Here is a 47,456-nt window from a genome sequence, read left to right as displayed (position 1 = left end):
CCCTACTGCTGCCTCCCGTAGGAGTCTGGGCCGTGTCTCAGTCCCAGTGTGGCCGATCACCCTCTCAGGTCGGCTACGCATCGTCGCCTTGGTGAGCCGTTACCTCACCAACTAGCTAATGCGCCGCGGGCCCATCCTGTAGCGACAGCTTGCGCCGCCTTTCAACGAAAAACCATGCGGTCTTCCGTGTTATCCGGTATTAGCACCGATTTCTCGGTGTTATCCCCGTCTACAGGGCAGGTTGCCCACGTGTTACTCACCCGTCCGCCGCTAACGATTCAAAAGCAAGCTTTTGAATCGTCCGCTCGACTTGCATGTATTAGGCACGCCGCCAGCGTTCGTCCTGAGCCAGGATCAAACTCTCCATAGAAAAGTTATCCTTAGCTTTTGTACGCTTTTCGCTTCGTTCAGTTTTCAAGGAACATCTTGTCGTTTTTTTTGCGACTTTTTCAATTTATCACATCGTCTTTTTAATGTCAAGAACGATTTTTTATTATCGCATCACAACAGCGACGATTTAAAATATATCATGTTCTTTTTTGAAATGCAACTATTTTTTTATTGTTTTTTATATGTTTTCCGAGGATATACGCTCCAATCCCAACGATGATAAAAAACGAGCCTATTCCTTGCGATAAATAAACTTTTTCGTCCAACCATATATAAGCTAATATAATGGCTCCAATCGGTTCAAATAAAATAGCCATGGATACCATTGCTGCATTTACCCATTTCATCGCCCAATTAAAAAGAGAATGCCCGAATAATGTCGGAATAACCGCCAGCAAAACGAAGCACCACCAGTCATTCGCATTATACGACAAAAATGAATAACGAAACAACGATACATATACACTTAATACGAGTGACGCAATGCCATAAACGATATACGTATATGTAATTAGAGAAAATTGCTTTCGTAAATGTTGACCGACTAACCAATAGCCCGTGACCATAGCACACGCAATCAATGCAAGCATATCCCCATAAAGTGCTTCACCACTTACGCGAAAATCCCCCCAGCTAATAATGACGCTACCTAAAATTGCAAGTAGCGCACTTACCCATTCACTCATCGTCATCTTTTCCTTGAAAAAGAAAAATCCACCAACAAAAGCGAATATCGGCTGCAACGTAACTAAAACGACGGAGCTTGCAACGGATGTGTAACGAAGCGATTCAAACCAAAGAATAAAATGAAACGCAAGCAATGTTCCAGACAACACCGCAAAAGCCCAATCTTTTTTATTCATCTGTTTCGTTTCACGTATATGTTTTACAATAAACAACGGAGTCATGAAAACAACTGCGAAAAAGAGGCGATAAAATGCGATAACAGCTGACGGAGCATCTGTAAATTTGACAAAAATCGCTGAAGTGGAAATAGAAAGTGCTCCAATAATTAATGCGATATACGCCTTCATGTTCGTCATCCTTTCGAATATACTTAATTACAAAGAAAAGGAGGAATGTCTCATGGACGCCCATGTACTCATGAAACTCGGAATCTCTGCTGTTCTCGGGCTCGTTATCGGTCTAGAACGAGAATTAAAGCGAAAACCAGTTGGTCTTAAAACTTGCCTCGTTATTTCGATTGTCAGTTGTTTGTTAACAATCGTTTCAATCGAATCAGCATACACATTTCCAAAAAGCGACCATATAAATATGGATCCACTTCGCCTCGCTGCTCAAATTGTATCAGGTATCGGCTTTCTCGGCGCAGGTGTTATTCTTCGCCGCGGAAACGATAGCATTTCCGGTTTAACAACTGCCGCGCTCATTTGGGGAGCCGCAGGTGTCGGAATCGCTGTGGGGGCAAACTTTTATATCGAAGCGATATTGTGCGTCATCTTCCTTATCGCTAGCGTCGAGCTTATTCCGCTTATAACAACCGTTTTCGGTCCGAAACAACTAAGGGAAAAAGAGCTTTCTGTGAAACTCACCGTGCTAGATGCAACGAAAATGTCTGAAGTCATCGATACGATTAAACAAAAAAATATCCGCATTAAAACGGTGCGCATAAAAGACTTAGATAACGGAAATCACTTTGTTGAATTAAAAGTATCTGTCGATCAAAAACGCGCAACAACAGATGTATACGAGTTTGTTCATCAAATTCCTTCTGTTCGTGGCGTCGATATCGAAAATATTTAGCTTGAAAATGATTCTCATTTATATTAGTATATATGATGAAAATTTCCTTCGAAACAAAAAGGTGGAGAACGACATGTCCTCTATTATAAAAAATATGGAACTTTGCTTCCTTATGCGCCAGCTCTCAAAAAAGGACGAGCTAACTTTCCTTCATTCATATCGAGTGACGAAAATCGCTTTATCTTTTGCTTCGTTTTTGAAACTCACTGATGAAGAAAAGCGAGAGCTTCAATTTGGAGCACTCATTCACGATATCGGGAAATTACACATTCCTGTTCATATTTTAACAAAAAGAGGGAAACTCTCTGAAGAAGAATTTGCTCAAATGAAAAAACATCCACTATTCGGTATACAAATATTACAACATTACCATGTTTCATCTGAAATTTCTCATATTGTTTTATACCACCATGAACGATGGGATGGAAATGGATATCCATATAACCAAAAAGGAGAGAACATCCCTTTTCTCGCTCGTCTCGTGGCGTTAGCTGATTCACTTGAAGCAATGACAGGCATTCGGCCATATCGCGCATCACTTACATGGGAAGAAGCTTATGAAGAAATCAAAAGAGAAGCAGGAACACAATTCGATCCACAATTAACATCTTCCTTTTTAGAGTGGATGGAAAATACTGAGATTTCAATTGAACAAAATAGCGAAACAATTATGCAAGCAATCCCCATGATTTCTTAATATCGATTGACGAAAAAACAAAATGTTTTTAAAATATAAACGAAAAGGGGCATTAGCTCAGTTGGGAGAGCGTCGCGCTGGCAGCGCGAAGGTCACCGGTTCGAACCCGGTATGCTCCATCAAAAAACCCTTGCATCGCAAGGGTTTTTCTTTTACTCTTCTGTTAGTTCTTCCACTGGAACGATGTGGCGTTCATGTTCCCGACCACGCATATGTACGGTAGCTGTTCGATTTGTTTCATCGTACCCATCAATCCAAACAGATTGACCGTGATAACATACCCGAATATCATCTGGTGAAGAAACAATTTGTTTCACGCGGTGCATATCCATCAACGTCCCTCCTTTCGTTTATATCATTTGTTTTTAAAGAAAAAATATGTAAGAAATAGCACCATCTCGTCTACAATGATAAAACGGGAGGGAAAATAGATGAGATGGTATGAATTTCTCGCTTCATATTGGCGACTTTCTCCACTGATACGAATCATATTCACCATTACAACAATCATCTGTTTATTTGGGATAATCATTCATATCGTTGAGCCAAAAACATTTTTAACAGCATTCGACGGCATATGGTGGGCGTTAATTACAACAACAACGATTGGTTATGGCGACCTCGTACCGAAAACATTAAGTGGTAAACTTGTCGCGATCACTCTTATTTTGCTCGGTACAGCTTTTGTCTCGGCTTATTTTGTCACGCTATCTACAAAAGCAATTTCAAAAGAAAATGCTTTATCAACTGGTGAACTCCCTTATACAAAAGGGGGACATGTCATCTTAGTCGGTTGGAATGAACGCGTTCGCCAGCTACTTGCTCTCATGCCGTCCAACATTCCGTGTCTCGTGATCGATGAAACACTAAAACGTTGGGATGTTCCGAAACACGTTCATTTCATTAAAGGAAATCCGACGCATGACGATGTGTGGAAAAAAGCAAACGTATTTGAAGCTCGCACCGTCATTATTACTGCCAACCAACATAAAAACGAAACGGAGGCCGATTTAGGATCCATCGTCACCCTTTTAACAGTGAAAGCACTTCATCCATCCGTGTATACTGTTGTGGAAATATTAACAACTCCCCAAGTTGATAATGCCAAGCGCGCTGGGGCAGATGAAACAATTGAAACAAATAAATGGATCAGCTTTTTAATGGCCAATTGCCTTTCATCCCCAAACGTGTTAAACGACGTCGAGCAATTCAAAAAACACTCGATCAAACGGCTAGCTGTGCGCGACGAATGGATCGGGATGTCTTTTGCGTCAATGCTCACGGAATTAAAAAAAGAAGATATATTGCTTATCGGTGTCGCAAACAATCAACATGTTGTAATTAATCCACCATCTCATACGATCATTCAGTCGACTGATGAACTTATCGTATTAGCGCAATAACCGTTCTTCTAAATCTTTGACGAGCGTTTTTGCCATCGCTACATATTGATCTGGTACCGTTGCATCGGGATCTTCTGGCTCAGAAAATTGATTAAATGATGCGTTTATATTCCCAATATGCACATTGTCATCTAAGCCACGCTGATATTTATGGCATAAGACGTATGGGCGCTTCAATTCAACCGTTGCCCCATACGAATCCAGTTGTCCATCGATCGCGACGAATGGAAGGCGTAAAAATTGGTACCCAACATCATCCGCCATCTTATAGTCGAACGAACCGTGATCGTAATCCCAATTTCCACCGATCACATAGCCGAGTGGCTTTAATTCTTGTTCTAACACATTTAATAAAAACGTTTTTCCCTCTAATGCAGATGGAATTTCAATCATATCGATCACTCCTCCTCTGCTTGTTATCATGCCCAAAAAAAGAGCTTTCCCTGCACCCAGGAAAAGCTCTTTTTTTCATTATTTCAATCGTTTTTCAAGCTCAGCCTTTTTCTCTTCGTATCCAGGTTTACCGAGAAGGGCAAACATGTTCACTTTGTATGCTTCTACACCCGGCTGATCAAACGGATTGACTCCAAGCAAATAGCCGCTCATCGCACACGCTTTCTCAAAGAAGTAAACGAGATAACCGAATGTATATTCATCTAATCGTGGTAGCGTTACAACTAAGTTTGGTACACCACCGTCTGTATGTGCTAACAATGTCCCTTCAAACGCTTTTGTGTTGACAAAATCAACTGTTTTTCCTGCTAAATAGTTTAATCCATCTAAGTCGTTATCTTCTGCCTCAATCGTCAATTCATGACGTGGTGTTTCTACTTTTAATACAGTTTCAAACAAGTCGCGACGACCTTCTTGCACATATTGCCCTAACGAATGAAGGTCTGTCGAAAAGTTTGCTGAAGCTGGGAAAATGCCTTTTTGATCTTTCCCTTCACTTTCACCAAACAATTGCTTCCACCATTCAGCAAAATATTGTAGCGCTGGCTCGTAGTTAATAAGCATCTCAATTGTTTTTCCTTTGTTGTATAGCACATTACGTACAGCAGCATATTGATAAGCAATGTTTTCTTCTAGTTCCGATTTGCTGAAATCTTCGCGAGCTTGGGCAGCACCTTTCATCATCGCTTCAATATCCGCTCCGCTTACGGCAATCGGCAATAACCCGACCGCTGTTAAAACAGAGTAACGGCCACCTACATCATCTGGAATGACAAACGTTTCATATCCTTCTTCAGTCGCTAACGTTTTTAACGCCCCACGCGCACGGTCTGTCGTGGCGTAAATGCGTTTGCGCGCTTCTTCTTTTCCGTACTTTTCTTCAAGAAGTTTACGGAAAATACGGAATGCAATCGCTGGTTCTGTCGTCGTTCCTGATTTCGAAATGACGTTAATTGAAAAATCTTTTCCTTCCAGTAAATCCATAACATCGCGCATATATGTAGAACTAATGTTGTTGCCGACGAAAATAATTTGCGGTGTTTTTCGTTTTTCGCTCGGGAGCGCGTTGTAAAAAGAATGTTGCAACATCTCAATTGCCGCACGAGCACCAAGATAAGAACCACCGATGCCGACGACTAACAATACATCAGAGTCTTCTTGAATTTTTTTCGCTGCTTGTTGAATGCGAGCAAACTCTTCGCGATCATATGCGACAGGGAGATCAATCCATCCTAAAAAGTCGTTTCCTTGTCCTGTTTTCTCATGAAGGGCATGATGCGCCACTTTCACTGCATCACGCAAATACGTTAATTCATGTTCACCAAAAAAAGACAACGCTTTTGAATAGTCAAACTGAATATGCGTCATGTACGTTTCCTCCTCAATGATTGTATCCTCTTTCACTTTAGCGAAATAAACAGCGAGGATCAAGTTCACGAAAACAATGTAAACGGATTCATTATGACATTTTTCGCACTTTACAATGAGGCTTGTAAAATCGTCATGACATCATCATGATGTAACTTTTTAAAATTACCAAATGGGCCGAACGCCATCGCTTTTTCTACTATTATTGGCAATGATTCTTCACCGATATGATAATCTGCTAATCGACAAGGAGCACCTAATCTGTTCCAAAACGCCCGAAGTTTTTCAATTCCTTCTAGCGCAATTTCTCGATCTCCTTTGCCTTCTGGATAAACATCAAACACCCGAACAGCTAGCTGCTTAAAACGATCGATATGTTCATCAAGCACGTGCTTCATCCAATTTGGGAATAAAATAGCTAGCCCACCTGCGTGTGGAATGTCATGCACTGCTGACACAGCATGCTCAATATTATGTGTCGCCCAATCACCGCGTAGCCCCATGCGTAAAATTCCATTTAAAGCCATTGTTCCACAATATAAAATCGTTTCACGATGATCAACATTTTGTAAATCTTCTATGAGTTTTGGTGCGGTTTCAATGACTGTTCGTAAAATGGCTTCGCACATTCGATCTTGTAATGGCGTATTTGGCGCATGGTGAAAATATTGTTCTAATACGTGCGACATGATGTCAACGATGCCATACACTGTATGATCTTTCGGAACAGTTGTTGTATAAACAGGATCTAAAATCGAAAATTGAGGGAAAACAGCTGGACTACTCCATCCGTATTTCTCCTTCGTTTCCCAATTTGTAATAACGGAATTTGCATTCATTTCCGATCCTGTCGCAGCTAGCGTTAATACTGTTCCAATTGGCAGCGCTCGCTCAACCGTCGCCTTTCGCGAAATAAAATCCCATGCCTCTCCATCATATAATGCACCTGCTGCAATGGCTTTGGCACAATCGATGACACTTCCTCCGCCTACTGCTAAAATAAAATCGACTTTCTCTTCACGGCAAATGTGAATTCCTTTTTGAACAGTAGATAAACGAGGATTTGGTTCGACACCCGCTAGCTCGGACCAAGACTTATTCAATGAACGCAAAATAGATACGACATCATCATATACGCCGTTTTTCTTAATGCTTCCTCCGCCATATACAATTAAAATGTGTTCATACGAATGAAGTTCCTTTTTCAAATGTTCAATTTGTCCTCTACCGAAAATTAATTTCGTTGGATTATGAAAAATAAAATTTTCCATGTTCATCCCTCCTTCCTTTCATTATTTCCAAAAGAAACAAAGAAGTAAAGAAAATTGCATTTTCTTATGCATACTTCTCTCAAAATGATTCATTCTATAAGTGAATACGATATTTTAAAGGAGGATGAACATGAGTACGTTACAACGAATTGCACTATTGCTTACTGTTATTGGAGCGCTGAACTGGGGGCTCATTGGCTTTTTCCGCTTCGATCTTGTAGCAGCCATTTTCGGCGGTCAAGCATCGGCGTTTGCACGCATTGTTTACGCTCTCGTCGGAATTGCCGGGCTCATTAACCTCGTATTACTGTTTAAACCGACGGAGGAACTCGGACGTACAGAACCAAAAATGTCGAGAACATAAACATACAACTCACCGATCACTCGGTGAGTTGTATGTTTTTTTCGCTTCCGCAATCCATTTTTCTAGTTGCATTTTTAACGGTTGAAATCCTAAAGGAGTCTCAATATTTGTTGTGTCATGATCAACATCACGCAACGATAAGCTAATTCGCTTTGTTTTTTCATCGATCGCGATAATTTTCACCCGAACAGAATCCCCCACATCCACATAATCATAAATATTTTTTACGTACCCATCTGTAATTTCTGAAATATGAATGAGTCCTTGAGTTCGTTCGTCAAGCGATACAAATATCCCGTATGGCTGTATTCCCGTCACAATACCCGTAACAATCGCACCTTCCTTCCACTCCAAATGAAACACTCCTCGTTTTTTGAAAAATTGTAACATAATTCACTTAAAAAGTGTTAATTTTGTGCACGAGTATAAACTGGAACATGGTATGATAAATATGTAAACGAATTTTGGAGAGGTGGGAGAATAAATGAGTACAATCGGCGAAAATATTCGCATGTATCGCGAACAGCGAAATATGTCACAACAAGAGTTGGCGATGAAAGTTCGAGTAGGGGTAGCGACCATTCAAAAATACGAATCTGGGGAACAAGTCCCTGACACACCAACCATTTTAAAACTTTGCACTGCTCTCGATGTCCCTGCATCTGAATTATTAGAGCGTGCCGATTTATCGAATTCATCTAGTATCGATCCAGAAATCGAATATTTAATTAAAGACATTGGCATTAAACGCGCAAAACTTATTTTGCGAAAAGCGAAAGAATTTAGCGAAGAAGACTTTTTGCGCGTCATGCAAATGTTATATGAACTGAAATACAACAAAGAAAGCTGACAATGCGTCAGCTTTCTTTTACAGTCGTTCAAGAAATCGCTTCATGCGCCGAATAGCCTCTTGCAACTGTTCGAGCGATGATGCATATGAACAACGAATATATCCTTCTCCACTTACTCCAAACACGTGACCGGGAACGACAGCTACTTTTTCCTCTAACAATAATCGCTCCGCAAACCGCTCTGATGTCATGCCTGTTGACCGAATGGACGGAAATGCATAAAATGCCCCTCCCGGCATATGGCAAGAAAGACCGATTTCGTTTAATGATTGAACAAAAAAGTTACGTCGTTGCCGATAGCTTTTTTTCATTTGTTCGACATCAGCCGCTCCATTTTGTAATGCTTCAATGGCAGCATATTGCGCCATCGTCGGTGCACACATCATCGTGTATTGATGAATTTTTAACATCGCGGTAGCTAATTCTCTCGGTGCAGCAATAAATCCGAGGCGCCAACCTGTCATCGCAAAACCTTTCGAAAATCCATTAATTAAAATTGTTCTCTCTCGCATGCGATCAATTGCCGGAAAACTTGTGTATTGTTCTTCGTAGCATAACTCCGCATAAATTTCATCTGAAATGACAAGCAAATCATGCTTTTCTACAATGCGAGCAATTTGCGCCAGTTCTTCGGCATTTAACACGGTGCCTGTCGGATTATTTGGCGAACAAATGATTAATGCTTTCGTCTTCGGTGTCACAACTTGTTCAATTTGTTCTGGTTGCAATTTGAATTGATGTTTCCCACTCGTTTGAATGGGAATTGGCACACCCCCAGCTAATGAAACAAGCGGTGCGTATGAAACAAAGCTCGGCTCAACAACAATCACTTCATCACCTGGATTTAAAATAGCTCTAAGAGACACATCGAGCGCCTGACTTGCCCCAACCGTCACAATTATTTCATCAGCTGGATCATATAACACGTGAAAACGGCGCGCTACATAGTCGCTAATTTCTTTTCTTAACTCCCATAAACCTGCGTTCGCTGTATATGATGTATATCCTTGTTCTAATGATAAAATGCAAGCCTCCCGCACACTCCAAGGGGTAATAAAATCCGGCTCGCCAACTCCAAGTGAAATGACCCCCTCCATACTTGCCGCTAAATCAAAAAAGCGACGAATACCGGACGGTTTTAAGCGTGATACGGTGTCAGATACGTACGTTTTCGTCTTTTGCATCACGGAGCCACCACGATTCTTCGATCTTGATCACCTTGCTCAAACACGGTGCCGTCATGCTTATATTTCTTTAAAATAAAATGGGTTGTCGTTGAAATGACGGAATCGAGCGTCGATAATTTTTCAGAAACAAAATGGGCAATTTCAGACATGGAACGTCCTTCAATGACAACAGATAAATCGTAGGCACCAGACATCAAATAGACAGACTTAACCTCCGGAAAGCGATAAATACGTTCAGCTACCTCGTCAAATCCAACGCCGCGCTTCGGTGTCACTTTCACATCGATCATCGCCGTCACACCTTCATGGCCATCTACTTTCCGCCAGTCAACGATCGTTGCATACTGTACAATCACTTTCGCTTCTTCTAATTTTCTTATTATATCCTCTACTTCTGAAACGGAGAGAGAAACCATTTTCGCCATCGTATCAATCGGCAAACGAGCGTTTTTTTCTAACAATTCAACGATTTCAATTTCTTTTTCAGTTAGTTTCACACGAATCACCCCTGACATAAATTTTCACATAATTTAGAAAAAAATGCACGCCTTTTTTCAAAAAAATAAGCAAGACGACATCGCTTGCGACTACGGTTTTTTTATCACACCGCATGCGATTCGCTTGCCTGCATTTCCCGCTGGCTGAGACATCCCATCATCTTTTCCTTCGTGGATGACAATCGATGTTCCGTTTTTAGTGAATAGGCCGTTTTTCTCTTCTGATAAATTGACATTTGGGACCATTAATTGTACTTTTACCGTTCCATCTTCTTTTACAATTAAATTCGGTAAATCGCCTGCATGCGCTCCTTCCGGATGAAGGAGACCGTGCTCTTTTCCTTCCGGATTGAAATGTTCCCCAGCTGATTGAAATGTAGGTGGTTCGCATGTTCCTTTGTCATGAATATGGATCGCGTGTTCTCCTGGAGGCAGTCCTTTTAAACCAATGTCGAGTTTCACCCCTTCAGGTTGCTGCGACATTTTAATCGTCCCGACCGAATCACCATCTTCATTAATCATATTGACATCGACGTTTTTCACTTTTTCTTCCATACATCCGCTCACAAGTAACAAGACGACACATATCATTATTTGACGCACAATAAGCCCTCCAACTACATATTTACAGCTTATTATGCCCCGTTTGTATTCATTTAATCGTTTATTTGTTGTTTTTTCAACTGTTCTTCTAATTGCTTCGCTTTTTCTTCTTGACGTTTTGAAATTTTTATAATCAACCGCATCGTCAACACTGCTGCAATAAAAAATGCGGTAAACGAAATGGCAGCAGGAATATACTCTGTTTTATCTTCTGGGAAGTATAAAAACAATCCAAATATAATGTTATTCATGCAATCAACCTCTCCATATATCTTCTCACTCATTATATCATAAAGACAATTGTATCGCTTCGCAAAAAGGAATATAATTGGATTCGTAAACAAAAAAGGGAGGCGTACTCGTTTGAAAAACGTCGTGATCCACAAAGTTATCACATTCGTATTTACAGAAGGGCAATTAAGAGGGTATTGGAACGAAAAAAAACAAAAAATTCCATTCGAATCTTTGACAAATGAACAGTTAATGGCATTAGCTGAAGATATGTTAGCGAACTCTTCTCATAGCCAACTAGAGCAACATATTTTAGACCATGGTTGGCGCGTAAAAGAAGAAACAGAAGGACAAGTGCTTGCAGAAGACGATTCCCGTGAACATGTACATGTGGAAGTCATTGATACAACAAAACAAGGATCGCCATCCACAAAATTGTTTATCGATCGTTTATCACGTATCGAATGCGCGAACTGCGGATTTTCTTTTTATATTCGCAATGTAAACGATGACACGACGCATTTAACATGTCCAAGCTGCTTTCAGACACTAAAAAACTGAAATATAGAAAGGAATGAAAGATGGTGCATGAGGCAATCACTCATGAAGTAAACAATTTTCAATATTATGCGGCCATTGCAATCTTTTTGATTACATACGCCATCATCATCTCAGAAAAAGTGAATCGTGCTGTCATCGCTTTATTAGGTGCCGCTTTTATGATCATTTTCGGCATCGTTGATTTACATCGAGCGTACACTCATCATATCGAGTGGGGGACGATTACGCTTTTAATCGGAATGATGATTCTTGTTAGCATTACGAGTAAATCAGGCTTTTTCCAATATGTTGCGGTCAAAGCTGCAAAAATGGCGAAAGGAAGCCCAATTAACATTTTAGTCATTTTATCCTTGCTGACAGCTGTTCTTTCCGCCTTTTTAGACAATGTAACAACTGTTTTATTAATCGTTCCGGTTACGTTTTCCATTACACGTATGTTAGAAGTAGAGCCTGTTCCATTTTTAATTTCTGAAGTGCTTTTCTCAAACATTGGCGGAACGGCGACGTTAATCGGGGATCCACCGAACATTATGATCGGCTCAGCCAATAAACATTTAACGTTTAACGACTTTTTATTTCATTTAGGTCCTGTTGTTCTCATCATCATGGCTGTTGTCATTACTATTTTGTACGTGTTTTATCGCAAACGTCTTCAAGCAAATGCCGCGCTCATCGAACGGCTCATGAAAATCGATGAAAAACAATACATTAAAGATGCCGTACTATTGAAAAAGTCCGTTTCTGTGCTTGGATTAACAATTTTAGGGTTTACACTCCATTCAGTGATTCACGTCGATGCAGCAGTCATCGCAATGACAGGGGCTGTCATTTTAATGCTCATCGGCGTAAAAGAACACGACTTAGAAGAAGTATTCGCTTCAGTTGAGTGGACAACCATTTTCTTCTTTGCTGGATTGTTTACGCTTGTTGGTGGACTCGTCGATATTGATCTTATTAAAAGTTTGGCCGAGGAAGCATTGGAAATTACAGGAGGCGATATTCATTTCGCATCTTACTTAATTCTTTGGGTATCTGGAATCGCATCAGCAACCATTGACAACATTCCGTTCGTTGCGACGATGATTCCACTTATTCAAGATATGGCTGTCGGCATGGGATTATCTCCAGACTCAGCACAAATTGATGTTTTATGGTGGTCGTTAGCGCTTGGCGCTTGTTTAGGTGGAAACGGAACGTTAATTGGAGCATCTGCAAACGTCATCGTTGCGGGGATTGCTTCACGTGAAGGGCATGGGTTTAGCTACTTTGATTTTCTAAAAATCGGAGCACCGCTGACGCTCATTTCCTTGCTTATTTCACACGCGTATATTTTCATTCGTTACTTATAAAAACGCTCAAGGCTCGCCTTTGAGCGTTTTTTTCTTTTCGTCATATACTGCTTCCAAGGAGGGAGAACAATGTATCCAAACGTTGATATTACACAATTTACACAATCAGCAAAAGCGATACAAAAGATATTGAAAGATGCCACGACCATTTCGACAAAAATCGCAAACGATCCTACTTTTGCGAAACAGTTAATGGAAAAAGCCCAACAATCAAAACAAGAAGAAGTACAAAAGCAACTTCAATCCATCGGCATTGAATCGGAAATGAAAATCTCTTTTAATCCAAATACGATTCATATTACACTTTCACCAAAAAAAGGCGAGTCGCCTTGTTGCCAACTCACCTTCTTGCTTTACTGGCGATAATTCGGTGCCGCCATTTGCTTCTCACCTATATAGGTTGCATCGCGCAAATCATGTCCATCATCCGTTTCACTTACATGGATAATATCTTCTTTTGCACCTAATCGATTTGCGCGAAGCAATTGTTCCTCTTCCCTCATTGTCATCCCCTCCGTATTGTTATGTTGCACAAGTACGTTACACTTATGTATTGACATTTTTTGTTTTATCATATACCATTTCGTTAACAAATAAAAAAAGGAGGTTAACAAATGCGAGCGAAAGATTTAACGTTTATCGCCATGTTTGCAGCGTTAATGGCGATCGGAGCAAACATTACATCGTGGGCTCCTTTTCTCGTTATTGGAGGAGTTCCAATTACGTTACAAACATTTTTTTGCGTATTAGCTGGCGCCATTCTTGGAGCAAAACGAGGAGCAATAGCAATGACTGTATATATGCTCATCGGGTTATTCGGCGCACCTGTTTTCGCTCGGTTTGGCGGTGGGTTTTCAACGATCGTTGCCCCAACATTTGGCTTTATTCTTTCTTTTATTCTTGCAGCATACGTCACTGGTTTACTTATTGAAAAAAGTGCAAATCGTTCCGTAGCACGCTTTATCACAGCAACTATCATCGGCATGATCATTAACTACGTTGTCGGCACAAATTGGATGTATGTCGCGTTTAAACTATGGGCTGAAGCGCCAGAAGGCTTTTCGTATACGATGGCATGGAGCTGGATGCTCGTTCCGCTTCCAAAAGACATCATCTTATCAATCGTTGCCGGCGTCATTGCGCCACGCATTTATAAAGCATTAAACCAACATCAAATATATAACAAATACGTTGCATAACAAGAAAAGGAAGTTCGGTTATAGACCAACTTCCTTTTCCTCTTTCTTTATATATTGTTGCCGAAACACTTGCATCGATTCATTTTCGTTCAGTGCAATCATCTCTTGCTCAGATAATGTTCCATCTCCGCGTTTGACGACATATACGTTCACTTTTTTCTTTCCCCAATGTTTATACACATCATCTACTGTTTCGTAATATAAATCAATTTTATGGCCTTTAATCGCGGAACCTGTATCTGCGACAACACCATATCCGTATCCTGGAATAAATAAAATCGTTCCAATCGGGAAAATGTTCAAATCTGCTGCGATCGTGGAATACAAATCACGTTTCACACGCACACCTGAATACGTGATCCCATAACTCGGATGATCAGGCGTTTTTCCTGTTGATTCCACTCCAGCCGTATATCCTGTTGCTACAACAGTAACGGACGGATATTGCGACCAATCGAATGCTTCTTCTAACGTCAACGATTCGTTTGTTGTTTGTTGGGATGATAGTTGTGTCACTTGCTTTTCATTTTTACGAAAACGATCTGCTACATACTCATACGTGTTCGTTGAAAACAACGACTTGAACGAGAAAAAAGAAAAACGTGAAGGTGAAAACCAATCAGATAGCATCTTCGCTTCAACGCCTGATATCGATTGAAATGTCGTCATGAACGCACACATAAACAATACAACCATGGTCGTTCGTCTTAACCATTTTATACCCATTTATTCACTCCTCCCACGGTTGTATTTCTTTCCAACATTCAAAAAAAATATACATCCACCGCAAGAGAAATAAAAAAACCTCCACGATTGTGAAGGTTTAAAACATACGATATCCTTTTTTACGCAATGTTTGAATGACAATGCCTGAAACGATTGCGCCTACAATGCCGCTACTTAAAATAATTAAATCGGCGCTCGCTAACGACCCTATTCGCTCTTTCACGTGAGCAAAGGAAGCGGATGGATTTGTCACATAGTCCATTATAGAAATTTGATCGATCCACAATAATAAAACGAACGGGCTTAATATCGCCATCGTCCACGTCGTTCGTAAAATCATATTTAATAAAAAGCCAATACCAAAAAATAAAACAAAAAACAATAAAATAGAAATAAATAAAACAGGAATGCTCATCTCCATACGTTTTCACCTCCAATACACCATTTTAAGTGTACTGAAAGCGAAAACATGAGTCAATTATTGCTTCATTGCCATTTCATCTTTTTCTACTCCTGTCCCTTCACAATAGTGACACGTTTCCGACCCTCCAACCGCAACATGAACATAACCGTTTCCCGCACAATATTGGCACGTTGTTTTATTCATAGCCCTCTCTCCTTTTTCTTAATTTTCAGATAATTATACATAAAAATATATCATTTGTAAAGAAAAAACGAGCGAAAAGTCGCTTCGCCCGTTTTTATAATAGCTTGAATTTTCCTTTTTTCGCAACAAGTGTTGGACCACCGATTAAGTAAAGGGCACGGTTGTCAATTACTTTTTTCATGACACTTGCTTTTGCCCCCCAAATTTTCTTACCAAATACGACACCGATCGCATCATCGTGTCCAAGCGAACATACTGTTCCTTTGAGGTCTGGTTTAAACGGTTGTAATTCCCCTTGACCACGAATTAATACAGCTAAGTTTTTCGCACAAACTTCCCCTTGTTGCATTGCAATTTGCGCTGTTGGCGGATATGGACGGTTTGTTTCTTCGTTAATAATTAATGCACAGTCTCCAACAACAAACACATCTTCATGTCCTGGTGCACGTAAAAACGGATCGACTTTCACACGACCGCGCATCGCTTCAAATCCTGATTCGTCAATGACGTGACTTCCACGTACTCCAGCCGCCCATACAACTGTTCCCGCTTTAATTTCTTCTACTTGATCGTCTTTGCTAACGATAATGCCTTCCGGTGTACATTCTTTAATCGCTGTACCAATTTTAAATTCAACACCTTTTTTCTCAAGAACATTTACCGCATATTCAACAAGTTCTGGGTCAAAACCAGGAAGAACTGTCGGTGCTGCCTCTACGCAAATGATGCGCACTTTATTTGGATCAACGTCATATTCACGGCAAAGTTCTGGGACGCGGTTTACAAGCTCACCTAAAAATTCGATACCTGTAAATCCTGCACCACCAACAACAATCGTCAAACGCTCATCACGTTTTTCTTCTTCTGTGCTATATGTCGCAAATTGGTATTCAATATGCTCGCGAATTTGACGTGCCGCGTTGACGTTCGCAATCGAGAAGGCATATTCTTTTAAGCCTTTAATGCCAAACGTTTCAGATTCAAATCCAAGAGCAACAACTAAATAATCATACGTTAACGGCTCATGGTTTTGAAGCAACACTTGTTTTTGTTCGAGGTTGATTTTTTCAACCGTATCTTGAATAAATTTTACTTTACTTTGATCGATGACATCTGCAATCGCATAGCGAACGCGCTCGTGATGCAACGTTCCTGCAGCTGCCTCATGCAACCATGTTGATTCATAATGGTAATCATGTTTGTTGACAAGCGTAATGCTTGCTTCATTGACGCCAATCATCTTTTGTAAACGCGTCACTGTCATTAATCCACCATAACCTGCACCTAATACAACAACATTTGGCTTCTTCAAGCGAATCACTTCCACCTTTTCTTATTTTTTTTAGCTTGTGCTTGTTGAACGATTTTTATCGTTTAAAAAGTTTGTGAATTTATTCACGAAATAGACCAAAAAAATACAACGTTTTGTAACAAAGTTGTCATTTCTACGTTAACATCTTATTCTTTTTTTCTCTCTTTTTCAAGAGTTATTTGTTCAATTTTTGGCCATAATTTTTGTCGAGTTCATGTCGAAATTTTCAAAACAACAAAAGCGTTCAACCATTTTTTATGGTATGATAATACGTGAGAATTTACGTTTTAGGAGGAATGAACGTGAAAGAAGATCAAAAACTGTACGATATTACTGTAATCGGTGGCGGACCTGTTGGCTTGTTTACGGCGTTTTACGGGGGAATGCGTCAAGCAACGGTGAAAATTATCGAGAGTTTACCGCAACTTGGCGGACAACTTTCTGCACTTTACCCAGAAAAATACATATATGATGTAGCGGGATTTCCAAAAATTCGCGCCCAACAACTGATCGACAATTTAAAAGAGCAAATGAGCAAATTTAACCCAACTGTTTGTTTAGAACAGTCTGTTGAAAAGTTAGAAAAATTGGAAGATGGTACATTTAAACTAACAACAAATAAGGAAATCCATTATTCCAAAGCGGTCATTATTACTGCAGGAAACGGTGCATTCCAACCTCGTCGATTAGAACTCGAAAGCGCAGTACAGTACGAAGGAAAAAACTTACATTACTTCGTTGATGATTTAAATAAATTTGCTGGTCAACATGTACTTGTATGCGGTGGTGGCGACTCTGCCGTTGACTGGGCGCTTATGCTTGAGCCAATTGCTAAAAAAGTAACGATCGTGCATCGACGCGATAAATTCCGCGCCCATGAACATAGCGTTGAAAACTTAATGAACTCGTCTGTCGACGTCAAAACACCGTTCGTTCCTGTCGAATTAATTGGAGATGAAAACGGTATCAAACAAGTCGTTTTAGAAGAAGTAAAAACGAAAGCTCGCGAGACGATTGATGTCGATGCCGTTATCGTCAACTACGGCTTCATTTCTTCGCTCGGCCCAATTAAAGAGTGGGGATTAGAAATCGAGAAAAACTCTATTAAAGTAAACTCCAAAATGGAAACAAACATTCCAGGTGTGTATGCAGCCGGCGACATTTGCACATATGAAGGAAAAGTAAAATTAATCGCTTGCGGATTCGGTGAAGCGCCAACAGCGGTCAACAACGCAAAATCATACATTGATCCAAGCGCAAAAGTACAACCGCTCCATTCTACATCGATGTTTGAATAAGAGAAAGAATAGGCTTCCCATAGTTATAGGGAAGCCCCTTTTTCTTCTTCCAAACATACTTGTTCTATTTCTCCAGGCATCTCTTTTTCTCTCACAGCAGCTTGCAATTGTTCAATTTCCTTTTCTAGCTTCTTTGTATAGTTCCTCATCTTAACAAGTTTCAATCCACCGACGAAAAAAACAATCAATGCTCCCAATATAACAGAACTTAAAATCACAATAACTAACGGTGTTTCAAAATAACCAACGATGTAATTTACCTCTACATTTTGGACATTGGCAATGGAAAATAACGCTACGAGCAACGCGAATATCAGTCCAAAGATAATGTTTCTTTGTCCCTTCACTATATAATCACCCCTCAACATTCTTCTGGTGTACCAGCATGTGTCGCTGTACGAAACGATGAACCGCATCCGCACGAAGCGATAGCATTCGGGTTATGAATCGTAAATCCGCCACCCATCGCCCCTTGTTCGTAATCAATCGTCGTTCCTTTTAATACAAGCGCGCTTTCTTTATCGACTAATATACGCAAACCGTCTTGTTCAAACTCATAATCCTCTTCACGCTTCTGATGCTCAAATCCCATCGCATAAGATAATCCGCTACATCCTCCACCATAAACACCGACACGAAAATAAACGTTTTCTTCTCCGCTTTCTTTCATCATCTGTTTCACTTGCTCCGCTGCTTTTTCTGTGAGTTCTACAATTTTTTCCATTTAACTTCACTCCTTTTTAATAATAGTATACACCTGTGCAAATCGTTTCTGCAGCACCGCGCATCAACACATCGCCATTTTCTTTCCACGTAATATACAAATCTCCACCAGCTAAATGAACAACCGTTTCTTCATCTCGCTTCGTTTTTCCATTTAGCACCGACGCCACAACCGCCGCACATGCTCCCGTGCCACACGCTTCGGTTACCCCTGATCCTCGCTCCCATACGCGAAAATGGAGCTCACGTTCATTCACCACTTCTACAAACTCGACATTCATTCCCTCTGGAAATCGCTCATCTTTTTCAACGATCGGTCCAAGCGTCGTTACCGGCGCCTCCTCAATACGATCAACATAAAACACCGCATGAGGATTCCCCATCGATACACCTGTCATATAATACGTATGCCCTGCAAAATCAATTCGTTCGTTAATGACGACATCGTTTTCTTTTCCGACCATCGGTATTTCTCCACGAGATAAACGAGGTTTTCCCATATTGATTTCCACACTATTGACCTTTCCGTCTTCCACAAAAACGCGAGCTTGAACAAGACCTGATAACGTTTCAATCATAAACTGTTCCTCTTGAACGATGCCATGCTCATATACATATTTCGCTACGCATCGCAACCCGTTGCCACAATTTTTCCCTTCCGATCCATCGCTATTAAAAATACGCATTTTCACCGATGCTACATCGGACGGGCAAATTAAAATAAGTCCATCTGATCCGATCCCTGTATGTACATTTGCCACTCGCTTTGCAATATACGATAATTCCTCTTCTGCTAAACGCTCTTTAAACATATTGACATAAATATAGCTATTCCCTAATCCATGCATTTTCGTGAACGAAAAACTTCTCATAGCTGTCCCTCCGCATACATGTTTAATAACACTATACATCGTTGCCATGAACGTGACAACTTTTTTACAAATATATAAAAAGTCACAGGCAATCCGAGAGACATATAGTATAATATAACTATCAATCATACAAGGCAGGGAACATAATGGATATTTTATATGATCGTACCGTCACATGTCTTGTTTGTAAACAAACATATACAACGAAAAAAATCCGTTCACGTTTCATTCGTCCCATTCGGCACGACACTGACTTTTGCTCATATTATGCGAGCGAGGAAGCGAATCCGCTTTTGTATTATGTACACGTTTGTCCACATTGCGGATTTGCGGCAACAGAAGAATTTTCAACGTATTTTCCACCACAAACGCTTGAGGCCATTCAACAAAACATTTGCGCCAATTGGCGTGGGAAAAATTACAGTGGGGCTCGTACATTTGCTGAGGCCATTGATACATACAAGCTCGGCATTTATTCCGCCACATTGAAAAAAGAAAAACATATTACGCTCGCTGGACTTTATATGCGTCTTGCCTGGTTATATCGTTCAAACCAACAAATCGAAGAAGAACGGCGATTTATGCGATTAGCACTCGAGCAATATATCGCTTCTTATGAGGCTGATGATTTTGTTCACACACATATGTCCGAAGTGCGCTTATTGTATTTAATCGGAGAATTGTATCGTAGGCTAGGAAAAGAAAAACAAGCGATCATTTATTTTTCGCGCGTGATCGCTAGAAAAAAAGAGACGATTGAAAAAGGAATTGTCAATATGGCTTACGACCGTTGGCAAGAAATTCGTGAAGAAAAAAAGGGGGCACAATAGCCCCCTAAAACATTGGATTTTCTTCAATATATTCATACACTCGCTCAACGAGCTGCTCTGCATCCTCTGCTGTAACAATATCCCCATTTACCATCGCAAATAACATATTGGCACATTTTCCACAGTATCCTAAACATCCGTATTCAACAATGTCTAAATTCGGATCTTTTTCAAGTTGCTCTAGCGCGCGTTGCGAACCATTTGCTAAATTACTTATACAAAATTCAACGATCGGTTTCAACAATGTATTCACCTCAATCTTAATATTATAACACTTTCACTAAAAATGATGTAATATTGACATAAGAAAAACATCTTAATTATTCATGTTTCTCGAAAAAATGTTGTTATTTTGTCACAATTTCGCTATACTTTTAGTGGTCGAATTTTATCAAAAGGGGAAAGCTTCCATGAGAAACCTCGTGCTACTTGGCGGCGGATACGGAAATATGCGCATCTTACTCCGCATCCTTCCGAATTTACCAGAACATATCCATATTACATTAATTGATCGTGTTCCATACCATTGTTTAAAAACAGAATATTATGCTTTAGCTGCTGGGACAATTAGTGACCAGCACATTCGTGTTCCATTCCCAGAACACCCTCGCCTATCTTACGTTTTTGGTGAGGTCAAAAAAATTGATTTACATCATGAAGTTGTTCATCTTCAAGACGGAACGTGTATTCCGTATGATGACTTAGTCATCGGATTAGGTTGTGAAGATAAATATCACGGTGTACCCGGTGCAGACATTTTTACTTATAGCATTCAAACAATTGATAAAGCAAGAGAAACGTATCAAAAACTAAGCAATCTCCCACCACATAGCATCGTCGGTGTCGTCGGTGCTGGGTTAAGCGGTGTAGAATTGGCAAGTGAATTAGTTGAAAGTCGTCCAGATTTACACGTTAAACTATTTGACCGCGGCACACGCATTTTATCTATGTTTCCAGAACGGCTAAGCCATTATGTAGAGCAATGGTTTCATTCGCATGGTGTAGAGCTCATTCGTCAATCAAATATTACAAAAGTTGAGGAACATACGTTGTATAATCATGACGAAGCAATCCATTGCGATGCGATTGTATGGACTGCCGGCATTCAACCGAATCGTGTCGTCCGCGAACTCGATGTGGAAAAAGACAGTCAAGGGCGTGTCGTATTAACACCTCGACATCATATTCCAAATATAGAAAATGTATATGTTGTTGGAGATTGCGCAAGCTTACCGCACGCTCCGAGCGCCCAACTTGCCGAAGGACAAGCAGAACAAATCGCTCAAGTATTACAAAAACGCTGGAAAGACGAAGAACCACCAAGCGAATTTCCGCCAATTAAGTTAAAAGGTATTTTAGGATCATTAGGCAAAAAACATGGCTTTGGCCTCGTTGCCGATCGCCCACTAACCGGACGGGTTCCGCGCCTACTAAAATCAGGCGTCTTATGGATGTACAAGTACCATAACGGATATTAATTGCCTACATTTTTCGTATAAACATATGCTGTTTTTTGTTTGACACTATGGTATGATAAGCATAGCATAACAAAATAATGATCTTCTCATGCCGAAAACACCTTAGATTTTATTAAGGTGTTTTCTTTATACACATAACCAGTAGAAAGGAGGGATAAGTGTTGGAAGCGGTTCTCCAGCAAGTTCTCACAAAGTTAAACGAACTTCAAGCAGAAATGAATAATATGAAACAGACAATGGCTACAAAACAAGATCTCGAAAACATGGCCACAAAAGAAGACCTCAAAGCCATGGCCACAAAACAAGACTTGAAAATGATCCAACAAGCTGTACTTGAAACGAATGAAATCGTCAAAAATATTGAAGCAAATCAGAAAAGACAAGAGCGTATTTTAGATGTACTTTCTAAACGTTCCATTGAACATGAAGCCCAAATTACTGATTTGCGTTGTGTAAAATGAATGAGGGCGAGTTACTTCGCCCTTTTTTCAATTGCTTCATAAATGTTTTTTAATTTCGGATTTCCTTCGTCAACAATCTCCCCATCAATGACAACGACAGGATAAAATAAGTCTTCGTCAATTACCCTTTGTGCCAATTGACGTTTTTCTTCATCTTCTGGCGGATGAAAAATATCGACATACACAAATTGAAATGAATCGTTCGGATATTTGCGCGAAACGGCAGCTTGAAGCCATTCATACGTATCCTTTGATGATGGTGCACCGACACAAGAAGCACAAATCATATCCGCCCCATACACACATATTTCAATCATATTTATTCTCTCCCCTGGAAAAAAGTTAAGTAACGTTGATAGATTTTTTTCATCATGATGATTATAATAAAATTAGTGAAAGGAGTCGATGAAAATGGCAGATCAAGATATTAAACAACAAGTACAAGAAGTATTAGATAAACTTCGTCCATTTTTACTTCGCGATGGCGGAGATTGTGAATTAGTCGATGTAGAAGACGGCGTTGTTAAACTTCGCCTTCTCGGTGCGTGCGGAAGCTGCCCAAGCTCAACGATCACATTGAAAGCTGGTATTGAGCGCGCATTACTTGAAGAAGTTCCTGGCGTTGTTGAAGTTGAACAAGTGTTTTAAAGAAAAAGGGGTGTACGAAATGTGCACCCCTTTTCATATGAAGAAAATCATTTATTTCTCTAACGCCATTTTATATACACAACTCCCCTTTGTTTCTACTGACAACATGCGAACATCACAATGTAGAAATGTTGCCACAAGCGCATCATATACTTCTTTCCCTCTCCCTTGTTCAGCAAAACAAAGAACAGTCGGACCAGCACCGCTTAGCGCTACCCCAAATGCTCCGTTCCGTTTCGCTACTGTACGCACATGGGGCAATTCAGGTACGAGACATTCACGATATGGTTGATGAAATAAGTCGGCATCCATCATCTCACCAACGAGCGACCAATGATTTGTAAACAATGCCGCCACAAGCACGTTACTAATTGCGCTTGCCTCGACGGCTTGCTCGCGCGTAAATGCGCTTGGAAGAACTGTGCGAGACTTTTTCGTTTCCAATTCATACGTCGGAATGACAGCAATTAAATCAACTGGAATGGAAGGAATGTGTACAATATGTGTACGGTCTTTCAAATGACTTCCAATGACTACTCCCCCATATAAAGAAGCACCGACATTGTCAGGATGACCTTCATATACGCTAGCTACGCGCATTTTTTCCTCTTGTGACAAATCAAGACGCCCAAGCTCATTTGCTAACTCAATGGCTGCTACAATCGCCGCTGCACTACTACCTAGCCCTCTCGTAAATGGGATATTACTTGATACAAACACGCGACACGGCGGCAACGCCACACCATACTGACGAGCTAGTTCATTTGCTACTTGATAAATTAAATTGCTTTCGCCTGTTGGAATACTTTTCACTTCACTTGTTTTCGGGACGAATTCCCACATTTCCGCACGGACAACTTCTAAAGTTAAATGCAACGATACAGCTAATCCGATCGAATCAAAGCCAGGTCCAAGGTTGGCTGTACTTCCTGGGACAACAATTTTTAACATCTCTCCATCGTTCATTGAAGGACAGCTCCTTGAATGTGCGCAAACACCGCTTCTTCATCATTTGGCAAGACGATCGGTTGAATATTCGTTGCGTCCATCGCTACATTTGGATCTTTCAATCCATTTCCAGTCAACACTGCAACAATTCGGCTTCCTTTTGCAATTTCGCCGCTCTCGACTTGTTTCATTACACCAGCAATCGACGCACATGAAGCAGGTTCTGCAAAAATTCCTTCTTCTCGTGCAAGTAGGCGGTACGCATCTAAAATTTGGGCATCTGTCACCTCATCAATTTTTCCTCCCGATTCGTTCGCAGCTTGAACAGCATATTCCCAGCTCGCGGGATTACCGATTCGAATTGCTGTTGCAATCGTTTCTGGATTTTCAATCACTTCGTTACGAACAATTGCTGCCGCTCCTTCTGCTTCAAACCCACGCATTTGCGGCAATGTTGTTCCATGCTTTTCATGAAATTGTTTAAACCCTTTCCAATATGCTGTAATATTCCCTGCATTTCCGACTGGAATAGCGAGAATATCAGGGGCTTGCCCGAGTTGCTCACAAATTTCAAACGCTGCTGTTTTTTGCCCTTCAATACGATACGGATTGACCGAATTGACAAGCGTCACCGGAGCCATTTCGCTTAAACGACGCACCATTTTTAATGCATGATCGAAATTTCCTTGAATCGCAACAATTTCTGCCCCATACATGACCGCTTGCGCCAACTTTCCGAGCGCAATTTTCCCGTCAGGAATGACGATAATGCAACGCATATTTGCTCGTGCAGCATACGCAGCAGCGGCGGCAGACGTGTTGCCTGTCGAAGCGCAAATAATTGTATCGCTTCCTTCTTCTTTTGCCTTCGCAACAGCCATGACCATCCCACGATCTTTAAAAGATCCTGTTGGGTTTGCTCCCTCTGCTTTAACGTATAATTCTACACCGAGTCTTTCCGACAAATGAATGAGCGGAATGAGCGGTGTATTCCCCTCATTTAACGATAACATCGGTGTTTTATCTGTCACCGGTAAATAGTCACGATAATGATGCAACAATCCCCTCCACATTACAACGCACCTTCCCCTTCTACTCGATACGAACTTTTCACTTCTTCGACAACTTCTAAATCGCGCAACTGTTGCAACACATCACGGTAATCTTTTAAAGATGCTTGATGCGTAACGAGAACAATTTCTGCCAAGTCTTTTTGTTTTAAAGGTAATTGTAAAATTTTCTCAAAACTTACTCCGCGCTCTGAAAAAAGTGATGTAATTTTCGCAAACGCTCCAACTTGATCTTTTACATGAATGCGTAAGAAATATTTCGAGTATATTTCGCTATCGTCTTTTAACTGCTTATCGTATTGTGGGGTAACTGCGCTTCTCCCATTTACCCCAAGGCGCATATTTTTCATTACAGCAACTAAGTCCGACACAACGGATGTTGCTGTCGGTAAGCTTCCTGCTCCCGGACCGTAAAACATCGTCTCTCCAACCGCTTCTCCGTAAACGTAAACGGCATTATACTCATCATTGACAGACGCAAGTGGATGTGTTTCTGGCAACAATGTCGGTTGCACACTCACTTCTACTTTCTCTCCATCTCTATGGGCAATACCAATTAGTTTCATCGTATAACCGAGTCGTTTGCTGTAATTTAAATCTTCTTCCGTAATTCCGGTAATCCCTTTGACGTATACATCTTGCAAATCAATGTTCATCGAAAAACCAAGACGAGCTAAAATCGCCATTTTTCTTGCTGCATCTAGTCCTTCTACATCTGATGTCGGATCCGCCTCAGCATAACCGAGCGCCTGCGCTTCCGCTAATACTTCTTCATATTTTTTATTAAATTTACTCATTTTTGTTAAAATATAGTTTGTCGTCCCGTTTACGATGCCCATCATTTTTGTAATTCGATCGGAAGCTAATCCGTCTACAAGGCTGCGTAAAATCGGAATTCCCCCCGCGACACTTGCTTCATAAAACAAATCGCAACCGTGCTCAGATGCAACAGCAAGCAACTCTGTTCCATATAGTGCCATTAAGTCTTTATTTGCCGTCACAACATGTTTTCCGTTCTTTAATGCCTGTAATATATATCGTCGCGTTTCTTCAATGCCTCCCATGACTTCAATGACAACATCGATGTCTGGGTCATGAATGACTTCTTCTACGTTTGTCGTTAATACTGCCTCTGGCAAAACGACATCTCTTTTTTTATCGCGATCACGCACAGCAACTTTTTTTATTTCAACAGGGCAACCAATTTGATGCATTAATTTATCTTGATGGTTTTTAATAATTTTCACAACTCCACTGCCAACCGTTCCTAATCCTAATAATCCAACTGACACGCTTTTTACCATCTTCCCCACCTCTTGTTTTTCTGTAATGAACATTTGTTTTTATATAGTAGACATTATAGAGGATCTCCATTTCTTTTACAATCCTTATTTTCATTATCGTACCATATGAAAACGTTTTATGTTTAAAAATTTTCTAAAAAAATAAAAAAAGAGCCTATTGGCTCTGCACAGGTGTATAAGGCTTCTTTCCTTCTAGCACGGCTATTACGTTGCGACAACATAGTTGCATCATCGCGTACCGCGTTTCTTTCGTCGCACTCCCGATATGCGGCAAAGCAACAACGTTCGGCAATTGTAACAGCGGATGATCCGAACGAATTGGCTCTTGTGCAAATACATCTAGCCCCGCACCAGCAATATGTCGGTTGATTAACGCATCATATAACGCCTCTTCGTCCACAACTGCCCCGCGTCCCGCGTTAATAAACATAGCTGATCGCTTCATTTTCATAAATGCTTCGCGGTTAAACAATTGATACGTTTCATTCGTTAACGGAGCTAAACAGACGACAAAGTCCGCTTGTTCAAGCAACTCATCAAACGAACAATACATCGCACCAAGTGTTCGTTCGGCTTCCATATTTCGTGAACGATTATAGTATAATACGCGCATATGAAATCCTTTTGCCCGATGCGCAACGGCTTGCCCGATTTTCCCCATACCGACAATTCCAATCGTTTTATGGTGAACATCCGTCCCTGCAAGTAAAAGCGGACTCCAACTTTTCCATTTTCCTTCTTTTATAAACTCGGCTGCTTCAATCAATCTTCTTGCCGTTGCTAACAGGAGAGCAAATGTTAAATCCGCTGTCGTTTCTGTCAATACATCAGGCGTATTGCAAACAATGATCCCTCGTTTTGTCGCTGCCTCTACGTCAATATTGTCGTAACCGACGGCCACATTCGCAACGACGCGAAGCTTCGGACTTTGTTTCAATAACTCCTCATCAATGCGATCAGACAACATCGTAATTAATGCTTCTGCTCGGCTTGCTTCTTGAAGTAGCACATCGCGCGGAACAACAAGATGCTCATGCGGCCACATGTTTACATCGTATTTGTCATATAACGGCGCAACGATATCATCTGGTAGTTTTCTTGTAATGAAAACATATGGTCTTCCCATATCCTCGACCCCTTTAGCACATTGTCATCCGCTTTATTGTATCATATTTATAACCAATCAAGACGAGGAATAGAAACAGTAGTTATATCATGAAAATGACGAAGTTTTTGTTCATATACGTCAGTCTCTTCAAATACTTGTCGTAATTGTTGCGCATAGCGTTGTCGCATATCACCTTCTGATCCATAGTAGTTTTCAATCGACTGAAAATAATGAAGCGGAAATAATAATCGGGCATAAATCATTCGCCAAGAAAAACGGCTAAGCGATTGCACATGTTCATACGTTTGTAAAAAACGCACAATCGTTTCATCTGATTGTTTCGTTAACCACTGCTTTCGAATCCATTCCGCAACATCGCGACTTGCGTGGTCAAACACCCAATCCGTTGGTATTTTCCCCATTTGCCATGTTTCGGGCGTAAATTGTTCATGACAAATCGTCGGCATATCGCCGCGCATCGGAGCTTCATCTAATTGCGTGTCCATCACATATTGAACCGCATTTTCGGCAACACCTAAATAGTAAGGAAATGTCTCAACAAATTGTTCATCTACCTCATTTTTTTCGGAAGACCTCGCTTGTAATTGCCAAAAATGTTCTAATTGATCGATTCGTTGTCCCCATAGTTCTCCCCATTTGCCAAATCGGCTTCGGGCGCAAACATCATACGGATATGTGCGCCCACGCTGATGAAATAATGCGAGTTGTTGCGCGATATCTCCTGTTTTCATTCGGTTTTCCACTTTCCACACACTCACTTGCATTCCTTGTAACATGCCAACAAAACGCCCTGTCCTCGTTGGAAGCAACGTGGCAATCGTTTCGTCACCTTGTGTTCGCATATACATTGCCATGTAATATAACTGCTGAATGTCGCTTTCTTTCTCATTCGTCGGTACCGCAACATATATGTCATTTCCACTTCGAACGAAAAAACGATCACCTATTTGCTCCATATGATCAACTCGAAAATAATAATCCATACACATCCCTCCTCCCCTTATGTATATGTTTCAAAAATACGTATAAACTTCATAAGAGAGAGGAAATGAACGCACGTTTCATAAAAAAGTCACATACATTGTAAAAAATAAAAAACGAAATAGGTGAAGTTGGATGGAGGAAAAGAAAATAGGAAAAATGGAACAAGTCGCACGACAATGGCTCGCTGATCGCGGGGTAACAATCGAACATATTGCTGAACTCGTTTATTATTTACAATCCAAATATCATCCAGACTTACAAATGGACGAATGTATTCATAACGTGAATCGCGTGATCGCTAAACGTGAAGTACAAAACGCACTATTTACCGGCATTCAGCTCGATATTTTAGCAGAGAAGGGTTTACTACAAGAGCCTCTCCAATCATTTATCGCAAAAGACGAAGGATTATATGGGGTAGATGAGATTTTAGCTCTTTCGATCGTCAACGTATACGGTTCTATCGGTTTTACGAACTACGGATATATCGATAAACAAAAACCGGGCATTTTACATCAATTAAATGATAAATCATCTGGTCAATGCCACACATTTTTAGATGATATCGTTGGAGCGATCGCTGCTGCTGCTTCAAGCCGTCTAGCACATCGCGCTGCCCATGTCGAATAAATGTTAAAAGGTGCCCAACTAGGCACCTTTTTATATGCGTTCGATCCATTCTTTTAACGAATCAACGACATACGTCGGTTGTCGATCATACGTTTGCAACATTTCTTTCGTCGTCACTCCTGTATGAACGAGAAGTGTATCGATCCCTGCATTCATTCCGGCCATAATATCGGTATCATAGTTATCCCCGATCATTAACGTTTCTTCTTTTGGAACACGAAGCACTTCAAGCGCTTGCTCCATAATAATTTTTTCTGGCTTACCGATAAAAATCGGCTTCGTTTGTGTCGACACAGCAACGACAGATGTAAGCGACCCGTTTCCTGGTAAAAGTCCGCGCTCCGTAGGAATCGCAATGTCCCCGTTTGTCGAAATAAACAGCGCCCCATTGCGAACAGCTAAACAAGCAATCGCTAATTTTTCGTAATTAATGCTACGATCAATCCCCATCACAACGACTTCCGCATCTTCATTTGCAAATGTAAATCCTTTTTCTTCAAGCGCACGACGAATACCGTCTTCTCCAATCACATAAACAGAGGCGTTCGGCTTCTTTTCATAAATGTAATTTGCCGTTGCTTGACTTGTTGTAAATACTTGCTCTTTCGTTGCAGGGATACCAAATTTCCGCAACTTTTCTGCCACTTGTTCCGGCGTGCGGGAAGAATTGTTTGTTACAAATAAATACGGAATGCCTTTTTCATGAAGGCGATGCACAAAAGCGCACGCTTCTTCAATTCGTTCTGTCCCACGATACATCGTACCGTCTAAATCAATTAAATATCCTTTATATGTTTTCACTTTTGCCACTCCTTTTGACAACTTGCACGTTCAAACTTTAACGCAAAACAGCCACACTTGTCAAAAAGAGCGCAACGAATGTCAACGATTGTTCATTTTTTTCGCTTAATATGGTAGCGACACGCATCATCACCGTCAGCTAAACACGTTTTCGGAACAATTTCAGCTTCATGAATGAGCGTTTCAAACAACTGTCGCTCACATTCACAAGCAATCGGATACGCTTGAGCTACTTCTGCAATCGGGCAGTTATGTTCAACTAACTCAAACGAATCATCGTCGTGTTGTACTAATTCCGACATATACCCATGCTCGTTTTGCACCGCAACAAGCTCTTTGATCTTTTCATCAAACGATTTATCGCCAAATTGTCGTTCATACAGCTTTTTCATCCGTTCTTGCCGATTTTGAAACAGCTCGGCTACCATTTGCTTTCCGCCCATCCGTTCTAAATCAGCTAAAAAATCGAGCATCGTTTGCTGATAGTGGCGCGGAAAACGTTGATGTCCTTTTACACTTAATTGATACACATTTGTCGGCCTTCCCATCGGTTGACGAACAAGCGTCGATTCAACAAGTTCTTCGCGCTCTAACGCGCTTAAATGACGGCGGACAGCCATCTCCGTAATTTGTAGTTGCTCCGCCATTTCACCGACTGTTAGCCGCTTTTGCACTTTTAGCATTTTTAAAATTTGCTCTTTCGTGGAAGAGGTTTTTTTTCGCATCACGTTTCACCCTCTTCCATTTTATACGATTTTCCCTATACACACAATTTTTAAACATTTTCATTTAAAAAAGCGGACACAGGCCCAAGTTCATGATGTAAATACGTGCGAATAGCAGTTGGAAAAGATTGAAGAACATGGCGATAGTTTTGCAATGCGTTCAATAATTCGTCATGTGGTACGTCGATGTATTGTTGAACAAGCTTTTTACGAAAATGAATGATTTGTTTTAATGCCTCTCCATCTTCATCCGAAAGAACACGTTCATCGACTAGAATGTCAATAATGTCCTCGTAACTTCCGGGATCGCGCATAATAAAGCCGTCAATCATCGCATTTCCAACGTCAATGATTGATTCAATAATGACATGCCCGATCCGTTCAAGCGCTAGCTTCTCAATTGGCGTATGAAACGGTTGTTGGACATAGGAGACAACTTCCTCCATATATTTCAATGTTTTTTCGATTTTTTGACGATCAACAAAATACATCATTCATCTTCCTTTCTGTTTTTTATTTTATTGTAGCATAGCGCTTTCTTTTACACAGCTAACAGAAATTTGTTAAGATGAAGAAGCAACGATACACGATATGGAGGGATACAATATGGAACGTTTCTTTTTATATGACGATACAGTAGATACAAAAACTCGATTTGTTAGCTTCACTGGCAAAAATAAACGGTTTGATTTAGCGATCGTCCAAACAGACCGTTTTTATGGCAAAGCGCTCGTACTCGATTTACAAAGCAATCGATATGCGATTATCGGTTCAGATGACTTGCAACAGCCTGGGTATATTGAACACATATATCACTTAAATGAAGAAGATGCAAACGAGTTGCGAAGCTTTTTACATGAAATCGTCGGTTAAGTGGTACGCTATGTAAAAAACGAAAGGAAGAATTCACATGACCGATGAAACGTATCATGATTTTTCAACTGTGGAAGCGATGAAAAATTTTCTCGTACCAGAAACGTTGCCCGAAGGTCCATACGGTTCCCCACGCGGCGAACATGAACCCGTTCAAAATAAAAGTACCCCATGGCGAAAAGGGCAGCGATATTACAGCGCATTCAATTACGAGTATAAATCGCTTCACCAAAACATTCCGCGCCAAGATCCAGGCGCACATCCCGTTCACGATGATCCGAGCGAAAATGACCAACAACCGTACTCATGAAAAATAGGTCAGACGTTCTGACCTATTTTTTCACTTTACGTAACACAAAATAAGCGCAACCAAAATTGCAATATTCAAACAAATATTCAGATAATGTACTTATTTTCGTATCATATGTCGCTTTTTGGTTATGGTCATCAAAAAAGCCACGAAGGCGAAGCTGATTATATCCCCAATCGCCAACAATGTAATCATATTTATTTAAAATATCCGTATAGCGCGCACGAAACGCTTCTTCGTTAAAGCCGTTGCGCACATTTTCTATAAGCTCGTAACATGTATTATGAATACAAATCATATGCCCTCACCTCTTCTTTCCATTTCTATCATAAAACATGTCTTTCTCCCAAGCAATCACCATTATAACGCTTTGAATAAAACGAATAATAAAAAAGAAGGGGGGGTTGTTTTGCGGAATACATGGTTACTGACAGGGATTAGTACAATCGCTTTATTATCTGGATGCGCAGGAATGAACGAATCCACATCTTTGTATGAAAAAAGCGGAACAACGATCAACGTTCGTTCACGAAACGATTTATATAACGAACATGGTGTCCGAAACGGAATGGATTCGAGATTAACAAATTTCGGTTACGTAAGACATCAAAAAAGCCCAATTCCGGGTGATACAACACAGTATGCGACAATACCTGTATTAAATCGCGAAAATGTCGCGGATTTAATTAGCAAACTGTGCACCCAACTTCCGAACGTTTATGATGTTGGGACGCTTGTCACAGACGATGCAGTGTTTGTCGTTTACAAAACAGACAGTACAAATCGGTTTGAAACAGCCGATCAAGTGAAAAAAACAGCTATTTCTGTCGTTCCACGTTATTATCACGTATACGTTTCAGACAATCCGCGCATGTTTCAAGATATTGAGCGATTCGGCCGTTTAGATGCAAATAGTCAAAATGTCGATCAAGTTTTACAACAAACGATTAAAGAAATGCTCAAGTCACCACAAGGTAGAAAAGTGAGCAGCGGAGAAAATGAAAACGGTGTGCAACGCGAAGAAATGAACATGATGCAATAACAAAAAAGGATGTCCCACATACATAAAAGGGACATCCTTAATGATATGTTTACTCATTCGCTTTTGCCGATTGTACTTGCTCATCAGCATGATAAGAAGAGCGAACGAGCGGACCAGACTCACAATGACTAAATCCTTTCGCTAACGCAATTTCTTTTAACTCCATGAACTCATGAGGATGGTAATATTTCTCCACCTTCAAATGTTTTTTTGTCGGTTGTAAATATTGCCCGATCGTCAAAATATTCACTCCGACTGCCCGTAAATCCTCCATTGCTTCTAAAATTTCTTCTTTTGTTTCACCAAGCCCGACCATTAAGCTTGATTTTGTAGGAATATTCGGTTGCATTTCTTTCGCACGGCGCAAAAATTCAAGTGAACGTTCATACGTTGCGCGCGCGCGAACGCGCGGAGTGAGGCGACGAACTGTTTCAATATTATGATTTAAAATGTCAGGACGAGCGTCCATTAACGTTTTTAAGTTTTCATATACACCACCCATATCAGACGGCAATACTTCAATCGTCGTCAACGGATTTTTCCGCCGGATGGCACGTACCGTTTCAGCAAATACAGCTGCACCCCCATCTTTTAAATCATCACGCGCAACAGCAGTCACAACAACATGTTTTAAATTCATTAAACGAACGGATTCAGCAACACGCTCTGGTTCTTGCCAATCTAGCTCCGTTGGCAATCCTGTTTTCACAGCGCAAAAACGGCAAGCGCGCGTACATACATCGCCTAAAATCATAAACGTCGCTGTGCGACGAACGGCCCAACATTCATGAATATTTGGACAACGCGCTTCTTCGCACACCGTATGCAATTGTTTTTCGCGCATCATTTTTTTCAAGCCTGTATAATGTTCATTCGTATTTAACTTTATTTTTAACCACTCTGGTTTGCGAAGGTGCTGTTCTTTTGTTGACATCATTTTCACGCTCCACTCGTTAATGTACATTACCCATTATACGAGTTATCGCCTTACAATACAAAACAGTTTGTTTTTCCAACATTTTTTATTTATGAAAACAGTCGATTACCTCAAACTAATGATATGAACATCGGAGAAAGGAGAAAGGATGCGTGAAAACATTATGGTGCATAATCATTTTTCTTTTCATTCCGTTCCAGTCATTCGCTGCTGCACCAAATGATTTGTATGATCAACGAATGGAACTTTATAAAAAAGCAGAAGCCATCTCGCTCATTCCGTGGTACTACTTCGCAGCCGTTGATCAATATGAGCGGAGCATTCGCCAAGCGCGTCGCGATTTACCAAAACCAACTGGAGTCATCGGCATTTACATTCCCCCTGAACGATGGGCTGGACCACTCAATCAAAATAAAGAAGATCAAAACCCATTTACAATTAGCCAATTTGGCGGCATAGGAATAGATGGAAATGGTGATGGTATTGCGGATCGAACAAACGACGAGGATGTATTATTTGCGTTCGCCCGCTTTTTGCGGTCATATGGCACAGATCATACGCATATTAAAATGGCGCTATGGGATTATTATGAGCGAAGCAAAACTGTCGATATCATTTTAGGAAAAGTAAAGCTATATAAACATTTTGGGACGCTACAACTCGATCAATACGCTTTTCCAATTCCAAGACGATTTGAATATAGTTATCGCAGTACGTGGGGAGATGCACGCGGATGGGGCGGAAGACGTATTCATGAAGGAACAGACATTTTTGCACATTATGGTACTCCTGTTCGCTCAACATGTTACGGCATCGTTGAATTAAAAGGGTGGAACAAATACGGAGGGTGGCGCATCGGCATTCGTGATATAAACAATACGTACCATTATTTTGCACACTTAAACGGATTTGCTAACGGCTTAGAGGAAGGAACGATTGTAGAGCCCGGCATGTTGATCGGTTCAGTCGGAAGTTCTGGTTACGGACCACCTGGCACATCGGGGAAATTTCCACCCCATCTTCACTACGGCATGTATAAAGATAACGGCTATACGGAATGGTCGTTTGACCCATATCCTTACTTAAAACAGTGGGAACGACAAGAACGCATGAAAAAAAGATGAGGCATATGCCCCATCTTTTTTATGATTGCCGACTTTTCTTTACTGCATGAGCGACGCTCGCAGCAAAACCTCCCCAAATAATTCCCATACCGACAAGCATCATAATAAGCGCACTTGTTTCCATTAGCTCGAAACCTCCTTATCTGTCGGAACGGAAAGTACTCCATCTTTCCAACGTTTTACTGAAAGAACAAAACCGAGAACGATAACAAGCGCCGCAACAGTCCATCCGTATTTAACGACGAATAACGTATCGTACCCGCCATAATTTTCTTTCACGTTTGTTTTAATGCTATCAAACATCATGTATCCTAAAACAATTGGTGTGACAACAGAGAGCGAAATTTTCCACCATGCGCCTACCATAATATCTGATACGCTATTTGCATGTGTTTGAAGGGCATTCAGTTCTTTTAACACCCATGCAATGACAACTACTTCAACTAATCCAACGAGCGCAACACCAAAGTTGTTAATGAAATAGTCAACAACATCTAAGAAATATAATCCGCCGTTTGAAGCGAATACTAATGCGATGAGTGCAGCTACTCCTCCACCGCCGAGAACTGCTTTCGTTCGAGATATACCAAACTTTTCTTGAATCGCTGAAACATACGTTTCTGAAATAGAAATAAGCGATGTCAGTCCTGCTAATGTTAATGAAAGGAAAAATAATACCCCGAAAAACTCATTGAATGCAGGGAATTGGTTAATAATTTGTGGGAAGACGACGAACGCTAATCCAACGCCACCTTTAACAACTTCGCTTACTTCTACGCCTTGTTGTTGTGCTAAAAAGCCAAGGACGCTAAATACGCCGATACCAGCTAATAGCTCGAATCCTGAGTTTGCAAAACCGGTAATAAATGCGTTATTCGTAATATCCGATTTTTTTGGCAAATAACTTGAATAAGTAATCATAATAGCGAATGCAATCGATAAGCTAAAGAAAATTTGGCTATATGCGGCAACCCACACTTTTCCGTTCATAATTTGATCCCAATTTGGTTTGAAAAATGCATTTAATCCTTCAATCGCTCCGTCTAACGTCACAGCGCGAATGACGATAATAAAGAAAAGAACGACAAGCGTTGGTAAGAAAATTTTATTTGCGACTTCAATTCCTTTCCGAACACCTTTATACAAAACGGCTAAGTTAATGATCCAAACGAGAAGAAGTGGAATGAAAACAGCTGGAACTAAACTTCCAAACGTACCCGGTGTTTCTGCTAATTTCAAATACTCACCGAATAAAAAGTCCCCTGTATTTTCTCCCCATTTTGATGTGAAAGCAAAATACGTATAAGACATCGCCCATGCAATAACGACGGAATAATACGTTGAAATAACGAATGAAATAAGGACTTGCCACCAACCAATCCATTCTGTTCCTTTGCTTAGACGGGCGAACGTTAATGGCGCTGAACCGCGATACTTATGTCCAAGCGCAAATTCCAATATAAGAATTGGAATACCTGCTGTTAATAATGCAAATAAATACGGGAGAAAAAATGCCCCTCCACCATTTTCATATGCGACAGCTGGAAACCTCCAAATGTTTCCCAATCCAATTGCCGAGCCAGCAGCTGCTAAAATAAAGCCAGCGCGTGTGCCCCATTGTTGACGACTCTCCATAATGAAATACCCTCCTCAGTGAGTTTTTGATTTTTTCATATCGTTACGCAATAAAAAGATGAGCACCTCCTCGTTCGATTATTTTAATTTTTCAGACTTTTTTTGTTTCATTTTAGTTTTAAGTATATCAACGGACAAGCTTTTTGTCAAAATAATATTTCAAAAAATAAAATTTTCAGAATTTTTTATTATTCAACTGGAATTTCAATTGACGTATTTCCTTCCCCACCTTGATTATAAAATTGTGGAACTTCCCCTTGAATAATTTGAATCGCTACAGGAATGTCGTTTTGAATCGTTGCCGTTTTTGTTGCAAATGGAATAATAATTTGCACGTTAACTTCAATATGGATTGCTATTTCTATTAAAGCATTATTTATGCCAAACGGACGTATATTTTTATTTACGTCCGAATGAACATCCCCAATGACGTAAAAACGAACCGGGATGCGCGGCCCTAAATTTCCTAACAATACGTTGTTCGTTGCTTGTCCGAGCGGGATATAATAGACGATTCCTTGTTCTTTTTCCGTTTCAATTTGAACATCTGGAAACTCAAGCGCCGATAGTTTTCCTTCTGATGCCGCTTTTAAATTTCGTTGGACACGATTTGTCGTTTTAGCTAATACTCGATTCACAACGGTAGCATTAAAATCTATCGCAGAAATTTTCCCATGCTCATCTTTTTCAATTTTGATAAAGTTTTCAACTCGAAAGTCGTCCTCAGCAATTTGTTGATTAATCGCATTATTGATCACTAAATTCGCTAAGCGGCGCGTTTCTTTTTCGGCGATCGCCATCAGCGTTGGTTCGATTCCTCTATTAATAAACCAAAGGCTCGCAACAGTCGAAATGATAAAAAAAACAAAGGTAATTAAAAAAATATAGCGGATGGGTAGCGGTTTTCTTCTTTTACGTAGTTGTTGATACAACAAAAATCCCCCCTCTCACGCTATATGTATGCGATCAAGCAGGGGATTATTATTTTATTTCATCAGGAGCAAGGCGTCTTTTCCTTTCATGCCACGTGAAATACCTAATTGTTCAGCAGCAAACGTAACAGACTCAAGCGGTGCTTCTAACAGTTGATCAATTGTCCGCACGCCTACCGCTCTTCCAGCTACAATGCCACGGTCGCGCAATTTTTCGTTTAACAAAGCGACATCTAACGCCCCACACATAATATATCCTTTATCATTAGCAACAGCTAACAACGTCGTTTTAGGCAACTGAACAGAAATGGCCGTAAACGGCTCCCCGTCAATCCATAACGGCTTTAATTCGATCATATATTCACGCTCCTTTCTTTTATTCAATGTATGAATAAAAGATCGAAGGGTGCCTATTGTTGATACATGTTTTTTAGCTTCCACGCAAGCACATCCCGCAACATTTCGGGCATGTAATATTGCTTTTTCGCACGATATATTTCAGGATATAAGTGTCCGAACGTAAACATATCAATTGTTGCGACCGCATACGTTTTTTGCTCATCAATTGGCTGATGGTGAATAAAAATGCGACGCACGTGTTCTTGACCGTCCGACATGGTCTCTTTCTCGATCGTGACGCCATCGTACACCATTTGTCCCATCACTTCGCCACGAAATCCAAATCCTCTCACCCGCAACTGTTTCATTTGTTCCGTTTCCGCTTGCAAAATGACTTCTTTTAATTCGCTTCCGCGCAAATATACTTTGCACGGATTAATTGGGTGCGGACAAATGCGATGAATATCTCCTTTCGTCACAACACCTTTTGGTAATGATGCAAGCAAAACACCCGCATTGACCATCGCTATATCACCTTCACACCATTCGTTTAACGCTTGCGCAAGAAGCGACGCAAATGGAGAAGGGGAAAACCAGTCCATATGTAACGGTTCGGGCAAATACACAATCGGTTGTGCCAATGCATTTGTTGCTTGCTCAATCATATGATTTAATTTTCGTTTTGTTTCAACGCATTCATGTTCGAACGTATCGGTATGTTGTACATATGCACGCGCATCTACTTTCCGATTGTTTTTATCGATCGTCAATGTTAAGCATCCAACGTAATGTGCAAACTTCCCTGCCCCACAAAGTAATGTTTCATTCACTCGTTTTCCATGTTCAAATACGTGATGTGTATGTCCACCTAAAATCGCAGTCAATTGTGGAAACATATGAGCCATTTTTTCATCATCATTTATCCCTAAATGAGACAATAAAACAATGGCATCCACTTTTTCTGAAAGCTCTTCAATGAGCTGAGCAACCGTATCAAACGGATCGGCAACACGCCATCCAAGCAGTTCATAAAACGTCTGAAACGGAACGGTCACCCCAATAAACGCAACGCGAACATGTCCAAACGTCATAATGATATACGGCTTCATCCAACGCGGACGCTCTCCGTTTTCATAAAAAACGTTCGCCACGATGACCGAAAACGTAGCGTTCGTGTACAACGTATCGAGCTGTTCATGACTAAGCGTAATTCCTTCATTATTCCCGATCGTTGCCGCATCGTATGCAGCATCGTTTAAAAGAATGACGTTTGCCTTTCCTGCTGACGCTTCAGTAAGGGGATGAAAACGATCAATAAAATCACCAATATCAAGTAAAACCGTATGCTCGCGATTTTGTTGATGCTTTTTTCTCACCGTTTGTAAATAGTGAACAACTTTTGGCCATCGCTCAAAATGGCTATGCACATCGTTTGTATGATAAATATGTATCGTCTCCCTCAACGCTTGCAACACACCTTTCTTTTTTTACAATCCAAGTCCTTGCATGATTAAACGAACACCAAGTAAAATAAGTACAATTCGCAATAACGTCACGACCGTTTTTCCTTTTAGTCGTCGATTAAGCCACGCCCCACCTTTCGCTCCAATCCATACGCCCGGAATAAGAGAAAGAGCAAACGTCCAAGCGACATTCCCCATAAAGACGTGCGTCATTGAACTAACAATAGACGATAAAAAGACGATAAACATCGATGTCGCAACGGCAACGTGAGGAGGAAACAAAAACAATAGCATCATCGCAGGTACCATAAGCGACCCACCACCGATCCCAAAAAATCCACCAACAAATCCGACAACAAACGCAATGAACGTAGCGCTAAACGGATGATATCCGTACGTCACTTCCTCCCCTTCATTCGTGACATATGTACGCACAACTGAAAACGTGCGCTTATTAGACGGAGATAAACGCGATTGGAACATAAGCAAAAATGAAACGGCAATGAGAAACAATCCGAAATAAAGTGAAAAATGATGCATATGTACATGTTGATTCACCCACGCGCCAAGCATCGCCCCTGGGCCACTACCGATGAAAAAAAATAAACCGCTTTTATAGTCAACCATCTTATGCTTCATATACGTTAAAGTTGATGACAATCCATTAAAAATAATGACAACAAGCGATGTCCCAACAGCCACTTGTGGTGAAATGGTCGGCAATACGTGCGCAACACTTAAAAAAAGAAGCGCGGGAACGATAATCACCCCTCCCCCTAAACCGACAAGGCTACCAATCGTTCCTGCTAAAAGACCGATGATTAAAAGAAATATATATTCCATTTTTGATCCCCCATTATGAAAACAAATCTAATTGTCGCGGTGCCAAATTTGTATACTCAATGCCTAACAACTGCAACAACTGTTTTGCATTATGAGCAGCATCTCCGCCTGAGTTGTTGTTAAATAGTACGTAAATGTGTTCACATTTTGTTTGTAACATACGAATATGTTGTGCCCACTCTTGTAACTCTTGCTCGTTGTAGCGGTATAAATAACGGACGGCACGCCAATTTTCGTCATCTCTTTTATTCCAGCCAGCGACATTGCGTCCGTGTAGACGAATGAGCGTTTTCTTTCGATCTGTTGGATGAAGAACAGTCGGTACTGATCCTTCCCCTGCTTGCGGTTCATCGCAAATGCTATGAATCCATTGCTCTTCCTCCATAAAACGCAACGTCTTTTCGTAAAACGAAGGGGAAAACCACGATTGATGACGAAATTCAAGCGCCACAGGAATATCTTTCATTCGCTCCCGACACCAACGCAAATAGTGAACATGCTCTTTTTTACAATCGAACCACGGCGGAAATTGAAACAACACCATCGCGAGCTTATTTCCTTGTTGAAACGGCTCAATCGATTGGAGAAATGCGGTAAACATCTCGTCTTTGTTTGCATATGGAATGTCGCCCCGTTGATGCCCCGTCATTCCTTGATACGCCTTCACGATAAATTGGAATGACGCAGGCGTTTCCGTCAACCATTTTTCAACGTTTTGACGCGGTTGAATGGCATAAAAATACGCATCAACTTCAACGGTTGGAAAGTGAGCCGCATATGCTTGTAACTTATCTTTTGACGCAAGCCGAGACGGATATAAACTGTCATGGTCGCCCCATCCCGTTAATCCGACATAAATCATATTCATCACCTACATTCATCTTACCACAACATACAAAAAAAGCCGATGATCTGCATGGCGCAGATCATCAGCTATTTGTTATCCAATACTACCTTCCATTTCGAATTTAATGAGACGGTTCATTTCAACCGCATATTCCATCGGCAGTTCTCTTGTAAACGGCTCGATAAAGCCCATCACGATCATTTCTGTCGCTTCTTGTTCGGAAATGCCGCGGCTCATTAAATAAAATAGTTGTTCTTCCGATACTTTCGATACTTTTGCTTCATGTTCAAGCGAAACGTTGTCGTTTAAAATTTCGTTATACGGAATCGTATCGGATGTCGATTGATTATCCATAATGAGCGTATCACACTCAATATTTGAACGAGAACCGTCCGCTTTTCGGCCGAAATGAACGATACCGCGATATGTGACTTTTCCGCCTTGTTTTGAAATGGATTTGGATACGATCGTTGATGACGTGTTTGGTGCTAAATGAATCATTTTCGCACCAGCATCTTGATGTTGCCCTTTGCCAGCAATCGCGATCGAAAGGGTCAATCCACGTGCACCTTCTCCTTTTAAAACGACCGCTGGATATTTCATCGTTAATTTCGACCCAATGTTTCCGTCGATCCATTCCATCGTTGCGTTTTCTTCACAAACCGCGCGCTTTGTCACAAGGTTAAAGACGTTGTTCGCCCAGTTTTGAATCGTCGTATAACGGCAATACGCTCCTTTTTTCACGATAATTTCAACGACTGCACTATGAAGCGAGTTTGTCGTATATACAGGCGCCGTACAGCCTTCGACGTAATGAACATGCGCCCCTTCATCGACGATAATTAACGTCCGTTCAAATTGTCCCATATTTTCAGAGTTAATACGGAAATACGCTTGCAACGGCGTATCAACTTTTACACCTTTTGGAACGTAAATAAATGAGCCACCCGACCAAACGGCTGAGTTTAGTGCCGCAAATTTATTATCTGTCGGCGGAACGACTTTTGCCCAATGCTCGCGGAACAAATCTTCATTTTCTTTTAACGCCGAGTCTGTATCTTTAAAAATGACCCCTAATTTCTCAAGATCTTCTTTCATGTTATGGTATACAACTTCCGATTCGTACTGTGCAGATACCCCTGCTAAATATTTTTGTTCCGCCTCTGGAATACCGAGCTTATCAAACGTTGCTTTAATTTCTTCTGGCACTTCATCCCATGAACGTCCAGATTTTTCTGATGGTTTAACGTAATACGTAATTTCATCAAAATCTAAACTCGATAAATCGCCACCCCATTGCGGCATGGGCATGCTGTAAAAAATATCTAACGCTTTCAAACGAAATTCAAGCATCCATTGTGGTTCATTTTTCATTCGCGAAATTTCTTCTACAATTTCGCGCGTTAATCCGCGCTCAGCGCGGAAAACAGATACGTCTTTATCGGCGAAACCGTACTTATATTCACCGATTTCTGGAATTTTTTTCGCCATTCCGTTCGCCTCCTTTTTTATGACTACCCTTGTTGCCCGTGCAACCCTTTCTCCATCGCTTTCCAAGCTAACGTTGCACATTTAATGCGTGCAGGAAATTTCGATACGCCTTGAAGCGCTTCAATATCTCCTAAATCGATTGAATCGTCATAATCTTTCCCTTGCATCATGTCGGAAAAAATCGTCGATAGCTTCAGCGCTTCTTCGATCGTTTTCCCTTTAATCGCCTCTGTCATCATCGATGCAGAGGACATCGAAATAGAACAACCTTCTCCTTCAAATTTTGCATCGACAATTTTTCCGTCTTCTACTTTTAACGTTAAATGAATACGATCGCCACACGTCGGGTTGTTCATATTTATATCGACGTGTTCCCCTTCTAATACCCCGCGATTTCGTGGGTTTTTATAATGATCCATAATCACTTGCCGATACAACGTATCTAAATGGCTATTAAAAGACATAGCTGAAATACTCCTTCGTTTTCTTTAATGCTGAAACGAGTGCGTCAATCTCTTCTTCTGTATTGTATAAATAAAAGCTTGCGCGTGCGGTTGCTGTCACGTTTAGCCATTTCATAAGCGGCTGCGCACAATGATGACCAGCACGAACAGCAATACCTTCCGCATCTAAAACCGTTGCTACATCATGCGGATGCACATCTTCAATATTGAATGTCACAAGGCCTGCCCGTTCTTTCGGACCGTAAATCGTTAATCCTTCAATCGTCGCGAGCTGTTCAAGCGCATATTGCGCCAAACGATGTTCGTGCTCAGCGATATGATCTAAACCGACTTGCTCAAGAAAATCAATCGCAGCTCCTAACCCGATGGCTCCAGCGATAATTGGTGTACCACCTTCAAACTTCCACGGAAGCTCTTTCCATGTTGACTCGTACAGACCGACAAAATCAATCATTTCCCCACCAAACTCAACAGGTTCCATTTGCTCAAGCAAACGTTTTTTGCCGTATAATACACCGATACCTGTCGGACCGCACATTTTATGACCTGAAAACGCATAAAAGTCACAATCGATGTCTTGCACGTTTACTTTCATGTGCGGTGTGCTTTGCGCTCCATCAACAACAACAACCGCACCGTGCTTATGAGCAATTCGGGCAATTTCTTTTACTGGGTTGATTGTACCGAGCACGTTGGATACGTGCATGACAGCTACAATTTTCGTATTCGGTGTCACCGTTTGTTCGACATCTTCTAATCGAATTGTGCCATCTGGTTGTAGCGGAATGTACTTTAACGTTGCCCCTGTTTGTTTCGCAACTTGTTGCCAAGGGATAATGTTGCTATGGTGTTCCATGTACGTAATAACGATTTCATCGCCTTCACGCACATGAGCTCGACCATAGCTTGCCGCCACTAAGTTAATCGCCGTTGTCGTCCCGCGTGTAAAAATAATTTCTTCCGTTGAGGCAGCACCGATGAAGCGGCGCACTTTGTCGCGCGCCCCTTCGTAGGCATCAGTCGCCTTTGTGCCAAGCGTATGCACACCGCGATGAACGTTCGAATTGTATTGGCGATAGTAATTGTCAATCGCTTCAATAACCGGCAACGGCTTTTGCGATGTTGCCGCGCTATCTAAATAAACGAGCGGTTTGCCATTGACTTGTTGATCTAAAATCGGGAATAGTTGACGAAGTTCTTTTACGTTCATCACTTAACTTTCCTTTCGATCACTTCAATTAATTGTTTTTTCACACGCTCAATTGGAATTTCATTAACAACTGGTGCTAAAAAGCCGTGAATAATTAATCGCTCTGCTTCCGTTTTCGGAATACCGCGGCTCATTAAATAGTATAATTGCGTTGGGTCCACGCGACCGACCGATGCCGCATGGCCTGCTGTCACGTCATCTTCGTCAATTAATAAAATCGGATTCGCATCTCCGCGTCCTTTTGGACTTAACATAAGTACACGCGATTCTTGTTCCGCATTCGATTTCGATGCCCCGTGCTCAATTTTACCAATGCCATTAAAAATCGATGTCGCTTCATCTTTAACAACGCCGTGTTTTAAAATGTATCCTTCTGTATGTTTTCCGTAATGAATGACGCTCGTCGTAAAGTTTTGCACTTGCTCACCGCGACTCACAACGACTGTCTTCGTATCGCCGACTGATCCATCACCGATTAAGCGGGTAATGTTTTCTGAAATCGTATTTCCGTCGTTCATTAAACCGAGCGCCCATTCGATGCGCGCATGACGCCCTGTCACACCGCGGCGGTTGACATAGACAGTCGTTCCCTTTGCCAAATTGTCTACCGCACCGAAAAACACTTGCGCATCATCTCGTGCAAACACTTCTGTAACGATGTTGACGATCGCTTCCGAACGTTCACATGTTGAAATGTAGTTTTCCACATACGTTACTTTACTGCCCACATCCGCAACAATAATGACGTGATTAAACAACGCTTCCGCTTTTTCATGCACGTACACCGCTTGCAACGGCACGTCAATTTGTACATGCTTCGGCACGTATACAAACACCCCGCTGTTTACAAGGGCAGCATGAAGCGCTGTCAAACGATGCTCATTTACTTTCACACCGTCCATAAAATATTTTTGCACAAGATCGCTATGCTCGCGAACAGCTGTCGCTAAATCAGTAAAAATGACGCCTTTTTCTTTCAACTCATCCGCAAGCGATACGTATGCACATGTATGGTCGCGTTGCACATATACGTTTTTTTGTTGTTCATCGATATCAATAAGCACTTTCACTTGCTCTGGCAACTCTTCTAAAGAAGAAAGCGGAGCGCTTTCAACGAGATGAGTAGAAAATTGTGTAAAGTTCCAACGATCGATTTTCGTTTTATCTGGCTTCGGTAAAGGAAGTTGTTCCGCTTGTGCAAGAGCTTGTAAGCGAACGTTTAAAAGCCAGTCCGGTTCTCCACGCCCTTCGGAAAAAGAGCGCACATACTGTTGGTCGAATGGTAGTTTCGTCTCAATCATCATAAATCCTCCTAACGCTTACGCTTCTTGCTCAACGACTTCATCTTCAATGCCTAGCTCTTTTTTAATCCAGTCATATCCTTCAGCTTCAAGACGTTGCGCCAATTCTGGACCGCCTGATTTCACGATGCGTCCTTGCATCATAACATGCACATAATCTGGTGTGATGTAGTTTAATAGGCGCTGATAGTGGGTAATAATTAAACAGCCAAATTCGCTGTTGCGCATCTCATTTACACCTTTTGCAACAACTTTTAATGCATCGATGTCAAGACCTGAGTCAATTTCGTCTAAAATTGCAATTTTCGGCTGCAACATCATTAATTGTAAAATTTCATTCCGCTTTTTTTCTCCACCTGAAAATCCTTCGTTTAAATAACGATGCGCCATATCTGGATTCATTTCTAAAAACGCCATTTTTTCATCTAATTGACGAATGAATTTCATTAATGAAATTTCATTTCCTTCTCCGCGACGTGCGTTAATGGCTGAACGAAGGAAGTCAGCGTTTGTCACACCACTAATTTCGCTCGGATATTGCATCGCTAAAAAAAGACCTGCGCGAGCACGTTCGTCTACTTCCATTTCTAATACGTCTTGCCCATCTAATGTAATGCTTCCTTTTGTCACTTCATATTTTGGATGGCCCATGATTGCGGCAGATAATGTCGACTTTCCCGTTCCGTTTGGTCCCATGATGGCATGAAACTCGCCACCTTTAATTTCAAGGTTGACCCCTCTTAAAATTTCTTTTCCATCAATTGCAACGTGAAGATCTTTAATCGTTAATGTTGCCATAAAAAAATACCTCCAGTTTCGCTTATGTTCATAAAAACGTAATTCTCATTTTATTCTCATTACAATTTTATAACAGATGAAAAGTATTAGCAACCTTATTGCAAGCATTTTGATACTTTTTTGTTTAGAAAGTTTGTTTACTTTATCACATATGTAAAAAAGGATAGGAGAGCCCTATCCTTTTAATGCGTGCGAGTAAATTCATCAATACATTGGCGAACGAGCGTGACTGCTTGGCTCATTGTCGTCCCGCCAGCTAACGCAGCAGCAACCGCACATGCTTCAAATATTTGTTCTTCTGTCGCTCCTTCATCGATGCATCCTTTCGTATGATAAATCGTACAATATTCATCTTGTTTAGCAACACTAATGCCTAATGCGATCAATTGCTTTTCTTTTTTCGACAACGCCCCTTGCGCAAAACACGCCTCTGTAAACGCATTAAACGTTTGCCCAACCTTCGGCATTTGTTGTGTAAACGTTCCTAGCCCTTGTTTATATTCGTGTAAAAATTGTTCCATCGACATAATCACTCCTCCTTCCTTTTTATCATGTGTCGTTTTCCGAAAAATATAAAAGGATGCCCGAATGGACATCCTTATTTTGTCGCTGGAATGACTGCACCGTTATACTTTTCTAAAATGAAGTCTTGAATGTCTTTTGATTGCAACACTTCAACGAGCGTTTGAATTTCTTTACGTGTTTCGTCACCTTTACGAACCGCAATAATGTTAACATATGGATTGTTTTCTGGTGACTCTACCGCAATTGGATCTTTCGCTGGGTCTAAGCCAGCATCTAACGCATAGTTAGCGTTAATTAATACCGCATCTCCCTCGTCATTTTTATATACTTGAGGAAGTAAACCGGCTTCGACATCTGCTTCAAACACTAAGTTTTTCGGATTTTCAACAATATCATCAACTGTCGCTTTCGTTTTATCAACACCATCTTTTAATTTAATTAAACCTTTTTCTTCAAGCATCGATAAAATGCGACCGTGGTCTGCAACAGAGTTGCTCATAATAATTTTTGCCCCGTTCGGTAGTTCTTCAAGGCTTTTATATTTTTTAGAGTATACGCCGATTGGTTCAATATGAATACCGCCAGCAT

The 47,456-nt window shown here is 40.9% G+C and carries 63 protein-coding genes, 1 tRNA gene and 1 rRNA gene (1 of these 65 running past the window's edge); 20 read left to right on the top strand and 45 right to left on the bottom strand.

Features of this window, described 5'->3' with window-relative positions; all coding sequences use genetic code 11:
* Positions 1-370: ribosomal RNA gene (locus JV16_RS08510) — 16S ribosomal RNA — on the bottom strand; the annotation flags it as partial.
* Positions 371-527: 157 nt separating this feature from the next.
* A complete protein-coding gene (locus JV16_RS08505) occupies positions 528-1,424 on the bottom strand; it encodes a DMT family transporter (protein WP_021093607.1) in 897 nt (298 codons plus the stop codon).
* A 52-nt stretch (positions 1,425-1,476) separates the two neighbouring features.
* Between JV16_RS08505 and JV16_RS08500 the strand changes: the two genes are divergently transcribed.
* The 3 genes from JV16_RS08500 (at position 1,477) to JV16_RS08490 (ending at position 2,970) form a co-directional block, all read left to right on the top strand.
* A complete protein-coding gene (locus JV16_RS08500; protein ID WP_021093608.1) occupies positions 1,477-2,154 on the top strand; it encodes an MgtC/SapB family protein in 678 nt (225 codons plus the stop codon).
* Positions 2,155-2,227: 73 nt separating this feature from the next.
* Positions 2,228-2,851, top strand: coding sequence for an HD-GYP domain-containing protein (locus tag JV16_RS08495; RefSeq protein WP_042535196.1), 624 nt, complete (start codon positions 2,228-2,230; stop codon positions 2,849-2,851).
* A 46-nt stretch (positions 2,852-2,897) separates the two neighbouring features.
* A tRNA-Ala gene (locus JV16_RS08490) sits at positions 2,898-2,970 on the top strand.
* A 33-nt stretch (positions 2,971-3,003) separates the two neighbouring features.
* On the opposite strand, the gene JV16_RS08485 is transcribed toward JV16_RS08490, so the two are convergent.
* Complete coding sequence (locus JV16_RS08485; protein ID WP_021093610.1) at positions 3,004-3,183, bottom strand: H-type small acid-soluble spore protein; 180 nt, start codon at positions 3,181-3,183, stop codon at positions 3,004-3,006.
* A gap of 99 nt (positions 3,184-3,282) precedes the next feature.
* Between JV16_RS08485 and JV16_RS08480 the strand changes: the two genes are divergently transcribed.
* A complete protein-coding gene (locus JV16_RS08480; RefSeq protein ID WP_021093611.1) occupies positions 3,283-4,254 on the top strand; it encodes a potassium channel family protein in 972 nt (323 codons plus the stop codon).
* Here JV16_RS08480 and JV16_RS08475 read toward each other — a convergent pair.
* From JV16_RS08475 to JV16_RS08465, 3 genes are all read right to left on the bottom strand, one after another.
* Complete coding sequence (locus JV16_RS08475; RefSeq protein ID WP_009362210.1) at positions 4,243-4,647, bottom strand: YugN-like family protein; 405 nt, start codon at positions 4,645-4,647, stop codon at positions 4,243-4,245. The genes JV16_RS08480 and JV16_RS08475 overlap by 12 nt on opposite strands.
* A gap of 78 nt (positions 4,648-4,725) precedes the next feature.
* Positions 4,726-6,075 (bottom strand): glucose-6-phosphate isomerase, encoded by a 1,350-nt coding sequence (locus tag JV16_RS08470; RefSeq protein ID WP_009362211.1) that lies wholly within the window; start codon positions 6,073-6,075, stop codon positions 4,726-4,728.
* 110 nt (positions 6,076-6,185) lie between these two features.
* Positions 6,186-7,346, bottom strand: coding sequence for an iron-containing alcohol dehydrogenase (locus tag JV16_RS08465; protein WP_021093612.1), 1,161 nt, complete (start codon positions 7,344-7,346; stop codon positions 6,186-6,188).
* A 130-nt stretch (positions 7,347-7,476) separates the two neighbouring features.
* Between JV16_RS08465 and JV16_RS08460 the strand changes: the two genes are divergently transcribed.
* Positions 7,477-7,710: a DUF378 domain-containing protein gene (locus JV16_RS08460; RefSeq protein ID WP_004892293.1), complete on the top strand. Its 234-nt coding sequence runs from the start codon at positions 7,477-7,479 to the stop codon at positions 7,708-7,710.
* A 9-nt stretch (positions 7,711-7,719) separates the two neighbouring features.
* Here the strand turns inward: JV16_RS08460 and JV16_RS08455 are convergent, their stop codons facing one another.
* On the bottom strand, positions 7,720-8,100 hold the full coding sequence (locus JV16_RS08455) for a CvfD/Ygs/GSP13 family RNA-binding post-transcriptional regulator (RefSeq protein ID WP_042535194.1): 381 nt from the start codon (positions 8,098-8,100) through the stop codon (positions 7,720-7,722).
* A 94-nt stretch (positions 8,101-8,194) separates the two neighbouring features.
* On the opposite strand from JV16_RS08455, the gene JV16_RS08450 reads away from it, so the two are divergent.
* Positions 8,195-8,560, top strand: coding sequence for a helix-turn-helix domain-containing protein (locus JV16_RS08450; RefSeq protein WP_021093614.1), 366 nt, complete (start codon positions 8,195-8,197; stop codon positions 8,558-8,560).
* A gap of 18 nt (positions 8,561-8,578) precedes the next feature.
* Here the strand turns inward: JV16_RS08450 and JV16_RS08445 are convergent, their stop codons facing one another.
* From JV16_RS08445 to JV16_RS08430, 4 genes are all read right to left on the bottom strand, one after another.
* A complete protein-coding gene (locus JV16_RS08445) occupies positions 8,579-9,745 on the bottom strand; it encodes an aminotransferase (RefSeq protein ID WP_021093615.1) in 1,167 nt (388 codons plus the stop codon).
* Positions 9,745-10,245, bottom strand: coding sequence for an Lrp/AsnC family transcriptional regulator (locus JV16_RS08440; protein WP_042535192.1), 501 nt, complete (start codon positions 10,243-10,245; stop codon positions 9,745-9,747). Before JV16_RS08440 ends, JV16_RS08445 begins: the two co-directional genes overlap by 1 nt.
* Before the next feature lie 90 nt (positions 10,246-10,335).
* Positions 10,336-10,836 carry a superoxide dismutase family protein gene (locus JV16_RS08435; protein ID WP_216367477.1) on the bottom strand — a complete coding sequence of 167 codons (501 nt, stop codon included), beginning with the start codon at positions 10,834-10,836 and terminating at the stop codon, positions 10,336-10,338.
* Positions 10,837-10,901: 65 nt separating this feature from the next.
* A complete protein-coding gene (locus JV16_RS08430; protein WP_021093618.1) occupies positions 10,902-11,099 on the bottom strand; it encodes a hypothetical protein in 198 nt (65 codons plus the stop codon).
* 112 nt (positions 11,100-11,211) lie between these two features.
* Between JV16_RS08430 and JV16_RS08425 the strand changes: the two genes are divergently transcribed.
* The 3 genes from JV16_RS08425 (at position 11,212) to JV16_RS08415 (ending at position 13,355) form a co-directional block, all read left to right on the top strand.
* The gene (locus JV16_RS08425) at positions 11,212-11,640 is read left to right on the top strand and encodes a hypothetical protein (protein WP_021093619.1); all 429 of its coding nucleotides are present in this window, start codon (positions 11,212-11,214) and stop codon (positions 11,638-11,640) included.
* Between the two features lie 20 nt (positions 11,641-11,660).
* Entirely contained in the window at positions 11,661-12,989 is a 1,329-nt protein-coding gene (locus tag JV16_RS08420; protein WP_021093620.1) for an ArsB/NhaD family transporter, read from the top strand.
* 69 nt (positions 12,990-13,058) lie between these two features.
* A complete protein-coding gene (locus tag JV16_RS08415; protein ID WP_021093621.1) occupies positions 13,059-13,355 on the top strand; it encodes a YuzC family spore coat inner layer protein in 297 nt (98 codons plus the stop codon).
* Here the strand turns inward: JV16_RS08415 and JV16_RS15785 are convergent.
* Positions 13,343-13,492 (bottom strand): hypothetical protein, encoded by a 150-nt coding sequence (locus tag JV16_RS15785; RefSeq protein ID WP_021093622.1) that lies wholly within the window; start codon positions 13,490-13,492, stop codon positions 13,343-13,345. The two genes, JV16_RS08415 and JV16_RS15785, sit on opposite strands and share 13 nt — an antisense overlap.
* 111 nt (positions 13,493-13,603) lie before the next feature.
* Here JV16_RS15785 and JV16_RS08410 point away from each other — a divergent pair, with 111 nt between their 5' ends.
* Positions 13,604-14,188: a biotin transporter BioY gene (locus tag JV16_RS08410; RefSeq protein ID WP_021093623.1), complete on the top strand. Its 585-nt coding sequence runs from the start codon at positions 13,604-13,606 to the stop codon at positions 14,186-14,188.
* A gap of 18 nt (positions 14,189-14,206) precedes the next feature.
* On the opposite strand, the gene JV16_RS08405 is transcribed toward JV16_RS08410, so the two are convergent.
* The 4 genes from JV16_RS08405 to JV16_RS08395 form a co-directional block, all read right to left on the bottom strand.
* Positions 14,207-14,914 carry a 3D domain-containing protein gene (locus tag JV16_RS08405; RefSeq protein ID WP_021093624.1) on the bottom strand — a complete coding sequence of 236 codons (708 nt, stop codon included), beginning with the start codon at positions 14,912-14,914 and terminating at the stop codon, positions 14,207-14,209.
* Between the two features lie 97 nt (positions 14,915-15,011).
* Complete coding sequence (locus tag JV16_RS08400) at positions 15,012-15,335, bottom strand: YuiB family protein (RefSeq protein ID WP_009362225.1); 324 nt, start codon at positions 15,333-15,335, stop codon at positions 15,012-15,014.
* A gap of 57 nt (positions 15,336-15,392) precedes the next feature.
* Positions 15,393-15,521 (bottom strand): YuiA family protein, encoded by a 129-nt coding sequence (locus JV16_RS15690; protein ID WP_021093625.1) that lies wholly within the window; start codon positions 15,519-15,521, stop codon positions 15,393-15,395.
* A 94-nt stretch (positions 15,522-15,615) separates the two neighbouring features.
* The gene (locus JV16_RS08395; protein WP_035062810.1) at positions 15,616-16,842 is read right to left on the bottom strand and encodes an NAD(P)/FAD-dependent oxidoreductase; all 1,227 of its coding nucleotides are present in this window, start codon (positions 16,840-16,842) and stop codon (positions 15,616-15,618) included.
* A gap of 293 nt (positions 16,843-17,135) precedes the next feature.
* Between JV16_RS08395 and JV16_RS08390 the strand changes: the two genes are divergently transcribed.
* Entirely contained in the window at positions 17,136-18,131 is a 996-nt protein-coding gene (locus tag JV16_RS08390) for an NAD(P)/FAD-dependent oxidoreductase (RefSeq protein WP_021093627.1), read from the top strand.
* A 23-nt stretch (positions 18,132-18,154) separates the two neighbouring features.
* Here the strand turns inward: JV16_RS08390 and JV16_RS08385 are convergent, their stop codons facing one another.
* From JV16_RS08385 to dapF, 3 genes are read right to left on the bottom strand one after another with little or no spacing between them, the layout of a single operon-like run.
* Positions 18,155-18,478: a LapA family protein gene (locus JV16_RS08385; protein ID WP_021093628.1), complete on the bottom strand. Its 324-nt coding sequence runs from the start codon at positions 18,476-18,478 to the stop codon at positions 18,155-18,157.
* Between the two features lie 14 nt (positions 18,479-18,492).
* Complete coding sequence (locus JV16_RS08380; protein WP_021093629.1) at positions 18,493-18,855, bottom strand: HesB/IscA family protein; 363 nt, start codon at positions 18,853-18,855, stop codon at positions 18,493-18,495.
* 16 nt (positions 18,856-18,871) lie between these two features.
* Positions 18,872-19,726 carry a diaminopimelate epimerase gene (gene dapF, locus JV16_RS08375; protein WP_021093630.1) on the bottom strand — a complete coding sequence of 285 codons (855 nt, stop codon included), beginning with the start codon at positions 19,724-19,726 and terminating at the stop codon, positions 18,872-18,874.
* 146 nt (positions 19,727-19,872) lie between these two features.
* On the opposite strand from dapF, the gene JV16_RS08370 reads away from it, so the two are divergent.
* The gene (locus JV16_RS08370; RefSeq protein WP_021093631.1) at positions 19,873-20,556 is read left to right on the top strand and encodes a DUF2225 domain-containing protein; all 684 of its coding nucleotides are present in this window, start codon (positions 19,873-19,875) and stop codon (positions 20,554-20,556) included.
* A gap of 4 nt (positions 20,557-20,560) precedes the next feature.
* Here JV16_RS08370 and JV16_RS08365 read toward each other — a convergent pair whose 3' ends face one another.
* On the bottom strand, positions 20,561-20,800 hold the full coding sequence (locus JV16_RS08365; protein WP_021093632.1) for a YuzB family protein: 240 nt from the start codon (positions 20,798-20,800) through the stop codon (positions 20,561-20,563).
* Positions 20,801-20,966: 166 nt separating this feature from the next.
* Here JV16_RS08365 and JV16_RS08360 point away from each other — a divergent pair, with 166 nt between their 5' ends.
* Both JV16_RS08360 and JV16_RS08355 read left to right on the top strand, forming a co-directional pair.
* On the top strand, positions 20,967-22,034 hold the full coding sequence (locus tag JV16_RS08360) for an NAD(P)/FAD-dependent oxidoreductase (RefSeq protein ID WP_009362234.1): 1,068 nt from the start codon (positions 20,967-20,969) through the stop codon (positions 22,032-22,034).
* A gap of 158 nt (positions 22,035-22,192) precedes the next feature.
* Positions 22,193-22,495, top strand: a complete 303-nt coding sequence (locus JV16_RS08355; RefSeq protein ID WP_021093633.1) for a hypothetical protein — start codon at positions 22,193-22,195, stop codon at positions 22,493-22,495.
* An 11-nt stretch (positions 22,496-22,506) separates the two neighbouring features.
* Here the strand turns inward: JV16_RS08355 and JV16_RS08350 are convergent, their stop codons facing one another.
* On the bottom strand, positions 22,507-22,812 hold the full coding sequence (locus tag JV16_RS08350) for a YuzD family protein (protein WP_021093634.1): 306 nt from the start codon (positions 22,810-22,812) through the stop codon (positions 22,507-22,509).
* Positions 22,813-22,906: 94 nt separating this feature from the next.
* On the opposite strand from JV16_RS08350, the gene JV16_RS08345 reads away from it, so the two are divergent.
* Positions 22,907-23,143 (top strand): NifU family protein, encoded by a 237-nt coding sequence (locus tag JV16_RS08345; protein ID WP_003398276.1) that lies wholly within the window; start codon positions 22,907-22,909, stop codon positions 23,141-23,143.
* A 51-nt stretch (positions 23,144-23,194) separates the two neighbouring features.
* On the opposite strand, the gene thrB is transcribed toward JV16_RS08345, so the two are convergent.
* The 5 genes from thrB to yutH form a co-directional block, all read right to left on the bottom strand.
* The gene (thrB, locus tag JV16_RS08340; RefSeq protein ID WP_021093635.1) at positions 23,195-24,109 is read right to left on the bottom strand and encodes a homoserine kinase; all 915 of its coding nucleotides are present in this window, start codon (positions 24,107-24,109) and stop codon (positions 23,195-23,197) included.
* Entirely contained in the window at positions 24,106-25,164 is a 1,059-nt protein-coding gene (thrC, locus tag JV16_RS08335; protein WP_035062813.1) for a threonine synthase, read from the bottom strand. The genes thrB and thrC overlap by 4 nt, the downstream gene beginning before the upstream one ends.
* Positions 25,164-26,465, bottom strand: a complete 1,302-nt coding sequence (locus tag JV16_RS08330) for a homoserine dehydrogenase (RefSeq protein WP_021093637.1) — start codon at positions 26,463-26,465, stop codon at positions 25,164-25,166. Before JV16_RS08330 ends, thrC begins: the two co-directional genes overlap by 1 nt.
* Positions 26,466-26,619: 154 nt before the next feature.
* Positions 26,620-27,591: a 2-hydroxyacid dehydrogenase gene (locus JV16_RS08325; protein WP_042535186.1), complete on the bottom strand. Its 972-nt coding sequence runs from the start codon at positions 27,589-27,591 to the stop codon at positions 26,620-26,622.
* A 47-nt stretch (positions 27,592-27,638) separates the two neighbouring features.
* Positions 27,639-28,577 (bottom strand): spore coat putative kinase YutH, encoded by a 939-nt coding sequence (gene yutH / locus JV16_RS08320; RefSeq protein ID WP_042535184.1) that lies wholly within the window; start codon positions 28,575-28,577, stop codon positions 27,639-27,641.
* A gap of 133 nt (positions 28,578-28,710) precedes the next feature.
* On the opposite strand from yutH, the gene JV16_RS08315 reads away from it, so the two are divergent.
* Positions 28,711-29,208, top strand: a complete 498-nt coding sequence (locus JV16_RS08315; protein WP_021093640.1) for a phosphatidylglycerophosphatase A family protein — start codon at positions 28,711-28,713, stop codon at positions 29,206-29,208.
* Positions 29,209-29,238: 30 nt separating this feature from the next.
* Here the strand turns inward: JV16_RS08315 and JV16_RS08310 are convergent, their stop codons facing one another.
* The 3 genes from JV16_RS08310 to JV16_RS08300 all read right to left on the bottom strand — a co-directional run bounded on the left by JV16_RS08310 (position 29,239) and on the right by JV16_RS08300 (position 31,225).
* Entirely contained in the window at positions 29,239-30,009 is a 771-nt protein-coding gene (locus JV16_RS08310; protein ID WP_021093641.1) for a TIGR01457 family HAD-type hydrolase, read from the bottom strand.
* Positions 30,010-30,101: 92 nt separating this feature from the next.
* Positions 30,102-30,734, bottom strand: coding sequence for a helix-turn-helix transcriptional regulator (locus tag JV16_RS08305; protein ID WP_021093642.1), 633 nt, complete (start codon positions 30,732-30,734; stop codon positions 30,102-30,104).
* A gap of 50 nt (positions 30,735-30,784) precedes the next feature.
* On the bottom strand, positions 30,785-31,225 hold the full coding sequence (locus JV16_RS08300; RefSeq protein ID WP_021093643.1) for a DUF86 domain-containing protein: 441 nt from the start codon (positions 31,223-31,225) through the stop codon (positions 30,785-30,787).
* Between the two features lie 115 nt (positions 31,226-31,340).
* Between JV16_RS08300 and JV16_RS08295 the strand changes: the two genes are divergently transcribed.
* Positions 31,341-31,607, top strand: a complete 267-nt coding sequence (locus JV16_RS08295) for a DUF3055 domain-containing protein (RefSeq protein ID WP_042535182.1) — start codon at positions 31,341-31,343, stop codon at positions 31,605-31,607.
* Between the two features lie 37 nt (positions 31,608-31,644).
* Entirely contained in the window at positions 31,645-31,917 is a 273-nt protein-coding gene (locus JV16_RS08290) for a hypothetical protein (RefSeq protein WP_021093645.1), read from the top strand.
* A gap of 22 nt (positions 31,918-31,939) precedes the next feature.
* On the opposite strand, the gene JV16_RS08285 is transcribed toward JV16_RS08290, so the two are convergent.
* On the bottom strand, positions 31,940-32,215 hold the full coding sequence (locus JV16_RS08285; protein ID WP_021093646.1) for a YutD family protein: 276 nt from the start codon (positions 32,213-32,215) through the stop codon (positions 31,940-31,942).
* A gap of 111 nt (positions 32,216-32,326) precedes the next feature.
* Between JV16_RS08285 and JV16_RS08280 the strand changes: the two genes are divergently transcribed.
* The gene (locus tag JV16_RS08280) at positions 32,327-32,959 is read left to right on the top strand and encodes a YhcN/YlaJ family sporulation lipoprotein (protein WP_021093647.1); all 633 of its coding nucleotides are present in this window, start codon (positions 32,327-32,329) and stop codon (positions 32,957-32,959) included.
* 49 nt (positions 32,960-33,008) lie between these two features.
* On the opposite strand, the gene lipA is transcribed toward JV16_RS08280, so the two are convergent.
* The gene (gene lipA / locus JV16_RS08275) at positions 33,009-33,923 is read right to left on the bottom strand and encodes a lipoyl synthase (protein ID WP_326938189.1); all 915 of its coding nucleotides are present in this window, start codon (positions 33,921-33,923) and stop codon (positions 33,009-33,011) included.
* Positions 33,924-34,048: 125 nt separating this feature from the next.
* Between lipA and JV16_RS08270 the strand changes: the two genes are divergently transcribed.
* Positions 34,049-35,020, top strand: coding sequence for a M23 family metallopeptidase (locus tag JV16_RS08270; RefSeq protein ID WP_021093649.1), 972 nt, complete (start codon positions 34,049-34,051; stop codon positions 35,018-35,020).
* Positions 35,021-35,039: 19 nt separating this feature from the next.
* Here the strand turns inward: JV16_RS08270 and JV16_RS15215 are convergent, their stop codons facing one another.
* The 14 genes from JV16_RS15215 to JV16_RS08205 form a co-directional block, all read right to left on the bottom strand.
* Positions 35,040-35,144, bottom strand: a complete 105-nt coding sequence (locus JV16_RS15215; protein ID WP_021093650.1) for a methionine/alanine import family NSS transporter small subunit — start codon at positions 35,142-35,144, stop codon at positions 35,040-35,042.
* The gene (locus tag JV16_RS08265) at positions 35,144-36,655 is read right to left on the bottom strand and encodes a sodium-dependent transporter (RefSeq protein WP_021093651.1); all 1,512 of its coding nucleotides are present in this window, start codon (positions 36,653-36,655) and stop codon (positions 35,144-35,146) included. The genes JV16_RS15215 and JV16_RS08265 overlap by 1 nt, the downstream gene beginning before the upstream one ends.
* A 188-nt stretch (positions 36,656-36,843) precedes the next feature.
* Complete coding sequence (yunB, locus tag JV16_RS08260; RefSeq protein WP_019417417.1) at positions 36,844-37,590, bottom strand: sporulation protein YunB; 747 nt, start codon at positions 37,588-37,590, stop codon at positions 36,844-36,846.
* 51 nt (positions 37,591-37,641) lie between these two features.
* Complete coding sequence (locus JV16_RS08255; protein WP_009362254.1) at positions 37,642-37,944, bottom strand: YunC family protein; 303 nt, start codon at positions 37,942-37,944, stop codon at positions 37,642-37,644.
* A 53-nt stretch (positions 37,945-37,997) separates the two neighbouring features.
* Positions 37,998-39,389, bottom strand: a complete 1,392-nt coding sequence (locus JV16_RS08250) for a bifunctional metallophosphatase/5'-nucleotidase (RefSeq protein WP_035062844.1) — start codon at positions 39,387-39,389, stop codon at positions 37,998-38,000.
* 24 nt (positions 39,390-39,413) lie between these two features.
* Complete coding sequence (locus JV16_RS08245; RefSeq protein WP_021093654.1) at positions 39,414-40,232, bottom strand: sulfite exporter TauE/SafE family protein; 819 nt, start codon at positions 40,230-40,232, stop codon at positions 39,414-39,416.
* 13 nt (positions 40,233-40,245) lie between these two features.
* Positions 40,246-41,094 carry a DUF72 domain-containing protein gene (locus JV16_RS08240; protein ID WP_021093655.1) on the bottom strand — a complete coding sequence of 283 codons (849 nt, stop codon included), beginning with the start codon at positions 41,092-41,094 and terminating at the stop codon, positions 40,246-40,248.
* A gap of 78 nt (positions 41,095-41,172) precedes the next feature.
* Positions 41,173-42,570: a Fe-S cluster assembly protein SufB gene (sufB, locus tag JV16_RS08235; protein WP_042535181.1), complete on the bottom strand. Its 1,398-nt coding sequence runs from the start codon at positions 42,568-42,570 to the stop codon at positions 41,173-41,175.
* Between the two features lie 23 nt (positions 42,571-42,593).
* Positions 42,594-43,034, bottom strand: a complete 441-nt coding sequence (gene sufU, locus JV16_RS08230; RefSeq protein ID WP_021093656.1) for a Fe-S cluster assembly sulfur transfer protein SufU — start codon at positions 43,032-43,034, stop codon at positions 42,594-42,596.
* Positions 43,024-44,244: a cysteine desulfurase gene (locus JV16_RS08225; protein WP_021093657.1), complete on the bottom strand. Its 1,221-nt coding sequence runs from the start codon at positions 44,242-44,244 to the stop codon at positions 43,024-43,026. Before JV16_RS08225 ends, sufU begins: the two co-directional genes overlap by 11 nt.
* Entirely contained in the window at positions 44,244-45,548 is a 1,305-nt protein-coding gene (gene sufD, locus JV16_RS08220; protein WP_035062819.1) for a Fe-S cluster assembly protein SufD, read from the bottom strand. Before sufD ends, JV16_RS08225 begins: the two co-directional genes overlap by 1 nt.
* A gap of 15 nt (positions 45,549-45,563) precedes the next feature.
* Positions 45,564-46,343, bottom strand: coding sequence for a Fe-S cluster assembly ATPase SufC (gene sufC / locus JV16_RS08215; RefSeq protein ID WP_021093659.1), 780 nt, complete (start codon positions 46,341-46,343; stop codon positions 45,564-45,566).
* 182 nt (positions 46,344-46,525) lie between these two features.
* Positions 46,526-46,870 (bottom strand): carboxymuconolactone decarboxylase family protein, encoded by a 345-nt coding sequence (locus JV16_RS08210; RefSeq protein ID WP_021093660.1) that lies wholly within the window; start codon positions 46,868-46,870, stop codon positions 46,526-46,528.
* A gap of 71 nt (positions 46,871-46,941) precedes the next feature.
* Positions 46,942-47,456, bottom strand: the 3' portion of a protein-coding gene (locus tag JV16_RS08205) for a MetQ/NlpA family ABC transporter substrate-binding protein (protein WP_021093661.1). Its footprint extends 310 nt past the window's final position; the window shows 515 of its 825 coding nt (coding positions 311-825); the start codon falls outside the window, past its right edge; its stop codon occupies positions 46,942-46,944.

This window comes from Anoxybacillus ayderensis (assembly GCF_000833605.1).
Taxonomy (GTDB): Bacteria; Bacillota; Bacilli; order Bacillales; family Anoxybacillaceae; genus Anoxybacillus; species Anoxybacillus ayderensis.
This window is presented reverse-complemented; position numbering and strand designations above follow the sequence as displayed.

Coding starts and splice junctions, on each gene's coding strand:
- JV16_RS08255 (WP_009362254.1), bottom strand. CDS start 37,944: ATGATCGAATTAAAGCCGTTATGGATTGACGGGGAGCCGTTTACGGCC.
- JV16_RS08265 (WP_021093651.1), bottom strand. CDS start 36,655: ATGGAGAGTCGTCAACAATGGGGCACACGCGCTGGCTTTATTTTAGCA.
- JV16_RS08495 (WP_042535196.1), top strand. CDS start 2,228: ATGTCCTCTATTATAAAAAATATGGAACTTTGCTTCCTTATGCGCCAG.
- JV16_RS08350 (WP_021093634.1), bottom strand. CDS start 22,812: ATGATTGAAATATGTGTGTATGGGGCGGATATGATTTGTGCTTCTTGT.
- sufD (WP_035062819.1), bottom strand. CDS start 45,548: ATGATGATTGAGACGAAACTACCATTCGACCAACAGTATGTGCGCTCT.
- JV16_RS15690 (WP_021093625.1), bottom strand. CDS start 15,521: ATGAATAAAACAACGTGCCAATATTGTGCGGGAAACGGTTATGTTCAT.
- dapF (WP_021093630.1), bottom strand. CDS start 19,726: ATGAGAAGTTTTTCGTTCACGAAAATGCATGGATTAGGGAATAGCTAT.
- yutH (WP_042535184.1), bottom strand. CDS start 28,577: ATGGATTATTATTTTCGAGTTGATCATATGGAGCAAATAGGTGATCGT.
- JV16_RS08285 (WP_021093646.1), bottom strand. CDS start 32,215: ATGATTTGTATTCATAATACATGTTACGAGCTTATAGAAAATGTGCGC.
- JV16_RS08435 (WP_216367477.1), bottom strand. CDS start 10,836: ATGATATGTGTCGTCTTGTTACTTGTGAGCGGATGTATGGAAGAAAAA.
- JV16_RS08360 (WP_009362234.1), top strand. CDS start 20,967: ATGAGAAACCTCGTGCTACTTGGCGGCGGATACGGAAATATGCGCATC.
- JV16_RS08300 (WP_021093643.1), bottom strand. CDS start 31,225: ATGTATTTTGTTGATCGTCAAAAAATCGAAAAAACATTGAAATATATG.
- JV16_RS08305 (WP_021093642.1), bottom strand. CDS start 30,734: ATGCGAAAAAAAACCTCTTCCACGAAAGAGCAAATTTTAAAAATGCTA.
- JV16_RS08290 (WP_021093645.1), top strand. CDS start 31,645: ATGACCGATGAAACGTATCATGATTTTTCAACTGTGGAAGCGATGAAA.
- JV16_RS08450 (WP_021093614.1), top strand. CDS start 8,195: ATGAGTACAATCGGCGAAAATATTCGCATGTATCGCGAACAGCGAAAT.
- JV16_RS08240 (WP_021093655.1), bottom strand. CDS start 41,094: ATGATTTATGTCGGATTAACGGGATGGGGCGACCATGACAGTTTATAT.
- sufB (WP_042535181.1), bottom strand. CDS start 42,570: ATGGCGAAAAAAATTCCAGAAATCGGTGAATATAAGTACGGTTTCGCC.
- JV16_RS08295 (WP_042535182.1), top strand. CDS start 31,341: ATGGAACGTTTCTTTTTATATGACGATACAGTAGATACAAAAACTCGA.
- JV16_RS08400 (WP_009362225.1), bottom strand. CDS start 15,335: ATGGAGATGAGCATTCCTGTTTTATTTATTTCTATTTTATTGTTTTTT.
- lipA (WP_326938189.1), bottom strand. CDS start 33,923: ATGTACATTAACGAGTGGAGCGTGAAAATGATGTCAACAAAAGAACAG.
- JV16_RS08460 (WP_004892293.1), top strand. CDS start 7,477: ATGAGTACGTTACAACGAATTGCACTATTGCTTACTGTTATTGGAGCG.
- JV16_RS08325 (WP_042535186.1), bottom strand. CDS start 27,591: ATGGGAAGACCATATGTTTTCATTACAAGAAAACTACCAGATGATATC.
- JV16_RS08345 (WP_003398276.1), top strand. CDS start 22,907: ATGGCAGATCAAGATATTAAACAACAAGTACAAGAAGTATTAGATAAA.
- JV16_RS08445 (WP_021093615.1), bottom strand. CDS start 9,745: ATGCAAAAGACGAAAACGTACGTATCTGACACCGTATCACGCTTAAAA.
- JV16_RS08380 (WP_021093629.1), bottom strand. CDS start 18,855: ATGGAAAAAATTGTAGAACTCACAGAAAAAGCAGCGGAGCAAGTGAAA.
- JV16_RS08370 (WP_021093631.1), top strand. CDS start 19,873: ATGGATATTTTATATGATCGTACCGTCACATGTCTTGTTTGTAAACAA.
- JV16_RS08500 (WP_021093608.1), top strand. CDS start 1,477: ATGGACGCCCATGTACTCATGAAACTCGGAATCTCTGCTGTTCTCGGG.
- JV16_RS08505 (WP_021093607.1), bottom strand. CDS start 1,424: ATGAAGGCGTATATCGCATTAATTATTGGAGCACTTTCTATTTCCACT.
- sufU (WP_021093656.1), bottom strand. CDS start 43,034: ATGTCTTTTAATAGCCATTTAGATACGTTGTATCGGCAAGTGATTATG.
- thrB (WP_021093635.1), bottom strand. CDS start 24,109: ATGAACGATGGAGAGATGTTAAAAATTGTTGTCCCAGGAAGTACAGCC.
- JV16_RS08330 (WP_021093637.1), bottom strand. CDS start 26,465: ATGGTAAAAAGCGTGTCAGTTGGATTATTAGGATTAGGAACGGTTGGC.
- JV16_RS08405 (WP_021093624.1), bottom strand. CDS start 14,914: ATGGGTATAAAATGGTTAAGACGAACGACCATGGTTGTATTGTTTATG.
- JV16_RS08410 (WP_021093623.1), top strand. CDS start 13,604: ATGCGAGCGAAAGATTTAACGTTTATCGCCATGTTTGCAGCGTTAATG.
- JV16_RS08315 (WP_021093640.1), top strand. CDS start 28,711: ATGGAGGAAAAGAAAATAGGAAAAATGGAACAAGTCGCACGACAATGG.
- JV16_RS08475 (WP_009362210.1), bottom strand. CDS start 4,647: ATGATTGAAATTCCATCTGCATTAGAGGGAAAAACGTTTTTATTAAAT.
- JV16_RS15785 (WP_021093622.1), bottom strand. CDS start 13,492: ATGAGGGAAGAGGAACAATTGCTTCGCGCAAATCGATTAGGTGCAAAA.
- JV16_RS08210 (WP_021093660.1), bottom strand. CDS start 46,870: ATGTCGATGGAACAATTTTTACACGAATATAAACAAGGGCTAGGAACG.
- sufC (WP_021093659.1), bottom strand. CDS start 46,343: ATGGCAACATTAACGATTAAAGATCTTCACGTTGCAATTGATGGAAAA.
- JV16_RS08480 (WP_021093611.1), top strand. CDS start 3,283: ATGAGATGGTATGAATTTCTCGCTTCATATTGGCGACTTTCTCCACTG.
- thrC (WP_035062813.1), bottom strand. CDS start 25,164: ATGTGGAGGGGATTGTTGCATCATTATCGTGACTATTTACCGGTGACA.
- JV16_RS08455 (WP_042535194.1), bottom strand. CDS start 8,100: ATGTTACAATTTTTCAAAAAACGAGGAGTGTTTCATTTGGAGTGGAAG.
- JV16_RS08430 (WP_021093618.1), bottom strand. CDS start 11,099: ATGAATAACATTATATTTGGATTGTTTTTATACTTCCCAGAAGATAAA.
- JV16_RS15215 (WP_021093650.1), bottom strand. CDS start 35,144: ATGGAAACAAGTGCGCTTATTATGATGCTTGTCGGTATGGGAATTATT.
- JV16_RS08245 (WP_021093654.1), bottom strand. CDS start 40,232: ATGGAATATATATTTCTTTTAATCATCGGTCTTTTAGCAGGAACGATT.
- JV16_RS08470 (WP_009362211.1), bottom strand. CDS start 6,075: ATGACGCATATTCAGTTTGACTATTCAAAAGCGTTGTCTTTTTTTGGT.
- JV16_RS08465 (WP_021093612.1), bottom strand. CDS start 7,346: ATGGAAAATTTTATTTTTCATAATCCAACGAAATTAATTTTCGGTAGA.
- JV16_RS08485 (WP_021093610.1), bottom strand. CDS start 3,183: ATGGATATGCACCGCGTGAAACAAATTGTTTCTTCACCAGATGATATT.
- JV16_RS08415 (WP_021093621.1), top strand. CDS start 13,059: ATGTATCCAAACGTTGATATTACACAATTTACACAATCAGCAAAAGCG.
- JV16_RS08225 (WP_021093657.1), bottom strand. CDS start 44,244: ATGAACGTAAAAGAACTTCGTCAACTATTCCCGATTTTAGATCAACAA.
- JV16_RS08420 (WP_021093620.1), top strand. CDS start 11,661: ATGGTGCATGAGGCAATCACTCATGAAGTAAACAATTTTCAATATTAT.